Below are 54,282 nucleotides of genomic sequence, written 5' to 3'. Positions count from 1 at the left end.
GCCTGGCAGCGGTGGTGGGGACGGTCGTTCGTCGCCGGGAGCGTCCTGGCACCATTCTTCCTCGGCGCGTTCGCGGGCAACTGGCTCGTCGGGAGTTCCCGCTCGGTCACGCTCGTCGGCGCCGTCGTCGGGGCGACCGTCACGGCGCTGACCGTCGTCTCCGGGGCGGCGTTCCTGCGGCTGAAGGCCGAGTCGGCGCTTCCGGGATCCGTGCGCCGGATCGGACTCGGCGCGGTCGTCGCGTACCTTCTCCTTGTCGTCGCGACCCTGGGGCTGCTCGCGATCCGCCTCCCAGCCGGTGTCGATGCTCTGCTGTCGGCACCCGCGCTCTCGCTGATCGTCGCCTCGATCGCGCTCGCGGCGGGCTACGCCGCTGCGCTCCGACGAGAGGCGAACCTCGCCGCGCTCGCGTCGGCTGCCGGGTTGACCTACGGGCTGGTGGCGCTCGTGGCGTTCATACTGTACCCCTCGATCGATCCGGCGGCGGGCCTGACTGTCGAGGAGGCGATCGTATCGACGCTCCCGCTGAACCTAATGTCGATCGGTGCCGCGCTGTTGCTCCCCCTGATTGCGACGTACTTCTTCGTCCTGTACTCCGCCTTTAGCGGTCCGATCACGGCCGAAGAGGGGTACTGAGATGCCCGACAGTGACGGCCGCGATGGCCCCGACTTCGCGTCGCGCTCCGACGCCCGTCTGCTCTCACGCGTGCTGATTACGTGGGCGGAGCTGCTCGTCGTCGGCTTCGCCGGCGCCGCGCTCGGGGGCGCCGCGTCGGGTCCGCCGCAGCTCATCGTCTATCTCGGAACGATACTGGCGTCGGTCGCGGTACTCCTCTACAATGTTGACCGGATCGTCGCTACACGGGTCCGGGAGTCCGGGTGATGAGGGCCCGCGTGGCGGCGACCGGCCGGGCGCCAGCCAGCCGTGGGGGCGGTCAGTTCGCTCGCCGCCGCGACGAGGCGAACGGGCCGACGTTGTGCCGCCTGGCGACGATCCCAATAAGCAACAGTCCACTCGGGACGAACAGCAACGCTCCCAGCACCGTGACGATGTCGTCGTGGGAGAGCCCGAAGGCGACTCCAGCGATCCCGGCAGCGAACGCGACCACCGCGGGAACCAGCAGCCGACTCCGTAGCACCGCCGAAACCTTGGCGATCGAGCGTGGGAGTTCCATACGGGAGAGGCTAAGTGCGACGGAGACATACGGCCCCCGTTGTCGAGAGCCAACCAGAGTGAGCGGCGCGGGACGGCTCGCGACACCCGCCCGGTGGACGGCAGAGCCCCTCCCCGACCAACCACCCGAGACTTCCCGATGCAGGACTTCAGACCCAAATGTACGACTTCAGCTTCGAGATAACGTACGACCCAGGCTCCGACGAGTACGTCGACCTGTTCATCGACCGCGAGTCCCTCCGGTCGGAAGCGATCTACTCGTGTCTCGATCCCGGCGAACTGTGGACGCTCGAGTCGGTGACGGGCGATCCGGAAGACCTCACGGCCGTCGACGAACTGCTGTTAGACGAGTCCGTCGACAGAGAGTCGATCAGCGGTCGGGAGTGCAGTTTCTCCCGGACGACGAGCCTCCTGACCGACGAGCATCGGCGCCGGGTCGCCTACACCTACGTGTCCGATGTGGACTTCTGCGAATCGGTCCCGTTCATCGTGGCGAAGTACGTCGACGGCGGCGTACTCTTCGAACAGACTCGGACGGGAGATACGGTCCGGTGGCGGGTGCTCCTGCAGGACGACTCGAAGGTTGGGTACCTGTACGACACGCTGTCTGCGAAACTTGGCGACGGTCTGTCGTTCTCGTTCAAACATCTGACGGAGGTCAACAGCTGGGACAGCGGCCTCCTCCCCCAGACCGACATCCGTCCCGAACAGCGCGAGATCCTGGCGGTGGCCGTCGACCGAGGCTACTTCGAGACACCCCGGGAAGTGACGCTCGACGAGCTCGCCGACGAACTCGACATCCCGCGCTCGACCGTGTCGTATCGCCTTCGGCGCGCGACAGCGGAGCTGGCAAAACGGTTCACGAACCACCAACTATGACCGACGATGATGCCCCGGATGCCGGGACACGGCCGGAAGCTGGCGCACCGCTCGACTCACCGTACCCCACGGACGTCCTCGTCGGCGCCGAGTGGGTGGAATCCCGACTCGATCGCTTCGACACTGAGGGGACAGACGCGAGGATACTCGAGGTCGACGTCAACACCGCGTTCTACGAGACCGGCCACGTTCCCGGTGCTGTCTGCGTCGACTGGAAGGAAGACCTCCGCTCGGCGGACTCGCACGACATCCTCGGCCCCGAAGAGATGGAGTCATTCCTGGGGTCCTGTGGAATCACCGAAGAGACAACAGTTGTCGTCTACGGCGACAACTCGAACTGGTTTGCGACCCACCTCTACTGGCAGCTCACCTACTACGGACACCCGGATGTCCGGGTTATGGACGGCGGCCGCGAGTACTGGGTCGAACACGACTACCCGGTTGCGACAGATCCGGTGGACCCGCCGACTGTCACGTACGGGAAGACGCTCGATCACCCGGCCAGTCCGGAAGTGCGAGCTTACCGTGACGACGTGCGTGACGCGCTCGAAACCGACACGATCCTCGTCGACGTGCGCCTCCCCGAGGAGTTCCGCGGTGAGATCGTGAAGCCACCGGGGATCGACGAGGGCGCCGTCCGCGGCGGGCACATCCCCGGATCGATAAACATTTTCTGGGCCGAGAATGTCCGTCCCGACGGCCGGTTCAAGCCGCCGGACGAACTCCGTGCCGTCTACGAGTCGCGTGGGATTACGCCCGACGACGAGATCACCGTCTACTGTCGGATCGGCGAACGGTCATCCGTGACGTGGTTCGTCCTCTCGGAGCTGCTCGGGTACGACCACGTGCGGAACTACGACGGCTCGTGGACGGAGTGGGGCAATATGATCGGTGTTCCGATCGAACGTGGCGAGTGACCATTGGACTGGCTAGAACACGGTCCACCTGTTCGTCCTTGGGTTTGATCCGGGACGGCGCCCCGCGATTCGACTCGATCCGGGAGGTCGAGCAGGGTCCGCCGATCCGTCTCACAGGCCGTCGACTGAACAATATTTTTTACTCCACTATCTTTAATTTGATATAGCGAAAGATTGTCTCACGACAAACCAAGGCTGATTGCTACTCTCGGGGTACGGAGAAATGCGATGTCCGATGAGAAAGAACACGGAAGCGGTTCAGTGGAACCAGGTGACACGAGCAAACGAGTCGGGGCAGAAGTCATTCGCGAGCGTGGTGTCGATCCCGAGGAACTCCGCGAGAAGCTGATCGACGCCATCGGGGCGGAGTTCACCACGTACTACTATTACACGAACCTCCGGATGCACCTCGCTGGTGAGGAGGACTATAAGGAAATCACCGAGGATGCCCGCCTCGAGGATCGGGCGCACTTCGAGTTGGTCGTGCCCCGGGTCTATGAACTGGAGGGGTCACTTCCGAACGACATCCGTGACTTCGCTGATCGCGCGTCCTGTCCCGACGCCGAAGTGCCGACGCCGATGGACGATAGTGGCGGGTTCGACACGTCCGATCTGGAAGTCGAGGACATTCTGGAGGTGCTGCTGGAGGCAGAGCGGTGTGCCATCCGGACCTGGAGCGAGATCTGTGATATGACTCGCGGTGCTGACCCGCGCACCTACGATATGGCCCAGCGGATCCTCAACGAGGAGATGGACCACGAGGCCTGGTTCATCGAGCTATTGAGCAAGGAACGGGACGACGAGATCAACCCGGCTGGCCACTTCGCCCGCGGCGAACCAGGCGACGCGCCCTACTCGACGAACAACCGGTTCAACGACTCGGCCTGATCCCAGTCGTCGGCGCTCCCAACCCCACCCTCCCCCTACTCCCCCGTTATGACACAATCGTCGAACGAAACGTGGACCGTCACGATCGTCGTTCCCGAGGACTCGTCGCTGGACGAGGCCGGTGAGACGTACGATCTCGACGTTGGCGCAGACGAGACGATCCTCGCGGCCGCGCGTTCGGCGGGTGTGTGGCTGCCGGCCGACTGCCAGCAGGGCTGGTGTACCACCTGTGCCGCCCGCCTCGTTGACGGCGACGTTGCCCACCCGAACGCGCGTCGGTACTACGATGAGGATGACGAAGCCGGTTACGTTCTGCCCTGTACCGCAAAGCCACGGACTGACACGACCGTCGTCGTTGACCGGTACGACGATTTCCTAGAATTCAGAGCCGCCAACGACAAACCCCCAGGTGTCTCGAAACTGCACGATTAGACAAAGCAATGAATGCAAACGACTTCTATTTGGACCAAACAGCCGACTAAGACCACGCTGAGCTAGCGATCGAAGCAATCTCATTTCCGATGAGGCGTATCAGCTCTGTCCGGCAGCGGCGACGGTACTCGGATGAAACCCCAAAGTCCGTGTCATCGCGTGGAAAGATGATTCCGCACTGCCCGGACGCTGTCAGTCCGCTATGGGTGGACTTCCCATCAAGTAGCCGTCTGCTGTAGGGGGTCCTGGGGAGTATTCACTGTCTAGGGGTGTAGTTTGGTTTCTACGCTCTCTGAATTAGAGTGCTCCTGCGAAGGTAGCTAAATCAACGACGATGATGAATACGACGACAAGGGCTGCGATAGCCATAACTGCCTTTATGAACCACGGTAGTGAGTCATCGTTGCTTGCTGCTTCGTTCATATTGAGTACTCTGGGTTCTACAACGCTAAACTCTCACTTGTCGTAGAACAATGTTAATTATTCTTTGCTGTTGAGTAGACTACTGTTGATGGCAAACTCTCGGGCAATTTTGCTGTGAGTTTATTTGGTAACGGACTCATCAGACCAAACGACACTTGACGAGTTAGCGACCGCACTTGACTATGCTGGATGGGATCGACAGTCTCCTATCGGCTCTATTGGACTCAGCCCGAGTTCGTTCGCGAATTTCTCTTCTCGGGTCGATACTGGGTACGAGGAAGTGAAATTGCCCGGCTTCCGAACCCGCGGCCCGCCGGCTTACGGGTCTCTTGCAGCCCTTTCGACGTGCTACGGCGAGTTCGTTAGCTGAGGTAGACGGGGTGATATCCATCAGGTCACTCAGGGAATGGTGGGACACCTGGTGTGAGCGGTCCATCTGTGAGCATTGAGCCGATCGGAATCCCGTATGCAATCACCACGAGAATTACGGCTATGGCAACCCAGAGTTTGAAATTATCCAGTACTTTGGGGCCATCACGTGCGCCGGAAATTGGTTCTGGCAGATGACTGTTTACTCGTAGTCGACCCCGTCCAGGCTCGGCAAGCCACGTGCCGATCATCACCGTCAAGAAGAGCATTGCACTGGTCGCAAGAATGATCCCGCCGAGTGCGATCTGGAGGCGGATCTCCCCGATAGACCCGAACGCGGCAACGAACTCGAACTGTTGGTACTGGGGTTCTGCGGTCCGGCGTGGGACCCCTGCAAGGCCGGCACGATGCATCGCGTTGGACATCAACGCCATACCAATGAACCACAGATACGGCTGTACTTGTGCAAAGCCGTAGAACTGGAGCCGCTTCCCTGTGATTTGGGGAAACAGCCAGTAACTGACCGCCATCATCGTGAGAGCGCTTGCGGTACCGACGGTGAGATGGAAGTGACCGGGCACCCAGAGTGTATTATGGATCAGTGAGTTGATATTCATCCCGGCGTTGACAATACCCGAGAAGCCACCGGCAGCAAACATCAGACCCGCGAGTGCCATCCCCGCGAATGACGGTCTTCCCCAGGGGAGTGCCTTGAGCCATCCGAGGTACCCCGAACCGCCGCGCTGTCTCGCCCCGTACTCTATGCTTGCGACGACAGTGAACGCCGTGAGGAAGCTCGGCAGCAACAGGAACATCGTGTTCGTCATCGCGATGAATTTGAAGCCCTCGGGAATACCGGGATCGGCATACTGGTGATGGAAGCCGACAGGGGTTGAGAGAATCAAGAAGAGAATAAAGACAATCCGTGCGAGCGGGTCGGAGAATAGTCGGCCGCCGGCGAGTTTCGGGAGCAACGTGTACCACGCGAAATACGCCGGTAACAACCAGAAGTAGACGACGGGATGACCAAAGTACCAGAACAGCGTCCGCGTCAGAAGCGGATCTACTTGCTGGATCAGCCCCAGCGAGAGCGGGAGTAGGAATACGAGAACCTCAACCGCCAGTCCCAGAGTACATATATACCACATAAGCATCGTGACGAGTACCATAAACGTCTGAAGTGGGATGCGCTCGTCAGCGTTGTCTTGGCGCCACCGGTAGAACATCCGGAACCAGTCGGCGCCCGCAAGCCAGGTGCCCACGAGGAACGAGGAGAGCCCGATGTAGAACAACGGGTGGGCCTGGAGGGGTGCATAGAAGGTGTAGAGGACGTCTGCCGAGAACGGGATCTCTCGGACGAGTCCGCCGAGAATGGCGACGGCGGTCGTCACCGCCCCGACGAACATAAGGAGGAACCAGAACAGCGAGAACCGCGGGCTGGGGAGGTCACGGCCCAGACTTCGGGTGGTGCCCCAGGTAAAGAGCCCCGCGAGGAAGAATATCGTGAAGAACAGGGCCAGCAGGACCCCGTGTCCGGTGAGAACGGTGTAGTACTGTACGGAGTTGATGACGCCGCGAAAGATACCGGTCCGGTGAAGTGCCTGCACGACGCCGAAGATAGCGCCGACGCCGAGGGCGGCGAACGAGAAGCCGAGACAGAGTCGTGCGATCTGCGCCGCCGAGGGATATTCGTTGACGAAGGCGTGTTGATTCCACGAAATCGGCCCCGTCTCCTGTACGTTTCCAGTCGCTTGGTCGTCGTTTGCGTGTGCCATTATTCGGTTCTGTTGATATCGAACTCGGATTGTGGAACGACGGTCAGATTGCCAGCCATCGAGTGATGAGCCGCTCCACAGTACTCGTTACAGACAATGCCGTAGGCCCCCGGTTCATCGAATTCGACCGTAACCGTCGCCATCTGGCCCGGGATGACCATCGTGTTGATGTTGGTCCCGACCACCTCGAATCCGTGAATCACGTCTTGGCTCACGACGTGGAAGGTGACCGTGCTGCCCGCTGGGACCTCGATCGGGTTCTCCGTGCCGGGAACGAACCGATAGCGTCGGGCTTCGACGTAGACATCGTACTCGTCTTCACCGACCTTGTACACGCCGGGATCCCGAACCTCCGAGCTGTTGAACGGATCCGTCGGGTTGACCTCGCCGCTCTCCGCACCGACCATACCGAAGCCGGCACCGACAGCACCGTACGTGACCGTCCCGATGAAGAGGACGATCAGGAAGAGCGCCGCGACGAGCCACAGCTTCTCGAAGCGATGAACGTGCATATTACCCGATCACCGTCGGTCCGTTCCCCAGGAATTCGACGAAGTACATAAACAGCCAGACGGCTCCGACAACGACGAAGTACGCCGTGAGCAGGAGTGCCGTGCCGACCGGGTCGTACTCGTCGTGGTCGACGCTCTCCAGTTCTGCTTCCGGGACGTCGGCCTCCAGCATCCGGCGGTTCGCCGACCCCGAGAGTGCGGGAACGCCTGCTGCGTCTTGGGCCTTCCCTGGCTGATACGTGTTCTGCGGTCGGTCGCGGCGGTTCGAGACGAACCGCAGCGAAGCGACGATGACCACCAGGAGCCCCAGACTGACCGCAGCGAGCAGAATCGGTCCCCAGCTAACAGCCATATTGACTGCCTCCCGATACTGGGTGATCTGGCCCTCGTACCCCGCGGTGGCCGGTAGTTCGCTCCGGTTCGGCAATTTCTACTAGCGAAGGGTCTCGTACCGTCCCACGATCCATACGCGTTAGAAACGACTTCGGACGAATCTATCTTCGCTTGTCGTAGGACAAATTCAATTGAGACGGGAGGACGTGCGGGTCGTTGTACTCTCGGACTCGATCGGCGTCTCGACCGAGCTCTTTGCGGCGAATCCGGCGTGAAACTGGGCTTGACCGGGCAATCCCGTTCTACAGACGGAGCAGGCCGAGCGCCTCGGGCCTTGACCCCGAGCAGTTTACAGAAACACTACTGCAGCCGGAAGCCAAAATCGGTGTGAGTAGTCCTATGGCGTTCGGATCCCGTCTGAGGCCGACTCTGTTGTCATAGGACAACCCCCAAGTTATTCAATTGTAGCCGAACCCTCTACTATGGAAGACCTCCCCCTCTCGTGGCTTCCACTCGTGGGACTGCTGGCCGTACCGTTTCTCGTCGCGTTCAGCGTCATACTGGAACCGATCGCCGTCCTCGCGATCCTCAACACAGCGCTCGTCGTCTTCGCCGTGCGTGTGATGCTCGGTTCGATGGATCTGAGCCGGTTCCACTCCCGTGAGGCGTGACGGTTTGGCCGGCTCAAGAAGCGCGAGCCGACGCGCCGATAATCCAATATATGGGTGAGTGTACACTGTGCGGGCTACCGACACCGACCCCGGCTCATAGCGACCCGAGAGTCGCCGGCGAATACTGCTGCCGGGGCTGTCTGGAGGTGGCGAAGACTCTCGATTCTGATCCGGAGAGCATTGATCTCGACGGGGATGTCGATACCGGCCCTGATCTCGACGAAGTAGCTGGCGAGCAAGCATACCTCGATGTCGACGGAATGCACTGTGCGACCTGTGAGACCTTTCTCGAAACAACGGCGACCGACACGGACGGCGTCCGGGCCGCCGAGGCCAGTTACACGTCCGGGATGTTACGGGTCGTGTACGACGACGACTGGCGGCCCGAGGAGATCGCGGAGGCGGTATCTGGCCACGGATACACTGCTGACACGACTGGCGCTGCCGGAGCGGAAGACGACCAGCAGACGCTCGCCCGCCTGCTCGTAGGGGGGTTCTTCGGGATGATGGTGATGGTGTGGTACGTCCTGTTCCTGTACCCGGTGTATCTCGGAATCACGGACGGCGCACTTCTCGTGGACCTCTCCGGACAGGTTGGCTGGTTCTTGTTCGCGAACGTCTGGGTGATGGCGACGGTAGTCCTCGGTTACACTGGGTACCCACTACTTAGAGGCGCGCTCGTCAGTCTCCGTGTCGGCCAACCAAATATGGACCTGCTAGTGGCCATCGCTGCTTCGACGGCGTATCTCTACAGCACGGCCTCGATGCTTCTCGGGCGCACTGAACTGTACTTCGATATCGCCGTCGTCGTCGTGTTGGCCGTGACGATCGGGGATTTCTACCAAGAGCGGATCCGCCAGCGTGCGACCGGCCGACTCGAAGATGTGACGAAAGAACGAGTCGAGGAGGTCCGGAAACGGACAGATGGAGGTATCGAGTCCGTTGAGCGGTCGGTCGTGGAGAGCGGTGACGAACTCGTCGTCAAAGAAGGCGAGTGGGTACCCGTAGACGGCACCGTCGTAGAAGGGCGGGCCGCCGTCGACGAAGCACTCGTCACCGGCGAGTCACTCCCCGTGTCGAAGGAGGCTGGCGAAACGGTGATCGGGGGCGGGACAGTGACCGATGGTGGAATCGTCGTCCGGGTAGACGAGAACCCCACGAGTACGGTAGACAGGCTTGTGGAGACGCTTTGGCGCGTGCAGACGGGCCGAACAGACGCCCAGCGGTTGGTAGATAAGATCGCCGCGGTGTTTGTCCCGTTGGTGTTTCTCCTCGCGCTCGGCACGACCGCCAGCCATCTGTTACTGGGTGCTGGAAGTACCGCTGCGCTGCTCACTGGCGTAACAGTACTGGTAGTTTCGTGCCCGTGTGCGCTTGGGCTGGCGACACCGATGGCAGTCGCAGCCGGTATCCGCGACGCGCTGCGGCAGGGGATCATCATCACGGAGAATTCAGTCTTGGAAATCACGCCCGATGTCGATATTGTCGCGTTCGATAAGACCGGTACACTCACGACCGGCGAGATGACGGTTCGGGAGACCTACGGCAATGACGAGTCGGTGGCGATGGCTGCAGCTGTCGAACAGTTTGCCTCGCATCCGGTCGCTGCGGCGATCCTCGATACCAATGCCGAACTGCCCGACGCTGTCACTGACGTTGAAACGCATCCGGGACAAGGAATCGGTGGAACGGTGGGTGACCGAGAGACACTGGTGGGGGACGAATCGCTATTTAGAGACGCTGGATGGACGATTCCATCCCACCTCGAGTCAGCGTATCGAGACTCCAGTCCAGATACGATTCCGACATTTGTAGGCTGGGATGGGGTAGTTCGCGGTGTTATCGTTGTTGGCGACGAGTTTAGACCGGAGTGGCGTTCAGTGGTGGAAAGACTGACCGAGAGTAAGCGAATCGCTGTAATTAGCGGTGATGACGAGGCAGCTGTGAGAACCATTGAGTCTCATCCTGGGGTAGATGACGTATTTGCTGAGATTCCACCAGAAGGAAAGGCGGCTGTCATAGACCGGTTGAGCGAGGACGGGAGCGTAGCGATGATCGGAGACGGGAGCAACGACGCGCCGGCGCTCGGTGCAGCCGACGTCGGTATTGCTTTGGAGCGGGGTACACAGCTCGCAGTCGACGCTGCAGATATCGTCGTCACCACTGACTCGATTTCGCCAATCCCCGCGATTTTCGAAACGACCCGAGGCACACGTCAACGCGTCCGTCAAAATCTCGGATGGGCGTTTCTCTACAACGGCATCGCGATTCCACTCGCCGTCTTTGGCCTGCTCAATCCCCTCTTTGCAGCAGTAGCTATGGCAATGAGTAGTCTATTGATTGTCTCAAATTCGACTCGAAGCGTAGTCGGATCCTCACCCAGTAAAGACGGTGGTTGGGAACTGTAGTTGGGTGGATTCGCGTGGTGATAGAGGAGCTGCCTCTTGTTTTTATCTGGTGATTCCATATACAGACAGGCATTTTTTATCGTGTTGAATAGCTATCTAATCGTCTGATATTATGGGTTAGAAGGGTGATATCGTGAGATTCGACTCTGCCCATAGAGATCGACCTCCTCGATTTTATTGAGCAGTGTTGGCACCTAGCCAACCAAGCGTTGGGGAAGTACCCGGGTGACCCCGCCAGGGGCGGGTTCGACCGCTGGAAGCACGTCGTTCTCCACTGTTTTTGACTCGAAGACAGCCACAGCTACTGTGAAACGCCGAATCGGCTGACGTATATATCCGAGATTTGTGACGCACTTGGTCTAGATCCGGACGATCTGCCAGACTTCACTACTCCCCACAAATCGTTTGATCGGCTGGAAATGTGGGTCTGGCGGGTGTTGCTGCGCTGATAATGTCTGAATACTTTTGGAAGCAGAGACTTCCGTGGAGGTAATGGGATTACGTCGAACTGAGATCAAGCGTCACCTACCAGAAAAGAAATCGACGAAATGCTGCGCTCCTTTGAGATGCACGGCGAGGTAGCCGACGATCGGCTCCCGGTGTGGGACGAGCTCCAGCAACTGTCGTCTGAGTACGAGGGGCGACTATCCTGATCCCGAACATCGTCACCAGCCGTGGCGTCTGCCGGCCTCAGTTTGGATCGTAGGGATTCGTTGCTGTGTCGAGTCGATAGATATCCTCGACAGCGTCAAAATCGTCGTCAAACGCATACAGGTAGCCGAGCCCCTCGGTTTGCATATACGCGACGATGCAAGCATCGACGAAGGAGAGCGGTTCGTGTTGGCGAAAGAGGCCCTTCCCTGTCGCGAGGGCGTCGGTAGTGAGTGAGTCGATGTGGAAGCGAGCGTTTTCTTCGATGCGATCGAGGAGATCGACGGCTGCGTCGTGGCTGGCGTGAGTCGTGAGGCCGTTGAGCGTTTCAGCGAGGACGTAGTCGAGGACGACTGCCTCCGGGAGCGTTCCATCGTCGATGCCCTGGAGCACGCGAAGCGCGGCATCGTGGGATCCATCCGGCCGGTATGCGGCGGCAAAGAGGACTGTCGTATCGATCAGTGCACGAGGCATTTACTCGACGTCGACGCCCCAGGCGTCGTGATCGCTCGTCACATCGGTTGACTCCTCACCAGCGTAGCCGTCAAAATCGGCGAACGTACCCGTTTGCTGTTGGATGACGTGGACCCGAATGCTCCCATCATCTTCGAGATGCCAACGGAGCTGATCACCATCGTCGATATCGAGTTCCCGCCGGATCCGGGCGGGGATATTTGCCTGGTTTCCAGACACCTTGCTTTCGGCGTCAATTCTGTCGCTGCTCATATCTCCCGGTATGTGGTCGACCGTGAAAAGCCTAGTGCGCCGCCACACTACTTTCAGTATATACGCTTATTCTGTATCCGGACGTGAGGCGTTCTCGTACTTGACCATCTTCTCGGGCTTGTCGGAGATGGTCTCGTAGATCTGCTGGAGCGTCTCTTCAGCGGCGAGCAGGTTGTGGTCGTTGAGGAACTCCCGCCCTTCCTCCGTGAGGCCGTAGAACTTCCAGGGGTAGCCCTGTCGGCGCTGGTCGTCGTCCAGGGCGACCTCTTTGACGATGCCGGCGTCGATGAGTTTCTGGATGTGCTTGTAGACGGTGGCATCACTCACGCTGGGGTTGAGCTCCTCGAGCTCGTACATCGAGGGCAGCTGCTCGGGGTGCTGGAGGATGTTGTTGATCAGCGCGAACCGCGTCTGTTGGGTGACAAAGTGGACGAGTTCGCGGGATTCCATCCCCTCAGCTGTCCCCAGGTCGGTGCTCATACGACACGATACACGGCCTGGCGGCAAGTAGTTTACCCTTGAGTAAACCGCCCTGGACTAAACCACACCTGACTAAGCTGGTGATTTACTCCGTAAATCATATCGCACGACGCTGAGAGGGGCCACATATATCCGACGAGGAGCCGCCCGTCCCCGAGGACGTCCTCACCAGTGCGAAGGACCAACTCGATGACGATGAGATCTCGCTGGCGGACAACGAGGAGATCCTCCACGCCCTGAGCGAACTGACCCCCGTCTACGAGAATGAACGCTCGTACTTCGTGCTGGGCAACTACGACCGGGAGCCGATTCGGCGGCTGAACCTCGTGGTCGACCGGCTCAACCGCCGGCAGGACGCCTACGCCTTCCGGATGGTCGACATCCGTGGCGAGTGGGACAACAGCATCCAGAAGTTCTGCCTCATCGCCGACATCGTCACCTACCTCGTTGGCGTCGCCGAGAAGGAACCGAGTGATTTCCTCGTCGAGCAGGGCCTCCTCGTCGGCACGACGGAGTTCTTCGCGAAGAGTCACGTCCTCAAGCGGGTGTATGAGGACGAAGAACACCCCTTCGGCTGGATGCAGGACGGCGTCTTCGAGCTGTTCGAGCAAGAGGGACGGCTGTATCGCTGGCAGACCGAGGAGGAGCTCGTCGATGTCACAGAAGAGCTCCCGTGACGGTAGTGGAACCGCAACTGTCTGCGTTAACCAACGTGGGTGATGAAGAGGGTGGTCTGTTGGTCAACCAGAATCAGCCGCATCGGCCGGGAGTCGGCCATCCGGGCGCGGGACTCGGCCACGCTTGATTTCGTGGTCAACGCGACGCAGGTGCTTACATCCGCCGGTGGGGGAGCGCTGCTGCCAGTCTGGACAGGGACAGGATTCGCCGACGACGTCGACTTCGTAGCGGTTCCCGGATGCCGACTGTACCTCGTACCGACCGCCCTTCTCCAGCAACGAGACCGACATCTCCTCGGTGACCGCGCGACGGGTACGAGGTTCGAGATCGTCGACCTGCCCACCGTTCGCTGAAGTGACCATCCGATCGCGAACGTCTCCTGTACAGCCACCATCCGGCGCGACGGCGTCAGGCCCGTGGACTCGCTCCTGAAGGAGGTCCTTGACCGGGTGGCCCTGTGGCCACAGGAAGTGGACTTCACGTCGCTCGCGATGGTCGAAGGACCCGCAGTCGACAGCGTGCCCGGTCCAAACCTGCCACGCCCCAAGCGCACTCATTACGTCGACGATGAGGCGCGGAACTGATTCGTGCTCGGTGGGGTAGAAGATCCGAAAGCGCGTACACTCCTCCTGTGGGGGGACTGTCGTCCACCACTCGACGTCGGTGTGCCAGCTCTCGAACATCGCCGTATCCTGCCCGTAGCCGACGGTCACATCATCGATTCGCGGGAGTGTACTGTCCGGATTGAACGGCCCCTCTTCGAGCAGTTTCAGCACCGCGTACCGCAGATACTCGTGGGTTGCATTCTCGGTCGAGTGGGCAACCTGTTCGTGGTGGGTTGCACTCCAGTACGCGAAGATTTCGGGATGTCGAAGCGAACCTAGTTGTGATTCTTAATCTCCCCGTCACCTATCTAGTTCACGATTCCTTCTACTCGCTCCTACAGACCGTCTATGAAGCGTGTTTGCGGAGTTGGAACTCTCTGTAGTGTGAGGTGAAAATACGAGGATGACGATGAGGAGCCTACGACCACGAGGGTGTCGTCCCACTCAAGAAAGGCCGCGATCTTCTCCACCGACAATTGAGAATACCCTGGGGAACGCACGATGGCTGTCATCACTGCCACTCATCGATAAGGATCGGCCTCAACGGATCGATCGGTTTCGAGGTCGATTCTGGTGTCAGAGGTTGCAACAAACGGAATCTCTTCGTATCATCCCACCCGATTTTACGGGTTAAATGCCGTTGTCAAGGTAATGAGTCCGATCACAGTCGTAATTGAGATGATGAGAATCACTCTTACCAATAGTGTGGGTAGCGTGATTTCTCGTAGCCGGCGATTCGCATCGATTTTGAGTACCTCCAGCGGGAGAACTGTACGAATTCACCAGGGTGCTGTTGGTGAAAACGGGAAGGCCGAGTCCGATCAGCCATCGCAGGCGTCGTTCTGTACGGGCCGATTTCGTCGTCATCAACGTCGACACGCCGCGTCATCGGCCCTACAGTACTCTCCCGTGTGCTGCTGAACTCCGTGACGGCGGGCGATGTCGAGACGGTCGTGGTCGACAGTGAGGTCCTGATGAGAGACGAGTCGGGCGAGTCACTGGACATCGAGCGCGTATACGAAAGCAGCGACGCGAGAGCGGGAACGCCTCCAATCGAAGACCGATTGGGAAACGTCTCTTGCCAGCAGTACGCCCCCCGGAACAGTCGATCCTCCGACGGCTCTCGGCGCGGCCCCTACTCCGAGCTATGAATCAGTACGGCCACGGCCTCTTCCACCGGTGTCTCTGACGCAGAGAGCGTGTGCGTCCCTTCACCGCGTCCGACGAGTAGCCCGGTCCTTGATGAGTCGACTCGGCACCGCACCCGATTTCTCTCCCAGTGGCTCCGTTGAGACGCCTCGTTGATCGCTTCCAACCCTGCTGGCCCGTGTCGGAGCCGTTCGTCGGCGACGGTCGAAAAGCACCTGTGTGAGTCCGGGCCTTGATCGGATCGCTCACTCCGTACCGTCTTCGAGATCGCTGATCGTGCCGTCAGCGATCGTAATCGTCCTCGAATCGCCGGGTTCGATTTCGGTGCAGGAGAGTGTGTCTTCGGGGGTGATGAGGACGGAGGGGTCACACGTCGGGGAAATGAGCGTCACGAGGTCTTCCGTACACGTATCGACGGTCGCGCGATATGTGCCATCAGGGATCTCGTGATGACTCACATCCGGATTGGTTCACCCAGTGACAAAGTAAATCGTCCGTTAAACTGCTCGTGGTCCCTCCCTGCGGCTTAAGCTCACATTGACCGTGAATCCACCGCGACCGAGGACCCCGTTCGCGTCCGCAAACGATCTCTCTCGGCGACGCCGACTCGGACGCAACCCCGATGTAGGGCCGGCGCGTAGTACCGCTATGCCGTTCGAAACGCCGCCGCTTGTCGCCCCCGACGAAACGGTCCCGGAACGAACCGGTACCGTGGAGTTCACCGTCCGTATGCTGACCATCGACGATGCGGAGATGGACTACGAAGCCGTCACCCAAAGCCGGGAACGGCTTCGGGGAACGTTCGGACCGGACCACGAGTGGCCGCCGGACGATCTCTCCGTGAGACAGAACCGCATCGACGTCGCGTGGCATCACAAGGAGTTCCAGCGCCGGGACGCGTTCACGTACGCCGTCGTCACACCCGACGACAGCGTCGAGCTGGGGTGTGTCTACGTCCAGCCGACCCGTGCCGAAGGCTACGACGCCGCAGTCTACTTCTGGATCGGCGAGGCCGGTGTCGAGCGGGACCTCGAAACGGCCATCGGGGATCACGTCCGCGAGTGGATCGAGACCGACTGGCCCTTCGAGGCGGTCGCGTATCCGGGCCGAGAGATTCCCTGGTCGGCGTGGGAATCGCTCGGGGGTGCCTGATTCCGGCTGTTCAGTCCCAGATACCCCCGACAGCGTAGTCGAGGACGGACATCACGACGAACGTGAGCGCGATGAACAACACGCTGATGGCGGCGATGACGGGCGAGTAGGTGTATCGCAGGCTGGTGAAGATCTTGATCGGGATCGTGTTGAACGAGAACCCCGAGACGAGCCAGGCGATGATGTACTCGTTCAGCGAGAAGATGAATGCGAACAGCGCTCCCGTGACGATGTTTGCCCAGAGCAGCGGCACGGTTATCGAGCGGATCGTCCTGACGGGTCGGGCGCCGAGGTTCATCGCAGCTTCCTCGTAGGTCTGATCGATGTCCTCCAGGCCCTGTGAGATCAACACGAAGGGGAACGGCGTGAGGAATACCGTGTGGGCGAGCACGAGCGCCCAGGTCCCCCGGCCGAGCCCGATCGCGATGAAGAAGATCGTGAACGCGACCCCGAGGATGACCGGCGGGAGCATAATCGGGAGCGTGCTCATCGCGAACAGCGCCGACCCGAAGCGGTAATCGAACCGATCGAGAGCGAACGCGGCGGTCCCGCCCAGCGTGGTCGCGAACACCGCAGAAACGGTCGCGACGACGAGGCTGTTCTGGAGCGCGCTCCTCCACTGCGCGGAGGCGAACAGCGAGTCGTACCAGCGGAGAGAGAGGCCGCTCGGGGGGAACTGGAGGAACTCCGTCGGGGTGAACGACATCGCCGTGATGACGACTAACGGGGCGACGATGAACAGCATCACGAGCCAGACGTAGCCTCGGAGCGCGAGCCGCAGGAAGGAGTCGCGGCCTCGGAATCTGGATTCGCTCACGTGATCCCACCCCCGTACGATTCGGGGTCGATGCCGGCCACCCGTATACCGACGACGGCGAGAATCACGACCACGATCAGCAGGCCGATACTGAGAGCGGCTGCGAAGGGAATGTTCGACTCCAGCATCACCTGGTTCCCGATGAGGACCGCGAGCGTCCACTGGGGTGGACTCCCGAGGAGTCGTGGGAGCACGTACACGCCCAGCGAAAGCACGAACACGAGCATCGTCCCGCTCGCGATGCCGCTCGCCGAGAGCGGCAGCGTCACCCGCCGGAACGTCGTCAGCGGCCCCGCTCCGAGGTTTTTCGACGCTTCGAGGAGTTCGCGGTCGATGTTCCGGAGGCTCGTGTACAGAGTGAGTACCATAAACGGCAGGAAGACGTACACCATACTCACGACCAGCGCCCAGTAGCCCGGGACGAGCCCGGAGGGCTCGGCCATCAGCCCCAGCGCGGCCGCGATCCGGGGAACGGGACCGCCCTCCTGCAACAGCGTCGACCAGGCGTATCCGCGGATAATGAACGTCAGCCAGAGCGTGGAGACGGTGACGGTGAGGTACAGCCGACGTACCAGCCCGTTTTTGACTCTCACGATGTAGTACGCCAGCGGGTAGCCCATAACCAACGAGATGACTGCCGTCACCGCCGACAGCCGGAGCGTGTATATCGCCCGGTCGACGTACAGCGACTCCGTGAGGAAGCGAACGTAGTTCTCGAAGGTGAATGCCGGCTCGAAGTAGCCGCCGCTGATGTTGCGGTAGAAGCTGAAGACGAACAGCATCGTCATCGGGACCGCAAACAGGACGAGGAGTACCACGGTCGGGTACGAGGCGACGAGGTACTTGACTCGCGGGACGACGCCGCCGTAGAGCGTGTTTCTGAGGTTCTGCTGTGCCGCGTCCGCAGCCATCACTCGGTCACCACCAGGCAGTCGTCGGGGTCGATGGTCACCGCGAGCGACGACCCGATCTCGCGGAGGGAGTCCTCGGTCGACGCCGAAGCGATAACCTCGGTGTCGAACTCGGGGACATCGAGGTGGTACTCGACGCTGTCACCGACGTACCGACGGGTCTCGATCGTGCCCTCGACGGTGAGCTGCTCGGCCGTCTTCGAGGGACCGCCGTCGGCGACTGCAGCCCCGACCTGCGCTCGCTCCGGGCGCAGGACGATCGTCGCGTCCTCGCCCGGTTCGACCTGGTCCTGTGGGACGCCCGCCAGGAGCGATCCCTCGTGGTTCACCCAGGTGTACTCCTCGCCCACCTCGGCCACCACGCCGTCGAAGAGATTCGCCGTGCCGACGAAGTCCGCCACAAAGCGCGTCTCGGGCCGTTCGTAGACCGCTTCCGGTTCGCCGACCTGTTCGAGGCGACCGTCGTTCATCACGGCGACCCTGTCGCTCATCGTGAGCGCCTCCTCCTGGTTGTGGGTCACGAGTACCGTCGTGATCCCGATCTCCCGCTGGATGCGCTGGAGCTCGATCTGCATCGACTCACGGAGCTTCTTGTCGAGGCTCGCGAGCGGCTCGTCCAGCAGGAGCACGTCGGGCTCGGGAGCCAGCGCCCGCGCGAGCGCGACCCGCTGCTGTTGGCCGCCCGAGAGCTGGTCGGGCATCCGGTCGCCGAACCCCGGGAGTTCGACGAGTTCGAGCATCTCTTCGACCCGCTCGCGGCGCTCCTGTTCGGGAACGCCGTCGACGAGCAGGCCGTACTCGACGTTCTCGTAGACGGACATATGCGGGAACAGGGCGAAATCCTGAAACACCATCCCGGTGTTGCGCTGGTCCGGTGGGAGGTCGTTGACGCTCACGCCATCGATACCGACGACGCCAGCGGTCGGCTCCTCGAACCCGGCGATGGTCCGCAGCGTCGTCGTCTTGCCGCAACCCGAGGGGCCGACCAGCGTGACGAACTCGCCGTCCTCGACGCCGAGTGTCACACCCTTGACGGCGAGCACACCGCCCGGGTACTCCTTCTCGACGCCGTTGAGCGTCACGTCGCTCATGACTGGACGATGAGCTCGTTCCACATCTGATTAATCGTCTCCTGACGCTCGACGTACATCTTGAAGTTCGGCTGGATGGCTTCCTCGATGCCCGGGCCGGCGATCCGTTCGTACGTTTCGTCCGAAAGCGTCGTGTACTGGCTCTCGATCGCCGGCACGGTGTACAGGTTCTCCGCGATGCGGTCCTGAACTTCCGGCTGGGAGGCGTAATCGATGAACTCTCTGATGGCTTCGGTCTTCTGGCTGGTCTTCGGCGACACCCAGCGTCCGCTGCCGAGCACCGACCCCTCCTCGACGAAGGTACTCTCGACCGGCGCCCCGTTCTCCTGCAGAACGATGGTGATGTCGTTGTAGAGCATCCCCATCGGCACCGAGCCGTCTTTGAGCTTCGACTGGAAGTTCGCCTCGTTAGTGTACCACATCTGCGCCTGCGGCTTCACCTCGGCGAGCTTCTGGAACACCTTGTTGAGGCCCTCCTCCGTCGAGAGCGTCTCCTGACCGTCGAAGTGGACCGCTGCGGTGATGTCAGGCATATACCCCGTGACGGCGGGCGTCATCATCGCCATCTGGTCCTCGTAGGCGGAGTCCCACAGCGACGTCCAGGAGGAAGGCCCCTCCGAGACCGCCTCGGTGTTATGCACGAGGTTGATGAACCACCCCATCGACCCGACGCCGTCGATCATCCCCTGATCGTTCGTGTTTATCAGGTCGTCGGAGATGTACTGGAGGTTCTCGAAGTCGCTCTCCTCCCACGTCATCCAGATGTCCGAGTTCCGCCCGCGGTAGAGGCCCGGAACGGTCACGATGGCGACGTCGACGGGAGCAGAGCCGCCCTGGACGGCACTTTGGAGTTTCGGGAGCATCTCGGCGGTGCCGCCCTGCGGTTGCGACTCGATTGGGTAGCCCGTCTCTTCGCTGAACGGCTGGAACAGTTGCTCGTCGAGGACGGTCTTGAACGCGCCCCCGAACGAGGAGAACGTGAGCGGGTCCGACTCGCTCGGCGTCACCACCTCCGTGGTACTGGTCCCGGAGCCGCCCGAACCGCCGAGACAGCCGGACAGCAAGGCAGCACCGGCCGTCACCGCGCCGGTCGTCTTGAGAAAGTCGCGGCGGCCCGCGCCCGTCTCTTTCGAGTCATCAATTTGTGACATTTGTGCTTCTTTATCCGAATCCTCGCCACGTTTGTAACTGAATTTGCTCACGAACTGACTGAACCAACTCTGAAATAAATATCTTCGCTATTATTGGTCAGCACGAGAGTTAAGGTACACGTACATCACCCAACAGTGAGGATGAGGTACATACAGTATAAGCAGGTACCAACATCCGCCGAGGCGCGTGAGCGAGCGACCCGAGCGACTGACGAATACAGGCGACGCTTTCACTACTCGCCTCTCTCCCTCGGAGTTCCGAGGGGTGTCTTCCGGCTCCGTTCGCAGAATTCAACTGAATATAAAGATTTTACAAGTATAGCGGATAGAATCAGCTGTGTCTGATGAAATAGAAGATACGACTGAACAAACGAGCCCTCTTTACGTGGGCTCAAAGACGTTTATGGAATCGGAGGAAGCCGACCCGCACGACCTTCCCGAGGGGACTGACATCGGCGTCGTGGGGGTCCCCTTCGACGGCGGGGTGACCCGCCAACCGGGGACGCGCTACGGACCCGAGAAGATCCGCCGCGAATCCGGATGGTACGCCAGAAACGACGGCGGTTTCAACGCCGCGACCGGCCGGCGTGTTGACTTCGGCGACGTCTCGATCCGCGACTGTGGCGACGTGCCGCTGAAGACGACGGACATCAAGGAGACGGGCGAAGGTATCCGCCGGACGGTCCGGACGGTCGCGGAGTCGAGCTTCCCGGTCGTCCTCGGAGGCGATCACTACCTCACCTATCCGTCTTTTTGCGGTGTCGCGGAGGCGAACGGCGAGCGGCTCGGAATGATCCACCTCGACTCTCACTCCGACGTGTACGGGTCGTGGGATCTGCACGGCGACCACTGGCACGGCTCGCCGATGAACCTCATCAACGACACCGAGTACGGGGGCTATGAGACGCACTCGATGGTCGGACTCCGCGCCCGGGAAGCGCCGGACTTCCCCGAGTTCGTCGAGGAGGAGGGCCTCAACGTGAGCTACGCTCGGGATGTCGACGACCGTGGGATCGAGGCCTGTATCGAGGACGCGATCGAACACGCCACCGCCCGCGTCGATTCGGTGTATCTCACGGTCGACATCGACGTCGTCGAGCCGACCATCGCGCCGGGGACCGGAACCCCGGAGTTCGGGGGGATCGACGCCACACAGCTCCTGACGGCTATGGACCGACTCGGCGAATGTGCGGACATCTGTGCGGTGGATCTCGTCGAGGTCGCTCCCCGTCTCGATTCGTCGCGGATGACACAACGGCTGGCCGCGGCGGCGCTCTCGCGGTTCCTGGAAGCCAAGTTCGGATGATCCGATTGCCTCGGCCTAGACCGCCGCTGGATCGAGGTCCTCGACGAGCCGCCCGACCCGATAGAGCGTCCGCTCGGCGAACGGTGAAGCGACGAACTGGATCCCGACAGGCAAGTCGCCCTGTGAGACGGCCGGAACGCTGAGGGCGGGGTGTCCGGTCTGATTGAACAGCCCCGTGTTCGCCGGGAGCCAGCCGAGGCGCTCGACGCGCTCGGCGACGGAGTCGGCGGGTTCGAGCGCCCTCGTCGGAGCGGTCGGCAGCGCGAGCACGTCGCAGTCGGAGAGGGCCCGGTCGTAGGCCCTGCCCGCGGCGAGGACGCTGTTTTTGGCGCGTGCGTAGGCGGCGCGGTGCTCGGATGCCTCGACGGCTGTCGACCCTCGCATCGATGCACGCACTGCCGGTGAGAGTTCCGCCGGGGTCGCCCGTCGCCGCTCGCCGAGCGTCTCGGCCAACTCCGCCCAGTGCCACCCTCCTGTCCCTCTGGATACGCCGTCGCTCCGGACTGTCTCGGTCGCGCCGATACCGGCGAGCGTCCCGACGAGTTCGAGCGACCGCTCGTGGAGCGGGACCGACACGTCCACGAGCGACGCGCCGGTAGCCTCGAGCGCGTCGAGCGTCCTCCGGACGCTGTCGGCGACGGCGTCTTCGAGGAAGGGCCAGTCGAACCCTTCCGTCAAGACGCCGATCGTAATCGACGACGGGTCGGCACGCGCTGTCGAAGGGGACGAGAAGCCGTCGTAGTCGGTCGGCTGTCGGGGGTCCATACGACACCCGTCCTGGATATCCGTCCCCGCGATGGCCGTGAGTACGCGGGCGTTGGTGTCGACGTCTCGAGTGAGGATCCCGACGTGATCGAAACTCGGGTCCATCCCCGCGACGGCCGTGTAGGGGACAGCCCCGTGGGTGGGCTTCAAGCCGACCAGTCCGCACCACGCCGCTGGGTTCCGGACCGACCCCGCCTGGTCGGTGCCGAGCGCGGCGTCGCACTCCCCGGCCGCGACGGCCGCAGCGGAACCGCTGCTGGATCCTCCGGCGAGGCGGGTCTCGTCGTGCGGGTTCGTCGTCGTACCGAACTCCCCGAACTCGCCGGCGTCGCCCATCGCGAACGCGTCCATACTGTTCTTGCCGACGACGGTGCCGCCGGCGTCCAACAGCCGCCCCACGACCGTCGCGTCCACGCTCGGAACGAAGTCCGCTAGCAACTCCGAGCCGAGGGTGCACGGATAGCCCGCGACGGCGATACTGTCCTTGAGACCGAACGTCAGGTCGTCGAGGATCCCCGGCCCCTCGCCGGCGAGCTCGAAGCGGGTGACCCAGGCGTCGTGCGGGTCCGTCTCGGGGGCGGTGCCGTCAGTTCGGGGCCCGTACGTCTCTGTCGACCCGTGGAGGACCTCGAAGCGGGGCGACGGCGGAAGCGACGCCGCCGCCTCGGTCATTGCCTCACCGAGTCTGGCGGCGGCTTCCTCGTTTACGTCTCCGGCTTCGAAGCGCGGCGTCAGGGGTGGGACGTTCGGATGGTCGGCCATATGAAGCGTACACCTGCTGGCCCCGCGTATCTTGATAGCTCTTCGGCTTGAACTCCTAAAGCCGATTAATACACTCCGTACACAAGCCTTTAGTGGCTCTTGGGTACTTCCCGTGGTGGATGAACCCGATCACCGAAGTCGCACCCGACGTGTACGATCTCACGCTGGAGACGTCGCCCGCGCGCTACCGGGCATTCCTGTTCGACCGTGGGACACCGACACTCGTGGACTGTGGGCTCGAACGCACGGCCGACACGCTCTTAGACCGGCTGGAGACCCTCGGAACGGTCCCCGAACGGCTCGTCGTGACACACGCCGACCACGACCACATCGGTGGCTACGACGCGCTGGTCGAGCGCTATGACCTCGAAACGTACGTTCCCGCTGAATCCGCTCTCGATGTGTCGGTCCCACCGACGGGTCGATACGGCCACGAGGATGCCGTCGGTCCGTTCACGGCGGTACACGTCCCCGGACACACCGACGACAACTACGCACTCGTAGACGAGACTCGCGGGCTCGCCGTGATGGGAGACGCGGTGATCGGCGCGGACTGGCGGGGACTGCCGGCGGGCTACTTCGTGTTGGTCGAGGGGATCTATTCGGACGATCTGCGGGCGGCAGAGCGCAATCTCGAACGGCTCGTGGAGTATGAGTTCGACGTCGGGCTCGTGTATCACGGCAGTTCCGTCACGGAAGACGCCGACGAGAAGCTGAGAGCGTTCGTGGACTTCCCCAACAAGCCGTCGTCCTGGCCGGCGGACGTCGAGTAGCGCCGACACCGTCCGTGACGTACACTGATGAGAGGTATGAGTCCGTATTAAGTGTTTAATCACTATGAACCGATGGCTTTTCCGGCTGCCCGCGTCGGTCCACCTATGGTACCGACAGACGCCGGAGCCGTCGGCGACACGCCGGCACTCCTCGTCATCGATCCGCAGCGGGATGCGCTATCAGCCGACGGGGCACTCGGTTCCCCCGCGACTTCCACGGACGGACTGGACGCCGTCATCGAGAACATCAACACGGTCGTCGACGCGGCCCGCGAGAGCGACGTGCCCGTGCTCTGGACTCGGGAGGTCCACCGCCCCGATCTCGCGGATTACGGCGCCGAACTGCTCTCCTCGGAACCCGAACACGGGCTCGCCGGCGAGTCGAGCAGCGAGTTCCACGACGACATCGACGCCGACGTCGACGAGCTGGGCCCGGCGGAGTACCTGATCACCAAGCGCCGGTACAACTGCTTCCACAACACGGAGCTCGATCACCTCTTGGACACCTTCGACGTCGACACGCTCGTGCTCACGGGCGTCCTCACGAACGTCTGCGTTCACTACACCGCCCACGGTGCCCACGAACGCGACTACGCTTTCAGAACCGTCGAGGAGTGCACCGCGGCACCGAGCGAGGAACTCCACGAGTCGGCGTTGCGGTTTATGCGCTATCTCCAACCGGACGGCGTCCCATCGATCGATACCGTCTTGGACGGGTTCGATGCCTACGCCGGAAACCCCATCGTCGAGCGCGTCAAACGCGAGGGGCGAGTCGCTCCCGGACCGGTCCATTCGATGTCGGAGCCGGCGGAACCTCCGCAAACCGACGACTGATCGCATCCGCGAAGGGGGCCCCAAGTTGGTCGGACAGTGGCTCTTCCCGCCGCTTCTTTCCAGATTTTCCTGTCAGTGCCACGCTAAGAGGACGTCACGGTCACCGTGAGGGAAACTCTAACTACATATACGTACATCCACTGTACAAGCAAGAAAGAGTATACCTAATTATTCAATGAAAGACCCAATATATTATGAAAAGTGTTATCTAAAACCGTAGAATGCTGGCTGATATGGAACTGAACGCGGGAGAAACGTGGAAAGAATCGGTCCCGGAGGCCTGCCCGGCGGGCCTCAAATCGGTCTCGGCGCTGCACGACCCGCACGAGTGGTACGCCCGAAAGCGGCGCGCGGGTCCGGTCCAATACGATCCTGACCGGGACGTGTTCGATGTGTTTTCCTACCGGCACGTCAAGGCGGCGCTCCAAGACAGCGACCGACTGGTGCGCAAGGAACTGACGCGAGGACACACCGACACCGGGGCGTTCGACTACATCGACAACGCGATGGTGTGGTCCGACGGGACCAAACACAAAGAGTCCAAGAGCCAGCTGTTCTCGTACTTTCGGCCGGACCTACTCCGAGGGCTCACAGAGTCGATCGAGGAGATAGCCCGCCGTCAGGTTGACGAAGTGCTGGCCGACGGGAGCGACTTCGACTTCGTCTCGGAGTTCGCCGTCCCCGTCCCGCTTCGGGTCGTTATGGAGCTCGTGGGGATTCCGAAGGGCGATCACGACCGAATGCTCACTTGGTTGGAGACCTTCCGAGAAGTGATGAACACCGAGTACAGCGCCGTCGGCAGTACGGACGGCGACCGGATGGCCGAGGCGGTCACGTACTTCGAGGAGTTGGTCGAGACCCGCCGCGCGGATCCGCAGTCCGACCTCATCTCCCGGCTCGTCACCGAAACGGAGCTGACGGGAGCGGAAATCGGCGCCAACTGCTTTGACTTCATTCTCGCGGGTCAGGGGACGATGTCGGAGTTCCTCGCGAACGCGCTGTACCTGTTCGAAACGGAGGATATGCTCGAACGTATCGACGACTACGACCTCGACGTGGTCCTCGAAGAGGTCCTCAGATATCGGACGCCGCTGCAGTCCCGGGCCCGTGAGACGACAGAACGCGTTGCGATGGGCGAGACGACCATCCCGCCGGGAGAGACGGTGATTCTCTGGCTTGGTGCGGCGAACCGTGATCCACAGCAGTTCGAGGCCAGCGACACCTTCCGGCCGCGGCGCGACCCCGATCACCTCGCCTTCGGCAGCGGCCCACACACCTGCATCGGTGCCCCGCTCGCCCGCCTCGAAGCGCCGCTCGTACTGGAGACGTTCCTGGACGCGTTCGAGCACGTCTCTGTCGAGACGGACGCGATGCGACCGAAACCGAAACCGTCGAAACTGGGGTTCGACCGCCTCCCGGTCTCGACCACGCCGGCCTGAGGCGATACGATGATAGTCAAACACTCGGAGGTCCCCGTCGAGCCGGAGACCCGCGAGGAGGCGATCGAACTCCTCGAAGCGCTCGCCGCGGACTCACGCGCCGAAGAAGGAGTCATCAAGTATCGCGTTACCGCTGATCTCGAAGATCCGAATACGATACGGATCTTCGAGCAGTACCGGGACCAGGCGGCCGCGGATGCCCACGAAGAGAGCGATCATCTTGCGGCGTTCGAACGGGCGTTCGAGCCACACCTCGCCGGTCGCTCGACCCTCCACTCCTTCGATGTGCGTTCGAAGACGACAACCGACGGCCCGTGAGTCGGCGCAGTTCGTCAGTGGAACTCGATCGCACGACTGCGTGCGTTCGGATGCGTAATCAGTCGCAAACGCTACGATAGGTGCGTCGACGTCGACGTGGGTGACGGATCATCAGCTACGCCGATGGCACGGCAGTACTCGCCCATTTTATCATATTTTTGTCACTAGTTCTCTCTTGGGGGGCTCTATTGAATCCACGGACTGCGTCGGGGTAAGTCGTCAGAACGATTGAGATGAAGCGGAAGAAGTGCCTTTGTGCAGAAGACTCTCTTCCGCTTCGTCAAACAAGTCGTCTCGATAGCACGAAAACTTACTGATGCTGCGCTGATGCAGATCAGCGATCCTGCCGGCAACGGCGTTGCCGGCTGGAAGCACGCCGTCTTGCATTTTCTCCGGCTCCATATGGAAGCGACACTCGAAGAAGTCCTTGACTGGGCCGAAGAGATGGAGCGGGTACGAGCCGCGCTCGTCTTAGAGCGCGGCGAGTTCCCCGGCCCGTCGGCGCTCTGTAAGTCGTTTGACCGAGCTCCGATGCGTATCTGGCGTGAGCTGCTCCGACTCTCGTCGGAGCTGCTCAATCAGTCGCGCCACGCTGCCATCGACGCCACCTACTTCGACCGCCGTCAGGCGTCGAGTCACTATCTCAGCCGCTGTAACCGTGAGGTACAGACCGTCCAAGCGACGTTCCTCGTCGGCCTCCGATCCCCAGTCGAATCCACTAGGGGCGCGGCGCAGAACGTAGAGGTGCTTGTCCAGCACGTCGCCATCGGGCGTGTACACCAGCTGTCCACCCATCTTCAGACAGCGAGGGAATCCCCGCCTTCAGGACAGGCGGGAATCGCGTCACTCTCTGACGCAACTGCCGTTAGTCGGCATTGCCAGATTCTCCTCGTTTTGTATCGATACACTCTCTGACGAGGCTCGATAGATTGATGTGATTCTCGTCTATCCACTCGGCTTGTTCTTCCGTGATGGTGATGTTCTTCCGTATCATCACCACGTTCTGTGTATTCGATGCGCATAAGTGTGTATAGTGTGTATTCGTTCGTGTGTCCGAGTCGGTGACGAAAACACTTCAGGCTACGCTCGTGCCACCCACAGCAGGCAAAGAGCAACGCCTGTCGCGTCTGCTGGACACATACGTGAGGCACTGCACGACGCCTTCGACGCCGGGGCTGAGACAATGTCTGCGGTCAACGACATTGTGACATCCTACGACCTGCCATATCAAGCCAAAGACGCGCTCAAGTCCTACGTCCCCAAACTTCGGGACACGTACAACGCTTCGGAGTTGGACGACGAGCATCCGCTTCGGCTTGTCAACCGTGCTGCGAAATTCGACTACTCCGACGAGCGCGAGTACGGCTACGTGTGGCAGGTTCCCCAACCCGGTCGCGGGACGAACTTCTGGATTCCACTGCGTATCAACCCCGAGCAGGAGTCGCTGTGGAACGATCTGTTGACCGACGATGGGGCAGAACCCGGTGAAATCCAGCTCCAGCGACACCGAACGTCGTGGGAGTTGCACGTTACCGTCGAGTACGAGGTCGAACGGACCAACTCGGACTATGCAGACCCGACGTACATCGGCTTCGACGTTGGTGAGAGCGCGTTGATTACGGGCTGTGCCCTGAAACGCGACGTACCACGGGAACCGATTATTGTCAGTGGCAATCGAGCGCGGCGTCTGCGGAAAGAGATGCACACGACGCTCAAGCGACTCCAAGAGCGTGAGGCTGCTGAGTGGCGGATCGACGAGCGCTTCGACTACTACCAGAACGCGCTCACTGATATTGTCGAGAAGGTGTCTCGGCAGGCTGTCGAGTATGCCCGCGGGTTCGAGAACCCTGTAATCGTCATGGAGGATCTGACCTACATCCGCGAATCGCTAGACTATGCAAAGTGGACGAACAGGCGACTCCACGCATGGGCGTTCGCTCGATTACAGGGCCGTATCGAGTATAAAGCCCGAGACGCCGGTACCCCGGTTGAGTACGTCAACGCCGCTCACACATCCCAAACGTGCCATACCTGCGGCCACATCGGAACCCGGGACGGCGACGACTTCCGGTGTCAGAACACCGATTGCCACATCACAGTGTTCCACGCCGATCTGAACGCGGCGGCGAATATCGCTGGCCGCGTTGACCCGTGGGGAGAGAGCCTGTCTTGGGAACCGACAGGCAATGACTCGCCTCGGGATGGGAGCGCCCGTGACAGCGCCACAGTCCACCGTGAGACGAGCGAGAAACCCTCGCAGATGAGACTCACGGCGTTTACGGACTGAAACCTCTCCGGGCTTGCCACGTCGGCGGCAGGGCCGGAATCCAACCGTGTTGGAAGCCCCGCCGTTTCCCGCGGGCGAGGATGTCACACAGCGTTCGCCGCGGTATGCTCGGCTGCCGGTCATCGAAACTCACCCTCCCGGTGGCCCAAGCCTCGTGGTCGTTCCGGTGGCTGGCTGGGCCGGGAATCCGACGGTCGACGGGCAGTATCGGGACTGCGTCCGCTTCGCCGAGTGCTCGCACTCGCGGCTCCGGTTGGTCGGGACCCGACGTACATCGGCTTTCGCGCTTGACTTCGCTCCGTGACGACCTCCTGATGGAGCATCGTACAGAGCTCCATGACGCTCTCGGCGAGGTCGAACGCCGCTGCTCGCGACCGGAGGTCGTGCTGGCTGAAGAGGATCGTCCCATCGGCTCGATCGACCCGGACCAGCCAGTCCGAGGATTGCTGGACGTGGCAAAGGACGGATTTCGAGAACTCGTAGGCGAACACGAAATGGTCGTCGTCCGTTCGTCGATACAACCACCAGCTGTCGGGAGCGATCTCGCTGTTGCTCTCAGAACTCATCGGTTACCCGGGACGGATGTGTCGTCCCGCACCCCTTGCGGGACGAACAACAACACCAGCGCTCACGTCGTCGGGACTTCGTCGCCACCGTCGGCAACGTATTTAGTTATAGCAAGATACTGTCCAATTACATTCGGATGGCTGTACTGGACGACCTCTCGGGATTCGAGTTCGAGAACTTGATGGAGGACGTCTTCCGGAACCTCGGCTACGAAAACGTCCGCCAGGCCGAGCGGACGGCCGACGAGGGGCGCGACGTCATCATGGAGGAGGTCGTCGACGGCACGCGACGGGCGATCATCGTCGAGTGCAAGCACACTGAAACGGTCGGCCGACCGGTCGTCCAGAAGCTACACTCGGCCATCGCGACGTTCGACTTCGACGGTCCAAAGCGCGGGATGGTCGCCACCACTGGTCGATTTACGAACCCTGCCGAGGAGTACGCAGATCGGCTCCAGCGGAACGACGATCCCTATCCCATCGAGCTGATCGACGGCGAGGACCTCCGGGAGATCGCCGACGAGATCGGTCTCGATCTCTACAACGGCCGCATCGAGATCCTCTGTGACGAGACGCTCCGGCCGTACGACCCGGCGGCAGATGTCGACGCACCTGTCCAGGAGGCGTTCCGCGACATCGAGAACATCGAGGCCGCGGATCTGCCGGTGCCGCACTCGCAAGTGACGTTCCGACCGGTGGTTGCGATCACCGCCGACACGAACGCTGTCTTCGAGACCTCCGTCGGTGTCATCCACCGGATCAACGACCGCACACAGTTCGTTGTCCACGCTGAGCGCGGCCATCCGAAGGTGGCCGACGACGATGTCGCGACGCTGGTCACCGAGAACTTCCACGCGACGGTTCCCCTCGATAGCGGGCAGTTTACCGAGGTATTCGACGACGTCGACGAACGACGGTTCGGCCAGACCCAAACGGAGTACAAGGAGTGGGCTGTTGACCGCCTCCAGAATTACCACACGACGACGGTAACCTACACCGGCGACAATAACGTCACGTACAACAAGACGTGTGAGCCGAACCTCTCGGACATCTCAGTGCAATCGATTGAGCCGGTGTATCTACCTGAGGTTCGGCAGACGACCGACCTCGGAGAGTACACCTATCCCTACGAGTACTACGCGGCAGGGCCGTCCAGAGTGACCGAAGAGGACGGCATCCATCGGTGCGTCCACTGCGAGACGAGCGGCGTCGACGAGACGTACACCTACTGTCCAAACTGCGGGGCGATCGCCTGCGACACCCACATCAAGACCGAACGGCTCGAAGGGGACCCGGTCTGTACCGGCTGTGCGGTGACCGAACGGTTCGCGCTGAAGAGGAAGTACTTCTACGACGAGGAGAACCTCAGCGCGTTCCGCAAGGAGTACGCCGAGATGCCGATCCACGAGAAGGCGATGGAGAACAAGCTGCTGGCTGGCGGGAGCGTGGTTGCGACGCTGCTGCTCGTTGTCGGACTACTCGTGATCGGCGGCATCATCTAACCAGTCGCAATTTTCCGCTAGCTGCGGGGTTACTGTTAGGAGACTCCGTACTGCTCTTTGAGTGCCATATATTCGTCCTTCTTTGGGAGGATGACTGGCAGATCATCTGTTCTGTCGAAGTCGCCCTGAAGTGGCCGATACAACGCTTTCACAGTGGGTTCCAGGTCGTACCACTGTGCGGTCTCGACGAGTGTCTCCTGATCCATATCCTCCGCCTCGATCAGCAGCATCGAATAGCTAACCCGCCGAGATCCGCTATCCAGAAGGAGCGTATGGCATACGACTTCAGCAGCCGTTAGCTCCTCACCTGGAGCATACCAGAACGGAGGCTCGCCGGCGAGGAAAAACTGTAGACCATACGCTGCAAACCGACCCAGTCCGGTCATCTCCCAGTCCGGAGCTGCTTGGAGTGCGTCCGTATCCTCGTCGGTCTGCAGGCGAACGAGTGCTCGCTTCGGATCGCACCACGCGATCGTGGCACTGGGAGCGATTTCCCGGACTCGTGCTCGATGTTCGTGCTCTACGGTAGCCCGGGCGAACGCCAACAGCGGCGAGACTTCGTCATGAAGGGCGTACTTCGAATCGGATCTGGAGAGTAGTGCTCGGTGCTTGAGCGGCGATAACGCGCTGTGGACACCTTGGCGAGTGATTCCGAGCCGGTCTGCGATATCAGCGATGTAACGTGGTCTATCGAGATACCAACACACGCGGAGTGTGGCTGGGGAGAGCAGTTCCGTCCAGTCTACGTGGCTGAACTCCGACTGCAGCGTTCGATACGCTTCGGTAACTGGATGTTCCGCGATGCGGACACGACGCTGATTGCTGGACCCACGGGTTTCTGTGAGCAATCCCGCTGCGAGCAATTCGTCGAGTACGTCGTACAGATGTTCCTGTGAATATCCGGTTTCGGCCGCGAGTTCCGCCGGTGTTGCTTTACGGCCGGTACTCAGCGCGTCAAGCACGGCGAGTCCGGCCTTCGAAATCATCTGTGTCTTTCTAAACCCTAACTATCTAAATATGATTTGGGATTTTACTTGACGACTGCTTCGTCCCGGACCAGTTCTGCGAGCGCGTCCTCGAGCGACCCGTGGAACTGCCAGCTCGCCTGCTCGAAGGCCTCGTCGGTCGGGCCGTCCCAGCGGGGGAACGCGGAGTGACCGCTCACTTTGACTGTCCACTCGGTCGGTTCGTCGAACGGGTTCTCCGTCGGGAGTTCCACGACGTAGAGGTACTCCTCGTCGCCGTGGATGCCGTCGGCCGGATTCTCGACGCCGTGGCCCAGCAGGAACAGCGGCTGGTCCAGGTGCTCCATATTGGACGGCTCAAGGAGATCCGCTGGCTGAGCCGCGTCGATCGTTCGCTCTGGGTCGCCATCCAGGTAGAGGTCGACCGTCGAGAGCTTGTCGAGGAACACGAATGTCGCCGCCGTGTAGCCCGGTCCCCGCTCTGCGCGGGTCGCATCGAGAAGCTCTTTCAGTTGTGCGAGATCCCGGAGGACGCTCCCGGGGTACCCGTCCGAATGCCGGTACACCTGCGCGACGCGGTCGGCGCTGCCAGCTGTCTCACCGGTCTGTTCGACTCGTTGGACGAATCGGAGTTGGCTCCGTGTCGACATCGGTACTCGCCGGCGCGTGTGCGCCGGCACCCATCGCCGGCGCTGAAACAACACCACACAGTCGTAGCGCGATTGCAATCCGCTACGCGAGATGTGACACCTCGTCTGGTTCCTCCACGTCGTCGAATTCACCACGCTCGACCGGCTCCCAATCCTCCCCAGGCGCTGGACTCCACCAGTCGATCTCATAGGCACCCGGTGCACCGAGGATTTTTGCCCGTGCCGAGCCGTCAGGCAGGTCGCGACGGAGCTTCTCGTCGACGTGAAGGTTCCACGTCGAGTCGGTGTCGAAGCACGCGAGCACAGCCTCCTCGTAGCCACGGTCTTCTCGGGACTCTCGGAGGATGACCTGCGTGTTACAGTTCTTGCAGAACACTCCCTCGAAGGGAATGTGGGTGAACACTTCCTGCCCGCAGACCGGGCACCAGAGGAACTCGAACAGTGCCTCGCTGTGTCGGTCGAGTACTTCGAGGGTCATTGGTTGACTCACCCGGTCGTCCCGGGCCACCACCTCGTGCCCGGCCGACAAACAGCGCCCACCGCTCACTCATCGTTCAGCGCCGTAGATGATGCGTGAGGGGGCTTCGTATCCACAGTCGGGGCAGTCGTACCACCGCTGGACTTTCGCCCCGTCTGCTGCCTTCTCGCCGACGCGAACGTCGTCGTTCGGACACTCCGGGCAGTTGAGGTCCGGTGCGGGCCGCTCCCGGAGCTCGTCACGGAACGACGTCGCGTCCTTCGTCTCGTATCCCCGCGACCACACCGGATAGCCGTCGACGAGAATCACCCCGCGCCACTTGTACCGGTAGGAGTCCGGCGCTCGATGCAGGACGGCTCGCGCACCGGTCTCGGTGTTCCGATACGCAAGCGTCGGCGAGCGACTCTCGCGTCGCCAGTTGGTGATGGGAGGCATTATTCAGAAGTGGACGTCAGCGGGTACGATCCAGAGCTCTTCACTCTCCTCGAGGAGTCGGTCCAGCTGTCCACGGTGGCGAATGCCGGTTCCGTGTTCGGTGTACAGGAAGATCGTCGGGCCGTCATACGCACCGACCTTGTGGAAGGCGTGCCGGGCGAGGTCCTCGTCGCGCATGATCTCCTCGTCGGAGAGCTCCTCGATGGCCTCTTTCACCCGGTCGAGATTACGCTCGAATTCCTCCTTCGTCGCCTCCCAGCCACGCTCGAGCAGGTCTTCGCCGTCATCGGAGTCGACGGGGGCTGCCGTCGGCAACTCCCCCCATCGTGCCTTCCCCGCAACGGACGTGTCCTCCTCGTCGAACGTGACGTAGTAGTCGAAGACGGCGCCGGCGTGTGGGTCCGCGCCGACCAGTCGGTCGAACACCGTCTTTCCGGTGGCCAGCGCGTCGTCGTGCGTCGATGCCTCTACCAGTGCGTAAATCACCATATGCATCTCGAACACCTCGAAACGCCGACGCACCGGGAATCGTTGCTCGCTCCAGCTGCGCCGGCACCCATCGCCGGCGCTCGAAAAACTCTCCTCGTGACGGCGGATTCTCAGGATTCGTCCGCTCGTTCGACAGTGATGGTCAGGTCGCCCGATTCGTAGTCGGCCTCGAAGTCGACCGCGAACGCGTCCGACTCGTAGGCGGCGTGATAAGCACGGTGGCGTTCGAGCGAGCCTGTCGCCTTGAAGTGGAAGAACGCGGCCGCCGTGTAGGGCTTGCTCTGTGTTTCGACCTGCGACTCGACGGATGCGGGGAGCGCGATTTGGGGCGTCTCCGTGTCGATACTCGCAGCGAACTCTTTCGCTTCCTCGACGGTTGCTTGCGAATGTGCCGGTGTCTCGCCGGTGAGCACGTTCACCGGTGTTTCCGTCTCGTCGGTGAACAGGACGTCTTCGAAGGTGTGTGTTCCGAGGATCGCTTCGGAATCCAACTCGCAGTCGTGAAACGAGTCGTCCTCTGAGGTCATCGAATCACGAGCCTACGGCGGGGCTCACTCATTCCGGTCCCTGAAAAACAGCAGCTGCCACGAAACAGATCGGACTAGGAGTGGTTCAGACTCGCCTTCTCGAAGGGTGATTCCCCGGTCGGAATCAGCAGCTCCTGTCGGTCTCCGACTCGCTCGGCCAGCTTCCGTTTCAGGTACTGTCTCGCCGTCGACGGCGTGAAGACGCCCTTGTCGAGCATATCGCCGACGACGTCTTTGAGGGCCGCGAACTGGCCCTGCAGGTGGCCGTCGCCGACCGGCTCGCCGTCGTACCAGCGCACCGTTGCGAGCGCGCCATTCCCGACTGTTTCTCCCTGTTCGACCGTCTCCGAGTCGTACTGGAGCCCGAACCACAGCGTCCGATAGGCGGTCACCTCGAACGTCGTCGACACCACGAAGAACGCCTCGTGGTGGAGGTAGTCGAGATGGTCCGCGACGATCTCGTCGAGGGTGAGCCCGGTGGCGCGGGGCTTCGGCTCGACGACCGCCGACGGTCGGTCTTCGTCGGCGAGGTAGCCATCGACGCCATCTGCCTCGAGGCCATCGGCCAGTTCCGCCAGCAGCTGTTTCGCCCACTTGGAGTCGGTGTCGTCGCCACCGAACGGCGACTCAGCCGAGATTCGGTGCTTGAGCTTCAGGTTCGCTGCACCCCAATGGCTGTAGTGGAGCGTGTACTGTCCGTCTGTGCGTTCGTACGCAACGAGTGCGCGGTGTCCCATTTGAACACTCACCTCGCAGGGCGACCCACGACTGGATCGCCCCGCACCCTTCCCGGGGGATGAACAACGCTACTCGTCGATCGACTCGGGGGAACCGAGGTCCGCGTGGAGGACTTCGCCGTCGCGAACGACGTACCGCTTCGCCAGCACTGGGAAGCGACACTTCGTCAACTGTCTCTGGGTCAAGCCCTGAGACTTGTCAGTGGACTCCCGCTCTATCCGCGCAAGGCGGAAGGCGTGTACTCGCCGTTCACGTTCAGCGTCCCTGACTTCAGGGCCAGTTGACTGGTGGCCCATCCACCGCGAGACTTCTGCCCGCGATGGATATACTCGCAGTATCGGTTTGCAATGTTCTTCGCCGCGTTGTAATCCGCGTTCACCTCATACCCACATAACTGGCACTGGAACTGCTTGTCGTCGCGATTATCCTCGTGGGTACACCCACAATATGAGCAACGCTGGCTCGTGTACGCTGGATTCACGAAGTCCACGAACAACTCAGTGGATTCGATCTTGTACTCAACGAGTTCCACGAACTTCGCGTAGGCCCACTGCTGGAACTTGCTGCCGTTCGCAATATTCTCGCGGATGTGGGTAAGATCCTCGAAAATAATCCCATCCACATCCGCATCACGGGCTTCTTCGATGAGGTCGTTGGCGCGGTTGTGGAGCCAGTCTACTGTCCACTCGCTGAACTGACTACCAATGGACTGAATCGTGAGATGCGCTGACCGTGTACCCGTCTGTTGCAGTTTGGCGCGGCGTTGCTCGTACTGATTGCGCTTGTGGGTGAGGAGGTCTGCACTACCGATGAACGCGCCTGTGGAGGTGACGGTGAACGCGCCAGTCACGTTCAAGTCCACGCCGAGAACCACTCCGTTCTCGGGGCTATCATCACGTGACTGGCTTTCCTGGCGTTCCGTTCCGTCACTCCTGTAGTCGGTCCTTTTCAGCGTGACGTGTAGGTAGAACGTGTCCTCATCCTCGTCGTACTGGAGCGTGGCACTCGATGCATTCCAGCTGTCACTCTCGTAGTACCGTCCGAACGGCGTGTTCTCTCGCTCATTTTCGGGTGGAAGCACGTATTCGGCGGTGACTCTGCCATTCGGCGTCGAGAGGGTAGCGTGGTCGTTGTTGAACGTCGCGGAGCGTTTGTCGTACACGATGCTCCACGAGTCGAATATGGGTTGGCTGGTCTTCTCACCTTGCGTCAATTTCTCGACGCCGGCCCTGACGGCTGCGATAGCACGACGAATACCTTTCTGAACGAGATTAGCGGTGAGTTCGGTTTCCTCCCGCAACTCGTCATACAGGGCCTGTTCGGCCCTGCTCTTGCTGGTGATACAGTCATCGTCGTACCGCCAGGCCCACTCGCTCGTTCGGTTAGCACAGTGGAGGAATTGGGTCTTGGTCTGATGGAGATCGTCACGACGTTCTCTGGGTACGTCGAGTTTGATTCGTACCGTGCGTCGTAGCGCGTCGTCCATCTGTGATTCACCTTTGTTGTTACTCCTTGGGGAATATGGAATTGTTCAGTGAGGTGGTTCATCTGTGTCCTCGGGGATCTCTCCCCGCATCCCTTCTGGGGGGCAATAAACAGCCTCCGGAGTGAGACATCCGGATTCTGGGCTGCGATGCCATTCAAGACTCGATCTGCGCATCGCCGTCTCCACTGTGTTGCGGTTGGGTGAGCAGACTCACGTTCTGGAGGAGTGTCTTCGCTGCCTCGATCCGCTCCTGATCTGCGTCGTCGAGTCCGGCCGTCTCGATGCGCCTGAGATTGGTGAGTGACCGATGCAGTCGATATCCGGGCGTGTTCCGTGGGTCCATTTGAAGCGCCTCACCACTCGCCGGCGCAGAAAGACTCCTTACGAGACTGTCGTCGGCGTATCAGCGTCGCCACCAGTGCTTGTCGCGACGTGTTGCCGCCAGGAGGTCACTCTCATACCTGTCGTCCAGCATCGTGTCCGGGATGGGGGATGTCTCGCCGGTCGGCCGTAGTTCCTCAAAGTCAGAATCACGGTTGTACATCGGTTGGCTCATACCTTCTGTCGGTATCGCATTTCAACGTCCGGACGGCTTCACTCGCAAAATACTCTTGATTATGCGAGACAGTACAAACATATATGAGAGTAGGGCGCGAACACTGCCCCAAGCGGTGCCAACCATGACCGAATCCCCGCGAGATGGGGTCCAATCGTGGACTGAGTCGATGAGCGCCCGCGACCGCATTCGGGCGGTCGCCGAGTCACTTCGCGAACCCCGCTCAGTTAATTGGATCAGCGAGCAGGCCGACGCCGCCTGGAGCACGACCAACGAGGAACTTCAGGATCTCGTCGACCAGGGCCAGCTGCGTCGCGTCGAGGCCGGCGAGACGACGCGCTACCAGCCGGACTACACGCGACTGCTCTTCGAGGAGATCCGCACGCTCATTGAGGAAAACACCCGCGAGGAGTTGCGGAGTGAATTGGCCGCGATCACCGAGGAGATCGAGGAGTGGCAGGCAACCTACGACGTTGAGACGTGGGAAGAGCTCGAACAGTCGCTCGCCGACGGCGATCTCGCAAGTGACGAACTTCATGAACGCCGTGACGTGATTACACGCTGGGAAGAGACTCTGGAGGACCGTCGCCTCATCAAGCACGCGTTGGTGCTCTACTCGGATGTCGAAGCTGCTCGCGAACAGCGAATCAACGTGGCTGACCGCGACACAAACTAACTCTCGTGATCGTCGAACTTACGGGCGTCATCGAGAGCGACACAGCTATTCGTCGGACTGCTCGCCCAGCTTCTCTCGAAGCTCGACTGCTGCCTTCTCGAAGTGTTCCGCGAGGAACGGCGTTCCCGATGTCGCCCGCTCGTTGAGGAATTCGCCGGCGTCAGTGACCGCATCAGCGTCGCGTTCCGCGGTCGCGACGCAGTCGACATACCCGTCGAGTGCCCGACTGAACGCACGCGAGAAGTGGTCGTACGCGCCGTCGACGCGCTCCATATTGTCGTCGAGCGATTCGACGAGGGCCCGATAGACGGTCGCCGCCGATGCGTATTGCCCCTGCTCGCGGTACTCGGTCGCGAGATCGAACCACTGCGCGAAGTCGATGGGTTCGAAGACGACGTGGTACTCGGGGTTCGTCGCTTCGAACCGCCGGTCGATCGAGACACGAAGCTCGTCGATCGACTGTCTCGTCGGCTCGCCGACGTGGGCGAAAAACCGGGCGCGGAGATCCGCATCGGCCGCGAGTGCGTCACGCAGGAACGCGCGGAGGTCGTCGGCGTCGGCGCCGTTAAGTGCGGCGTCGAGTTGATCGCCGTCGTCAGGCGGTGGGTCGTCGACACACCGAAGCAACACGGCGACGACGTGCTTGCACGCTCCCGGCCCATCGAACGGACAATCACACCACGGGGCAAACCCGTCGGCGGCGAGGTCAACACGGATATCGTACTGCCGGCTGCCGCTCACGACGGCGGTGACGGTGGTGTCGACGCGGTGGATCTCTCGGACATGGCCATCAGCAAGGTATCGTTCGCCGCGTTCGAAGACTGTGTCCGTGCAGATGTCCCGAACTGCGTCCTCGGTTACGTCCATCCTTACGGTGGGTTTGACGCACTATTCAGCCGATCTAGTGCATCATTCTCGTACGCTGCCCGCCACATCGCATGGACGGCACGCGTCACGAGCGAGACCTCGGTCACATCGATACAGGACGGCTCGGCGTCCGTCGTCGCGGCCGCAGGCGGGGGATGGAAATGACTCTCGGGCGAGTGTGTGTTCGGGTGGCGATCGAAGCGCCAGTTGACGTCGTCGCTATCGACGTAGTGGAATGAATACATCCCCAGTTCGCTCCACTGGATATCGAGCCGAGCGCTCTCGGCGTCGCCGAGCCCATCGCTGAGACTGATCTGCAGTTCCGTGGGGGCGACGACGTCATCGTACCCCGCTGCATCGACGAGCGGCTCGAGGTCGAGCCAGAGATCACGAATCCGCTGGAGGGCCGGCAGATAGATCGGTCCGAACTCGCCGGCCCGGTCGTCGTCGCTCATACGGCGAGTTGGTGGCTGGCCTCGTCGTAGGCGAGTGCGGCTTGCGCGACGGCAAGATTCTGCCGCGTCGTGCGCCACGCCGTGAGGTCGTCCCAGCCCTCCGTCTCGCCGGCGTCGAGTTGCTGGGCGAGTTCTTCCGGCGATACCACGTCGTAGCGGTCCTCGTAGCGGCGGATTTCGGCCTTCATTTCCTTGATGCTGTCGAGCAACTCCGGCCGATCGACTTCCTCACGCAGCTCACGGATCCGGGACATCAACACCCGGTCGCTGTTGCGCTTGTACAGCGTTGCTTGCCCGTCCTGTTCCGTCTCGGCGAACCCGGTGTTCACGAGCGTTTTGCAGTGGCGGCGCGCCGTCGGCTCGCTCACGAGGGCGCGATCGGCGATCTCGGCGGCCGACTGCCCGTCGTGGGTCTGTTCGACGATTTCGTACACTCGCTCGAACGGCGTCGTCTCCTCTTTCCAGTCCGCTTTGACCCGCTCGTTGACGTCGTCCCACGTCTCGGTCATACTGGGTGCTACGCAGTCGAGAGACAAATAATTTCCTGAGAAAATTATCTAATGGTAGTCGTTGTGCAGGTGCGTTGTCAGGCCACCTGCTCTGCTAACGGTATCTTGTAGGCGTTCGTAACTCGCGATTCCCCGACCGTCGCGACCGCCACGATGTCGTCGAGGAGCTGCGACCGGCCGGTACATCGACAGGTCCCGTGAACCGCCTCGGGATCAACCCTTGAGGCTTCCCGTGGATTAGTCGGACACGCCTCGGATACCATCGGGATGGTGCCCTCTCACGGTATCTGAGGCCACGGTCGGGGCGTCCACAGCCCCCGATGCCTGCCGTCGCACCTTCCTGACTTGGGGAAGGCTGTTGAGAGCAGGCACATTCCAGTCTTGATGCTTCGCGATACCTTTCACGGCAATGTTGACGCTCGCACCACGGTCGGCGTGGTCTTGATGCTGGCACGATCGGCACTTGAACCGCTTTCTGTGGCGGTTCGCTCGTTCCGTATGTCCACACATCGGGCACTGCTGGCTCGTGTATTCGGGGCCAATCCATACCGTTGGTACGCCCTCGAAGGCTGCCTTGTAGGACGTGTAGGATTGGAGGGCACGGAATGGCAGGTGGTGCAGGCGTCGGTTCATCTGCGTGCCGTAGTCGATACTCTCGCGCATCTCTTTGAGGTCTTCAAAGACGATGCACGGTTTCTCGAACTGGTGGCTCCACTCCACGATGTGACGGCTCACCTTGTGGAGTCGGTCACGGACGAACCGTTCTTCCTGACCTTCGAGCGTATCGTACATACTCGGTTTCTCGGCATTCTGCACCCGCTTCCGCATTGTGAAGTAGCGGTGGCGCTCGAACTTGATTTCGGGAAAGTCGATAACCAGCGTGTCCTCGACGCCCTCTGCTGATAGTGCCGATAGTGCAACGTTGTCTTCGTTCACGTCTACGCCGATGACCGTCCGAGAGTCCTGTTTGTCTCGGACGGTACGCTCGGTATTCGTGACGTTGATGTGTAACTCGGGTGTTCCGTCATAGAACAGGGCTTCCGCCGTCCCAATCGTCCACCCGTTATCAGAGAGCGCGGCTCGGAGAATATCGAGATGGGTGTCGTCGCCCTCCAGCACGCCTTTGACGTGCTTGTACGGTTTGGTACTGATACGGAACTCCACGGTTCCGTCGTCTCGGAGCGTAAGGTTGTAGCCTTCTTCGTAGTTGGCTCGAAGCGGGTACGCGCCGTCCTTGGTGTGACTCGGAAGGCCGAAGTCGTCGTACTCGTGGTAGTTCTCCATCGCGCCGAGTGCTTTCGCTACGACACGTTGTGTGGTATTTTTCACGAGGTCGGCGTCGTCGGCCACACGGTCAGGGATTTTATCCCAGGCCACGCCCTGCTTGGCGAGACGGATAGTTTCGTTGTAAGCCCGCCGCGATTCGAGCGTGGCGTCGTACAGCAGACTCTCGTTGTCACTCTGGATGTTGAGCTGGAAATCCAGCGTTTTCACGAGAGTCTGCTCCTGTGTCATTTCTCCATCTTGGTGTAGCAGTACGTTGTCTTTTAATATCAGCCATCCACGGTGAAAGTGGAACACTCACCCGATCTTACGGCCTTCACTCGGGGTCAAGCCCCGAGGCACTCGGCCTGCTCCGCCTGTAGATACTCGCTGCGCCGATGGCTTCGATGGATCTGCCACGAAGCAGATCCTCGCTCTGAGCGCTCCGGAAGAGCTGGCACGCCTGGTCACGAATCGACTCGGAGAGTTCGAGCGTACTCGCCAGCCGACGCACCTCGCCCAACCCGTGTGCGAGATTCCGTTCCGCTTTGGACCGCCAGCGACCACGGGTCTGCTCACGTCGCATCCGGGACAGCCGCCGGCGTTTCTGGCCGGAGAGTTCGTTTCCGTGTGCATCAGTTCCGCGGCCGATCTCCGTCGAGAGGCCTCGATCGTGGCGGGCCGCCGTTAATGGTGCACCTGTTCGCTCGCGCTCGTCTGCATCGTACGCCCGCCACTCCGGCCCGTGATCGATACGTTGTTCCTCGATAACGAGTCCACAGTCCTCGCAGACCGTTTCCTTCACGTTGGTCGTGACGTGTCCGTCACACTCGGGACATCGGTTTGTGCTTGACTCCGTTTGGACGTCTTCGTCGAAACCAGTTTCGTAGATGTCTCTCGTTGCCATTTTTCTCACCGTATTCAGGAACTCGCCAGTACGGCGAACCCCTCACCCATTGAGGGTGAAATAAAATCTATATGAGGATGAACTGTCTCACCGGAGTGAGGAATCGAATACGGCGCACTCTTACTCTACAACAGAACGGCCCACTCCTGAACTGCATTCTCTTGCTCATAGAATCATCGAGAATATTTCCAATCGCGTGGTTATGGCTTGCAGAATACAACTCTCGCGAGGCACCCAGCAGTCATAGCGCCGAACACAAACACGAATACGGACGGTCTGCGGATCTCGATTGACCTATCGAAGCCCCTCTGGTATCCAGTGCGTTGGGAATCTCTCAGCTGTTAGATCAGTAGCCGAGAGATGCGTGATGTGCCCGTCGAGCGGGGAAACTATGTTCGACTCTACCCCGTCGGTGATGAGTAGCCCCCGAATGTCGACGTCCTGGTCGGTAAGATAACCATCCTGCTGGGCGAACTCGATGTACTCCAGCAGTTCCTCAAGACCGCTCTTGAACGTCTGTGGACTGTCACTATATTTTATTTCGGCTAAGATGACCGATACCGGTATCTCTCGGCGAGGGGAATCATACACCTCGAAAACGATATCGGGGCGTCCACTGAACAGCGAATGCCGCGTATCGTCCCCAAGAAAAGCATCTACCAGTTCTTCATGACGGCGCTGGATGTGCCGGATACGTTCGACGTAGTCCTCCTCGACTCCATCCAGTTCAGAGAGTGGAACGTGGAAGGAGAGTTCCCCACTTCGGTCGTGGTACACATCGACCGTGTGCTGGTCGCCCTCTAGTGTCGCGAGCGGGTTTGACCCAGACTCAATCGGATGCAGTCGGAACCCCTCGTCGCTGAACCCTCTGAGAAGTCGGAAAATGCAGAACAGTTCGAACAGCCGCGGCAAGCGCTCCGGGACGACGAGAGTGTTCGACAGCAACTCGGAGATATCATCGTCATCATAGGCCCCGGCCAACAACCGGCGGTATCGATCGTAGTAGGTGTAGGCGTCGGTATATAGTGACTGGCGGGCTGTCCGAGCCGTATTGAGCATCCGCCGGGTGATCTCGATATTGTCCCCGTCACGGATGCGGTTGAGATGGACATTTCTGGCGTAGATTCGATCGAATTTGGTGATGCGCTCGGTCGGCCAAGCATTCGTCCGCCACTCATAGTCGATATTCGACAGGTCATCCTGGACTGTCGAGTGAATAACCCAGAGTAGTTTCTTCAGAACGAGATTTTCCGGGATATCGTACTCGGTATACGGTGTCTTGCAGGCAAATTGAGTCCGGTCGCCCGCAGCCTCGGAATACCGAAGCCTGGTCGTCGCCTGCCAGTCGATGCCGCCGCGCACCTCACCCTGCGTGACCTCTCGCTCGCGCTGATTGGCGGTCTTGACTCGGCGGAGCCGTCCCTGGAGGGCTTCAACGAACTCGACGATATCGTCGCTAAGGCAGAAGTGGATGCGTTTGAGCCGATTGAGGTTCTCGATCCCTAACCCCGAGATATCGAGCGCCCGGGTGACTGATCGCTCGTTGATGGTCCCGTTCCGGAGATAGGTGACCAATTCCTCTTGGACGGCATCTGTCAAGGCCGCTCGACTGAGCTTACTCATCGCTCCGTGGCGGCAGGTCGAAGAAGTCCTCTGCTTTCCGTTCGAGTCGCTCGCCCTCGAGGGTTAAGTCGACTGGGCCTTCTTCGGTCGGAACGTCTTCGTCCGTGAGCGCGTCGACAAGACCTCGTTGCTCCTGAGGTGCCATCCCTTCGAGCTGTGGGAAGACCAGCGCGATGACCGCGTCCGTCAGAGCTGGCCCCGGATCCTCAAGCGTTGCCGGACCGGCCGCTGCGAGATATCCGAGGATATCCCGGACGATTGACGGACCGATTGTCTGGTGGTTATTAACCTTGTACCAGACCACGGCTAGCTGTTTGTAACTCGCTTCCAGTGGTTCCCGGAGAGTCTCGTCCTCGGCAATCCATCCCGCTGCATAGTTTTCGTCGGACTCTGGGTCAAGAAGCGAGACGCGAACTTTCCCATCCTCGGCCAGTGGGGGAACGCTGACGTGTATGAAGTTGAAGCGACGCATAAACGCATAGGAGAGTTCATAGAGCGAGGTCTTGTCGTAGGTGTTCATCGTTGCAAGTAGCCGCCACGACGGAGTCACCGGGAACGTATCCGGATCAGTGATGATCGATTCCAGACGGGCGTCATTTTCTGCGTCACTACTATCAAGCGAGGCGATCTCGATAGGCGACTCTCGCTCGTAGGGGAGCTGGACCGAATCACCTGAGAGGACCGAAAACAGCTGACCGAAGGCTTTGTCGATATCTGAGCGGTTAATCTCGTCGATGACAAGCCACTCGTTGCGGATGGCGCCGTCCTTCCGGAAGCAGTCCAGAAAGATACGTGGCTGGAAAACGAGTTCGTCACCTTCAGCCGATCGGTTCGGGACATAACCACCAATCGTATCAAAGGTCGTCCATTCGGCGGTGGCAGTGGTGAAGCGGTGGCCATCGACGATATCGCCGTGTTTGTCGACAACCTGCTTGCAGATGTGTTTGGCCAGCTTGGTCTTCCCCGTCCCGGGCGGCCCGGTGAAGATGATGTGCTGCCCGGAATTCAATGAGGCTTCGATTTGGCGCTTGAGTTCTGCCTTAGATTCGAAGTAGAGCCCCTCCGGGAACTCAATCGCCATCGTTGGGGGCGAGAGGCGGTCTCGAAGCCCTTCGATTTGCGTGTCGATATCGCCAGTCGACTGAATCGCCTTGAATTGCGTTTCCGACAGCGGGAACAAGGCCCCTCGCGCGTTGTTCCGGAGTACCCGAGAGTCTTCTAACTCTTCGATGTCGGTTATGGTTTCCCAGGAGATAGGTGCCAGTGAGTTCTCGAATCGGAGCGTGAGCCCCTCGACTGGCTCGTCGCGGAATTCCGGTTCTTCTTCATGGAGCCCCTCGACCACGACACCCTCACCGACGATCTGCTGTACCGGCGAGGAGTGATAGAACAACACCCGGTCCCCCGACCGGGCGGTTTCATATGATTCGAAGAGGCGTCGCTTTCGTCCGGCCTCGTTGAAAGCTGTATAGAATATCTCTTCTCCAGGTTCCACGCCGTCGAGGTCCCAGAGATCTTGATTGGCAGTTGCCCAGTAGTATTTTCGTTCACGGCCTCGAGCCAGCTCCAGGATGGTGTTGTACTCCTGTTCGCTGAGTTCAGTGATGACGTAACTATTGTCTGACTCCAGTACCGGGCTATCCTCAAGCTCCGGCACGGTCTGCAGGCGACTCCAGTCGACCCCGTCTAATGTCTCATCCCAGGCGAGAGTGATGCCTTCGACGGGCTCGTCTCCATCGTCGGGCACCTCCTCGTGCAGTCCTTCAGTGACGTGACCTCGACCGACGATGGCCTGAGCGGGAGCATTCCGATAAATCAGAATCTCGTCGCCAGGTCGAGCCCGTTCGTAGACCGACTGGTTCCGGCGTTGCGTTCCGGCGTTCGTATTCCTCGTGTAGAACGCCTCACCGCCTTCATGATACCAGTCCTCGGACGCGGAATTGATCCAGAAATAATGGGTCTTGGTCCCTCGGGTAACGATGGTCTGAAAATCGGCGTCCGAGATCTCAATGATTGAGTGTTGTAAGGAAAACGACGTTTCGAGTTCGCCCCGGATGTCGTTCACAGCGACTGGATGAATCTCCTCATAATCCTCGATAGACGCAAAGCAGTGGATCTCATCGTCGCGTTCCTCGCGCTCGATGTCTGTGACTCGCGCCGTCGCATAAAGATCGCCGTCTTCGAGATAGACCACACGAGCCGTCTCGGCTTCCCAGAGGAGTCGGGTCCCGGGATTGCCCAGCTTGAAATGATACTGCGACGTCAGGTCGTCTTCCCACTTGTCATCCCCTGTTTGGAGAATAAAGCAACCACCTGGGGACTGGTCTGTAGCCTGGCAGTCGTCTGGTAGGGTTGCTACTGGTGGGTCGGTTACCGTCTCCTCGAGGGCGCCTAATACCGGAATCAGGTCCGGGTCACGCTCAGCTAACTGCCAGCGGATGCCCTCGAATGCCTCGGTCCCGATGAGCGTCTTTCGTGCAGAAAGTCCGGTCTCGAGTCCCCAATTACTGACGTCTCGATCGAACTCTGATTCGGGAACCACCCCCCATTCCACCGGCCAAGCGTGAACATGTCCGGTATCCGGCCCCTCGACCCGCTCGTCGATGACCTCCGGGCAGTAGTGATATCCACCCTGTTTGGTCACACCGATACCGAGAATGTCGCTCCCGTCTTTCGCGATGACTAGCTGTCCGGGCTGCATCTCCTTGCCGAACCGCCGGAGGTAGTCACCGACTTCGTTTCCATCCCACTGCTCGGCGGCAGTTTCGAGTTCTGCTCCCGAGAATTCGTCGAGTGGGCCTGTATCCCAGCCGATAGAGCAGATTCCCAGTTCCTGCCATACGGGCCAGAGCCGCTCCGGTTCGGGTTTCTCAACATTGGACCGCCCTGCATTGATCTGCCAGACTGTCCGGTCGTCGAAGTTCTCTGGGAGCGGTGAATTCTCTGGACTGACCTCCGCTCGTACCCAGTAACAGAAATAGTCCAGCTGTCGGAGATGGGAATCGAATCCGAACTCTTCGCGAATCGTGTGAAACTGCGCGGTACTGTCGAGATATTCTTCGGCACTGGCCGAGAGGCGGATGTCGAAACAGGCATCGAACACCTTCTCAGTCTGCTGGTTGACGATTGGGAATCGCGTCGGACGGAGCAGACAGAGGAGGGCCGTGAGCGTTGCCCCGCCGACGTTATCTAGATCGAGATCGAGGAGGCGCTTCGCTGCCGAATCGACTGTATCTGGGTCTGCCTCTTCATCGAGAAGTATCTCAAAAATATCGAGTAGCGTCTCTGCAGACGTCCCCTTGACTGAAGCATCGTAAGGGATGCCACCAACAATTCCAGTATTGTCCGATACCAGGTTTGCTGCGCGTTCCAGCTCCTCTTCGGAGCCATCAGTTTCGAAGTACTGAGCCTGAGTTGCCTCCCCACCGATAGCTGAGGAGGTCAGAGTCGTCGACTTGAGTGCTGTGAGCTCTGCATCCCCAAACACGCCTTCCGATTGGTACGCCTCCAGAAGGGCCCGGACAGCCTCTGCAGTCCGGTCGAAGGTTTCTTTGACACTCTCCCACCCCACTGCCTGGCGATACCGCTTGACACTGAATTTCGTGTAGTACCAGCGATCAGCATCGATATCCAGAGTAGTATCCGCATATCGAGTTGTCATCTACATTCGGTCGCGAAGGGCAGGCGGGAAAACTTTCCGGATAAACCTGTATCATTACCCTCAGCGCCATTTTAGATGGCGTTCGTTTCAGTACTGTTGGACAAAGCACGCTTGTATTGCCGATGATGGACACGGAGATTCAACTGTTGGCTTGTCTCTGAGAATGGGACTCGTCGTCCGGAATTGCAGAGATCTGTTTTGTTCAGTAACGGTATTTAGCGACCATTTGGCAGCATAGCAATGCTCGACCAGAGGTCATAGTGGCGTTGTGTTGTTGAGCGCCTGTTCCAATAGCTCCAAGAACTCCTCCTCATAGTTCTCCTCAACGTGATTCACGTTCCAAAGACCAGATTCCCGAATCTCCCGACTCTGACTGTACCGACCGAGCCACTCATCTCCTCGTTGGTCAATTGGACGCTTACCGAAATTGCTGAGGAGGGCGATAGCGTTCTGTTCAAGGGTTGCTCGGTTACTGTCGGCACTCGGTTTGTCGTCGAGGTTCACCCAGAGGAACGGCTGTTCTCGGATGTAGGTGCTCACACGTCGTTCGAGGATGTACTCCTCGTCACGGACCACTGACCGCTCGCGGTTAATGCTCGACCAGCGTTTGTCCCAGTCGGGGTAGTCGTCTTGGAGTTCGTGTTTCTCGATAATCGCCTCCCCGACGCGCTTGCGATACACAGAGCCGCGGTGAGCACCTCCGTGAGGATGATTGGAACTCCCGCTGCCTGTTCCGTAGTGTTGTTTCAGTCTGTCCCAGAGAGAGGTGCTGCTTCCTTCAGACACAGCATGCGTCCCGACGCGAGTAACACGTGCTCGGTCGGTTGATGCACGTGTTTCCCCCGGTTCAAGGAAAAAGTAGACACCCCGATCGGGCCAGTCCATGTACCCAGTGCAATTCTTGAGTTTTCGAGTTCCGCCGACTCGTTGCTCTAGATCGTCAAGCAAGCTATAGAAACGGTCGAGATCGTCTCGACGAGTCATTCTTACAGGATTGCTCTCATTCACGCACAAAGAGTTTCACCACTCGGTGAGACGACACCGAGTAGAATACCGGATGAACGTTCTCGTACTCTCACCCTGTTCCAAAGACAAACGATACGACCCTGTTCTTGACTGTGAGGGTGTGGACGAGCATTCGCGCGAGAAATTACTGCAAGCACATCCGGAATCCGCTACGACTGCGGCAGAGATGTATACCGGCAATGAACACCAGCATATCAAGACCGCGGTCGACCATCTCCGCAGTAGTGCCGACGTCGACTGGTATATCATTTCTGCAGGATTCGGGTTGCTACATAGCGAGACAGTGATCCCGTCCTATGAGTGCGGTTTCAGCGATATCGAATCCGTTCGAACACGGGCCGAGCGAGCAGGATACGATATTGACAACCTAACAAACGACGAGACGATTCAGATGGTCGGACGGGAGAAGGACATTCCTCAGGAGTTCCGGAAGGTACTGGGTCAAGAGTACGACTTGCTGTTTGTCGTCTTGAGTGAGCCGTATCTCCTGTCAGTGGCGGATGCTCTTACCCAGATTCCAGAGCAAATGGTAGCATTCGCGTTGGCCTCGAAGGGGAGTAAGCAGTTTATTGGTGATTGTACCTGGATTCCAGCTACGGAAACGGAACGTCGAGCCCTCGAAACGACGTGGATGGAAATTCGTGGGAAGCGGTTTCTTGAGATAGTGAAACAGCTGTCTGAGGATGACCTGGAACAGATGAGGTATGATGGAAGCAGCCAGGATTTTCCGAGACCCGACTAACAACCAAGCCACCATCAAGATTAGGTCAGTAGCCAGCTGACAATTACAAAAGAGTAGCGCCGACTATGCGAAAGTTCAGGGCACCGGTCAAGATCGTTCTCTTCCTCAGCTCTTACGTACCGCTATTCTTCATTATGGCGTTGAAGTTCGGGAAGATTCCCCCACTCTTGATCGCGGGTTACAAAATCCCCCTTATCGACCTCCCCTACATCGATTTCCGACTATACATCTCGTATCTGTCCATCGGAATTTTGGTGCTCTGTGTATTGTTCACCGCCCTTTTGTACCGAATGGTCACGGTTCATTCCAGCCGTGCTACTACTCAAGAGCCAGTCGACAAGTATCAGAAGCGGAGTGAACTGCTTTCGACGTACCTACTGGTCTATGTTTTTGTCTTCGCGGGTCTGAATTTCACGACTCTGCTTGACCTTGGTATCTTCCTAGTGTTTTTCGTCATCTTGGGAGTGCTCCAAATCAATTCGGAAATACTGCATATCAACCCGATGTTAGGGATACGCGGCTATCAGGTGTACGAGGTGACGAGTGACGAGCAGGTGATATTGGTAATCAGTAAGTCCTCACTTGAGGAAAAAATGATACTACCGGAGACAAAAACGGCAGATAATCCCCGAAAGAAAATCGAGGTCGTCTCCCTCGGTCGAACCACATACCTCGCACCATAATATGTCTGGGAAACTAAACGCGGCTGAAAAACTCAAGGAAGCCCGGGAGTTTGCGGAGGGGCGGACGGAAGCTGAGTTCTTGCTCGTTAGGAAGCAGGGGGACTCCCCAGAGGTAGGGAAGCTTCAGCTTGGACATCTTGTTCAACAGGAAATCGCAAAAACCGTCTCAGACGCTCTCACCGAACAGATTAACAACCTTCGTGACGGGCGAACCCGAGCACGGCCCCTGGATGTTGCAAACACGATTAGCGAGGAATCGGTCATACAGTGTGTTAGAATAGAGAACCTGCCCGACTCCGAGCTATTTGAGATTCTGAACTCCAGAGATAATGACGGGACGACGACGTACTCGGAAGATCCTGAGCCGAATTTTCAACTCATCCGTATCAGTGAACCGGACGGGAAGGTTCTGATCGGGGTTCAAAACTACAGTAACGCGAAATTGGTCGACACGACAAACGAACTCACACTCTGGTATCAAAACGAGGAGTACGAGCGCTTTCAGGGGGATCTATTGGTCATTCGCCCGAACCTCAACGCCATCTGCTACGATGGGTGGGTGTTCATTATTACCCCAAAGTCGTTCGAGAGTATGTTCGACATGCGTGAGGAGTACAGAAAGCGAGCGGAGGAAGCCATCGAGGCGTTCGAGGATGCCGGGATTACCTTTGCTGACCGTGAGACCACGACCGGATGGATGCTGAGCCATATCAATATGCTTCGAGGGATGTACGAAATCTATGATAACGATATTCACGAAGAGGCCACCCCAGACAAAATCGAAGCGATGATTCAAAAATACAATTTGGATACCCGTTTCTCGCTCGATTACGCTCGTCGGGACGGCCAAATCGAATTGGGCGTAGACGAGTACCAGCATACTTGGAAATTGATCAAGTTACTGGCGGCGAAGTATGCTGAGGACGACATCATGGGTGAACAGTGGGAAATTGATAGCGGACAGCGCCTCTAATCGAGAGTGGGCGGACGATATAACGTCATTAGAGCGGAGGTGAACTATGTCCCATCGAAATCGCTCCGTGTGGCGGGAGTGTCCAGAGTGCGGTGAAAAGCAGAAGGTGAAGCAAGGAGGCTGGGCGACGTGCCGAAACTGCGGCGAGAACTTCCGTGCATAGGCGACAGCGAACACGGTGGAATCTGCTGGTCAACCCAATTTATTGTCCATCCTCCAGTTCCCGGTAGTATGAGCGTCTTCCTCATCCAAACGAATGGCCGCGAAATCAGCGAGGATGCGAAACCAGAGTATATCCGCGGTGCTATGGGCCCGACATTCGTTGATGAGCCGCTTCGACATCACCGATATTTCAACGCAAATCCCTACTGGAAACGTGAGGGATACGAACGTCGCGATGCATGGGAAACCGCGACCGGGGGAGATACCGCGCTTCTGTATTGTTCATCCTCCGTAGACGATCACCCGACCTGTCTCAGCCATATTCTTCCGATCGAGAACAAACAAATCGACTCAAAAGGCGCGCTCTTGGAGTTTGAGACGTCGATAGAGATTGAACCCAAAATCAACTACCAAGACATCCAGCGGCTCGTTGACCAAGGAGAGTTCTCCGAGAAGATGGGTTATTGTGGCCAGCAGGGGTTCAATTTCACCCAGGTCGCACCTTCAGACTTCGACAAAGTCAACGATCTTACGACCCAAGTATGAACGAAGACGAGGCACGGCAGGCGGTCTCTGTTGCGCTTGAGAAGGTCAACGACGAGGATGCTGATCTACTAAGGTTCGATGTTAACGAGAGGAGCATTACTCATCGGCTCGGAATGTACCTACAGGAAGCTGTTGAGGATCCTTGGGACGTAGATGTTGAGTACAATCGTGTCGGTGGCGATGAAACCAAAGAGGTTCCAGAGGAATTGCTCACAAGTGGAAGCCAGGGACGAGTAGTACCGGACGTTATTATACATCAACGAGGCTCCGGAGAGCATAATATCCTCGTAGTCGAAGCGAAGAAATCGGGGAATCCCAGCGGCGGTGACCGCCAGAAGATACGAGCATATATGCAACACTTAGATTATGACTATGGGCTGTTTGTGAGGTTTGAGACAGGGCAAGATTTCGATGACCCCGGGTATTCCTGTGAATGGCAATGTCGGTGAGTTTAGTGAGATGTGATTGGGATCGATTGATGACTATTGGCCCTACAAATGGGCCTCAATATCCAATTTCTCTCGAGCATTTACCCCGCAGATTTCATAGATGCAGTCGTCCTTGAACTCATATGACTGCGCTTGGTTGCCCGCACCTATTGCGGCTAGATGACTCCATTCGGGAAGCGTACCGATCTCTTTGAATCTCGAGATAACCGTTGGATCACTACTCGAGGTCGTGGCTGCGCGCGCAGCGACCGGAGGGAGCGAGCACGGAGCGGTGGGCGGGGCGGCGGGGCTTGGGCCGGTCCGGCACTCACCAAAAAAGAAGGGCATCGGCCTCTACTCTTCCCACCAGCGGTCGTCGCGCTCTGGGAAGACGATCATACTGTCGTAGGTGACTGCGAGGGAACACCGCCCCTGGTACCAGTTCTTCTTGAGCGCGCGCATCCGCACCCGTTCACCCTCTCGGACGAATTTTGGCTCTGAAGCCGTCCAGGACGTGAACTTGATTTTCCCGGTGTCGTCTGCGATGAGACCGACTTGGGCTATGGCTGAATCGCTCGGAGGCCAGAGTTTCACGATCTCGCCTTCGATGCTCACCTCGTCGGTCTGCACGTCCGGGACGTCCTCGATCGGGCAGATGGCGCCGGGGGCCGCCTTGAGCGCGTCCATCGTGTCGAACACTGCTTTGGTGATGTCCTGCCCCTTGGCGACCCGCTTTGCGAGTGCCCGCGAAACGGCTGCCCGACTGTGACCGGTGCGAAGCCGCTGTGCCATCCGGTCTGCTTCCTGGTTCACCTCCGCCAGCTCCATCCGGGAGAGGCGTTCACGCGGATCCGTCCGTTCGGGGGTGCGCTCCGCCCGCTTGCGCTGCCGCCGTTCGGTGACGACCTCGCGAGTCCGCTTCGCACGGCCGTCTTGGGTGCCGAGTTCCGCCTGGGCGCTGATGTGCTCCAGTTCGGCCTCTCGGGCGCGAATCTTCTCTTCCTGCGCGAGGGGCAGGTGCGAGAAGTCTTGGACGATGCCGTCTGGGTGGTTGGAATCCACCTTCGCCTGCTTTTCCTGCTGGACCGTCGCCTGGAATTCCGGCTGGTCGTCGACGACCTCGAAGCCGTCCTCGTCGACGCCGGCGTCTTCGGTTCGTTCGAATGCCTGTTCATCCACCGTAACGACCTTGCGACTCGAGTTGTTACTAGACATTGGAGTCTCAGTGCTCCGAAGGCGCTCGCGCGCCGCCACCGCGATGCCCCTAACATCGCGGTTTTCCGACGACGTCGACGACCGATAGCACCGACTGCGCGCTCTCGCTCGCGCCTTCGCGAGCGCCCTACCGGGCGCGAGCGAGAGCGCGCCCGAGTGCGGCGACCCCAACCAGCACCGCGCGCCGACCCGCCCGGAGCGAGCGGCCAGCGGAGAAAGCGTGGGGGGTGAGCAGCCACGCCGCGCAACCCCCCGCGCTTTCCCGCTGGCGTCGAGGGCACATTCACTTTAGCCCGGAACGGGCGCGGGCGGTGCGGAGAGCGCCCGCACGCCCGGAATGGTCGGTCGCGAGCGACGCGGAGGGCGGCAGCGGCGAGCGGGGCGGGCCGTGACGTACACACCTGTCCAGCCGGCCGCGCCGCTCGGCCAGCCATTCACCGTCCTGGCGGACTCAGAAAGGGCGAGGCCGCCTCGGTCGTCCCCCGACCCCGCAAGCACCGCAGGGACGAGGAGCGCAGCGGTGGTCGCGGGATGCCGAGCGGCCGAGGGCTTTCAGGAATCGTCTCTGTCGACAAATCCGAGCGCGTTACTGGTTCGGTGACCTGACTGGCTCGTCGAGAGGGATGTCGACGCCGTCGTGGGCGACAGCGAGCTGAATCCCTTCCACAGTGAACCGGACCTCGACATCGCCGGCTGAGGAGGCGAGAAGCTGCTCGAGTGCCTCGACGTCGACGGCGTCGTGGAGCTGATACGAGTCGGTGGGGAGCCCGTGGGCTTCTAGTGTCTCGACGATTTCAACGAGTAGATCGGGGGATGGATCTGAGTCTCTCGGGGTGGAGGGTGCCATTATGGCCTCGACGGGTAGGTAGGACGAACAGGAGTTAAAAAATGGGGGCTTGACGGTCTGTCGCTGCGGCCTTTCAACCGGTCCCTCAGTGGTCGACCTGTGCGTTTATCTCCTGAAGGAACCAACTGGCTGCGGTTCCGATCCGAACGCCGTCGACGTTGCGCATCTCAAGGCCGTTCGTGGCGGTCCGAAACGGCTCGTCGTCGACGAGGATGCGGTGGATGACTGTCCGGACCGACTCCGTTCCGTATCTGTCGACGAGATCCGCGACCGCCGTATCGAAATGCGCATCCTCGTGCTCGGTTCGCGGGTTCTGCGCCCGGTGGATCACGAGGTCAACCACATCGTCGACCGATGCGTGCTCGGGATCTCCGGTTTGCTCACGAACGTTATAGTTGGCCTCTGTATCAGGCATTGCGAGTCACTCCGCCGCGTCGTCCGTATCGGTCCTCGCCGAGTCGGTTGCTCGTTGCTCGCGGATCGCAGCCAGCGTCTCCTCAAGCGTGTCCACACTCCCGATCGCCGCGAGCTCGTGGGTAATCTCGTCGATGAGTGCGGCTCGCTCGACGGCAGTCTGGTCGCCGGCGGTCGTGTCGATCGATTCAATCCGGAGCTGCCGCATTTCGTGCCA

At 60.1% G+C, this 54,282-nt stretch carries 57 protein-coding genes and 5 pseudogenes (2 of these 62 running past the window's edge); 25 read left to right on the top strand and 37 right to left on the bottom strand.

Features of this window, described 5'->3' with window-relative positions; all coding sequences use genetic code 11:
* Together ACQUQ0_RS13620 and ACQUQ0_RS13615 are read left to right on the top strand one after the other, a co-directional pair.
* On the top strand, positions 1-636 hold the 3' portion of the coding sequence (locus ACQUQ0_RS13620) for a cytochrome d ubiquinol oxidase subunit II (protein WP_435185817.1). 366 nt of this gene lie to the left of the window's left edge; 636 of the gene's 1,002 nt are visible here — the last part of the coding sequence; its start codon lies off the left edge, out of view; its stop codon occupies positions 634-636.
* A 1-nt stretch (position 637) separates the two neighbouring features.
* Positions 638-883 (top strand): hypothetical protein, encoded by a 246-nt coding sequence (locus ACQUQ0_RS13615; protein WP_435185815.1) that lies wholly within the window; start codon positions 638-640, stop codon positions 881-883.
* Positions 884-935: 52 nt separating this feature from the next.
* Here ACQUQ0_RS13615 and ACQUQ0_RS13610 read toward each other — a convergent pair whose 3' ends face one another.
* Positions 936-1,175, bottom strand: a complete 240-nt coding sequence (locus ACQUQ0_RS13610; RefSeq protein ID WP_435185813.1) for a hypothetical protein — start codon at positions 1,173-1,175, stop codon at positions 936-938.
* 158 nt (positions 1,176-1,333) lie between these two features.
* Here ACQUQ0_RS13610 and ACQUQ0_RS13605 point away from each other — a divergent pair, with 158 nt between their 5' ends.
* The 4 genes from ACQUQ0_RS13605 to ACQUQ0_RS13590 all read left to right on the top strand — a co-directional run bounded on the left by ACQUQ0_RS13605 (position 1,334) and on the right by ACQUQ0_RS13590 (position 4,290).
* Positions 1,334-2,053 carry a helix-turn-helix domain-containing protein gene (locus ACQUQ0_RS13605; protein WP_435185811.1) on the top strand — a complete coding sequence of 240 codons (720 nt, stop codon included), beginning with the start codon at positions 1,334-1,336 and terminating at the stop codon, positions 2,051-2,053.
* Positions 2,050-2,970: a sulfurtransferase gene (locus ACQUQ0_RS13600; protein WP_435185810.1), complete on the top strand. Its 921-nt coding sequence runs from the start codon at positions 2,050-2,052 to the stop codon at positions 2,968-2,970. Before ACQUQ0_RS13605 ends, ACQUQ0_RS13600 begins: the two co-directional genes overlap by 4 nt.
* Positions 2,971-3,198: 228 nt before the next feature.
* Positions 3,199-3,858, top strand: coding sequence for a DNA protection during starvation protein (gene dps / locus ACQUQ0_RS13595; RefSeq protein WP_435185808.1), 660 nt, complete (start codon positions 3,199-3,201; stop codon positions 3,856-3,858).
* 48 nt (positions 3,859-3,906) lie between these two features.
* Positions 3,907-4,290, top strand: a complete 384-nt coding sequence (locus tag ACQUQ0_RS13590) for a 2Fe-2S iron-sulfur cluster-binding protein (RefSeq protein ID WP_435185806.1) — start codon at positions 3,907-3,909, stop codon at positions 4,288-4,290.
* 297 nt (positions 4,291-4,587) lie between these two features.
* Here the strand turns inward: ACQUQ0_RS13590 and ACQUQ0_RS13585 are convergent, their stop codons facing one another.
* The 4 genes from ACQUQ0_RS13585 to ACQUQ0_RS13570 all read right to left on the bottom strand — a co-directional run bounded on the left by ACQUQ0_RS13585 (position 4,588) and on the right by ACQUQ0_RS13570 (position 7,721).
* Positions 4,588-4,713, bottom strand: a complete 126-nt coding sequence (locus ACQUQ0_RS13585) for a hypothetical protein (RefSeq protein ID WP_435185804.1) — start codon at positions 4,711-4,713, stop codon at positions 4,588-4,590.
* A 395-nt stretch (positions 4,714-5,108) separates the two neighbouring features.
* Positions 5,109-6,857: a b(o/a)3-type cytochrome-c oxidase subunit 1 gene (locus ACQUQ0_RS13580; protein ID WP_435185802.1), complete on the bottom strand. Its 1,749-nt coding sequence runs from the start codon at positions 6,855-6,857 to the stop codon at positions 5,109-5,111.
* A complete protein-coding gene (locus ACQUQ0_RS13575; RefSeq protein WP_435185800.1) occupies positions 6,857-7,369 on the bottom strand; it encodes a cytochrome c oxidase subunit II in 513 nt (170 codons plus the stop codon). The genes ACQUQ0_RS13580 and ACQUQ0_RS13575 overlap by 1 nt, the downstream gene beginning before the upstream one ends.
* A gap of 1 nt (position 7,370) precedes the next feature.
* The gene (locus tag ACQUQ0_RS13570; RefSeq protein ID WP_435185884.1) at positions 7,371-7,721 is read right to left on the bottom strand and encodes a halocyanin; all 351 of its coding nucleotides are present in this window, start codon (positions 7,719-7,721) and stop codon (positions 7,371-7,373) included.
* A 463-nt stretch (positions 7,722-8,184) separates the two neighbouring features.
* Here ACQUQ0_RS13570 and ACQUQ0_RS13565 point away from each other — a divergent pair, with 463 nt between their 5' ends.
* The 3 genes and pseudogenes from ACQUQ0_RS13565 to ACQUQ0_RS13555 all read left to right on the top strand — a co-directional run.
* Positions 8,185-8,373, top strand: coding sequence for a hypothetical protein (locus tag ACQUQ0_RS13565; RefSeq protein ID WP_435185798.1), 189 nt, complete (start codon positions 8,185-8,187; stop codon positions 8,371-8,373).
* A gap of 146 nt (positions 8,374-8,519) precedes the next feature.
* Positions 8,520-10,781: a heavy metal translocating P-type ATPase gene (locus tag ACQUQ0_RS13560; RefSeq protein WP_435185796.1), complete on the top strand. Its 2,262-nt coding sequence runs from the start codon at positions 8,520-8,522 to the stop codon at positions 10,779-10,781.
* A 152-nt stretch (positions 10,782-10,933) separates the two neighbouring features.
* Positions 10,934-11,227, top strand: a pseudogene (locus tag ACQUQ0_RS13555) (IS5/IS1182 family transposase); the annotation flags it as partial.
* Positions 11,228-11,471: 244 nt separating this feature from the next.
* Here the strand turns inward: ACQUQ0_RS13555 and ACQUQ0_RS13550 are convergent.
* From ACQUQ0_RS13550 to ACQUQ0_RS13540, 3 genes are all read right to left on the bottom strand, one after another.
* Positions 11,472-11,906 (bottom strand): PIN domain-containing protein, encoded by a 435-nt coding sequence (locus tag ACQUQ0_RS13550; protein ID WP_435185795.1) that lies wholly within the window; start codon positions 11,904-11,906, stop codon positions 11,472-11,474.
* Positions 11,907-12,158, bottom strand: coding sequence for an AbrB/MazE/SpoVT family DNA-binding domain-containing protein (locus tag ACQUQ0_RS13545; protein WP_435185793.1), 252 nt, complete (start codon positions 12,156-12,158; stop codon positions 11,907-11,909).
* Between the two features lie 66 nt (positions 12,159-12,224).
* Positions 12,225-12,638: a PadR family transcriptional regulator gene (locus ACQUQ0_RS13540; RefSeq protein ID WP_435185791.1), complete on the bottom strand. Its 414-nt coding sequence runs from the start codon at positions 12,636-12,638 to the stop codon at positions 12,225-12,227.
* Positions 12,639-12,766: 128 nt separating this feature from the next.
* Between ACQUQ0_RS13540 and ACQUQ0_RS13535 the strand changes: the two genes are divergently transcribed.
* Positions 12,767-13,315 carry a hypothetical protein gene (locus ACQUQ0_RS13535; protein WP_435185882.1) on the top strand — a complete coding sequence of 183 codons (549 nt, stop codon included), beginning with the start codon at positions 12,767-12,769 and terminating at the stop codon, positions 13,313-13,315.
* 63 nt (positions 13,316-13,378) lie between these two features.
* On the opposite strand, the gene ACQUQ0_RS13530 is transcribed toward ACQUQ0_RS13535, so the two are convergent.
* A complete protein-coding gene (locus ACQUQ0_RS13530; protein ID WP_435185880.1) occupies positions 13,379-14,176 on the bottom strand; it encodes a hypothetical protein in 798 nt (265 codons plus the stop codon).
* Positions 14,177-15,315: 1,139 nt separating this feature from the next.
* Positions 15,316-15,528, bottom strand: a complete 213-nt coding sequence (locus ACQUQ0_RS13525; RefSeq protein ID WP_435185789.1) for a hypothetical protein — start codon at positions 15,526-15,528, stop codon at positions 15,316-15,318.
* Positions 15,529-15,799: 271 nt separating this feature from the next.
* On the opposite strand from ACQUQ0_RS13525, the gene ACQUQ0_RS13520 reads away from it, so the two are divergent.
* Positions 15,800-16,222: a hypothetical protein gene (locus ACQUQ0_RS13520; RefSeq protein ID WP_435185788.1), complete on the top strand. Its 423-nt coding sequence runs from the start codon at positions 15,800-15,802 to the stop codon at positions 16,220-16,222.
* 10 nt (positions 16,223-16,232) lie between these two features.
* Here ACQUQ0_RS13520 and ACQUQ0_RS13515 read toward each other — a convergent pair whose 3' ends face one another.
* From ACQUQ0_RS13515 to ACQUQ0_RS13500, 4 genes are read right to left on the bottom strand one after another with little or no spacing between them, the layout of a single operon-like run.
* Positions 16,233-17,039 (bottom strand): ABC transporter permease, encoded by an 807-nt coding sequence (locus ACQUQ0_RS13515; RefSeq protein WP_435185787.1) that lies wholly within the window; start codon positions 17,037-17,039, stop codon positions 16,233-16,235.
* Positions 17,036-17,950, bottom strand: a complete 915-nt coding sequence (locus tag ACQUQ0_RS13510; RefSeq protein WP_435185785.1) for an ABC transporter permease — start codon at positions 17,948-17,950, stop codon at positions 17,036-17,038. The genes ACQUQ0_RS13515 and ACQUQ0_RS13510 overlap by 4 nt, the downstream gene beginning before the upstream one ends.
* A complete protein-coding gene (locus tag ACQUQ0_RS13505; RefSeq protein ID WP_435185783.1) occupies positions 17,950-19,041 on the bottom strand; it encodes an ABC transporter ATP-binding protein in 1,092 nt (363 codons plus the stop codon). Before ACQUQ0_RS13505 ends, ACQUQ0_RS13510 begins: the two co-directional genes overlap by 1 nt.
* Positions 19,038-20,192: a substrate-binding domain-containing protein gene (locus ACQUQ0_RS13500; protein WP_435185781.1), complete on the bottom strand. Its 1,155-nt coding sequence runs from the start codon at positions 20,190-20,192 to the stop codon at positions 19,038-19,040. Before ACQUQ0_RS13500 ends, ACQUQ0_RS13505 begins: the two co-directional genes overlap by 4 nt.
* Positions 20,193-20,595: 403 nt before the next feature.
* Here ACQUQ0_RS13500 and ACQUQ0_RS13495 point away from each other — a divergent pair, with 403 nt between their 5' ends.
* The gene (locus ACQUQ0_RS13495; protein ID WP_435185780.1) at positions 20,596-21,498 is read left to right on the top strand and encodes an agmatinase family protein; all 903 of its coding nucleotides are present in this window, start codon (positions 20,596-20,598) and stop codon (positions 21,496-21,498) included.
* Positions 21,499-21,513: 15 nt separating this feature from the next.
* Here ACQUQ0_RS13495 and ACQUQ0_RS13490 read toward each other — a convergent pair whose 3' ends face one another.
* Positions 21,514-23,025: an amidase family protein gene (locus tag ACQUQ0_RS13490; RefSeq protein WP_435185778.1), complete on the bottom strand. Its 1,512-nt coding sequence runs from the start codon at positions 23,023-23,025 to the stop codon at positions 21,514-21,516.
* 119 nt (positions 23,026-23,144) lie between these two features.
* Here ACQUQ0_RS13490 and ACQUQ0_RS13485 point away from each other — a divergent pair, with 119 nt between their 5' ends.
* The 7 genes and pseudogenes from ACQUQ0_RS13485 (at position 23,145) to ACQUQ0_RS13455 (ending at position 30,744) form a co-directional block, all read left to right on the top strand.
* A complete protein-coding gene (locus ACQUQ0_RS13485; protein ID WP_435185776.1) occupies positions 23,145-23,798 on the top strand; it encodes an MBL fold metallo-hydrolase in 654 nt (217 codons plus the stop codon).
* Positions 23,799-23,903: 105 nt separating this feature from the next.
* Entirely contained in the window at positions 23,904-24,632 is a 729-nt protein-coding gene (locus tag ACQUQ0_RS13480; RefSeq protein WP_435185774.1) for a cysteine hydrolase family protein, read from the top strand.
* Between the two features lie 233 nt (positions 24,633-24,865).
* Positions 24,866-26,071 carry a cytochrome P450 gene (locus ACQUQ0_RS13475; RefSeq protein ID WP_435185773.1) on the top strand — a complete coding sequence of 402 codons (1,206 nt, stop codon included), beginning with the start codon at positions 24,866-24,868 and terminating at the stop codon, positions 26,069-26,071.
* Between the two features lie 9 nt (positions 26,072-26,080).
* Positions 26,081-26,389 carry a putative quinol monooxygenase gene (locus ACQUQ0_RS13470; RefSeq protein WP_435185771.1) on the top strand — a complete coding sequence of 103 codons (309 nt, stop codon included), beginning with the start codon at positions 26,081-26,083 and terminating at the stop codon, positions 26,387-26,389.
* A gap of 255 nt (positions 26,390-26,644) precedes the next feature.
* Positions 26,645-27,082 (top strand): annotated as a pseudogene (locus ACQUQ0_RS13465) (IS5/IS1182 family transposase); the annotation flags it as partial.
* A 356-nt stretch (positions 27,083-27,438) separates the two neighbouring features.
* Positions 27,439-28,676, top strand: a pseudogene (locus tag ACQUQ0_RS13460) (RNA-guided endonuclease TnpB family protein).
* Positions 28,677-29,379: 703 nt separating this feature from the next.
* Positions 29,380-30,744 carry a restriction endonuclease gene (locus ACQUQ0_RS13455; protein WP_435185769.1) on the top strand — a complete coding sequence of 455 codons (1,365 nt, stop codon included), beginning with the start codon at positions 29,380-29,382 and terminating at the stop codon, positions 30,742-30,744.
* A gap of 35 nt (positions 30,745-30,779) precedes the next feature.
* On the opposite strand, the gene ACQUQ0_RS13450 is transcribed toward ACQUQ0_RS13455, so the two are convergent.
* From ACQUQ0_RS13450 to ACQUQ0_RS13410, 9 genes are all read right to left on the bottom strand, one after another.
* Complete coding sequence (locus ACQUQ0_RS13450; protein WP_435185767.1) at positions 30,780-31,730, bottom strand: MarR family transcriptional regulator; 951 nt, start codon at positions 31,728-31,730, stop codon at positions 30,780-30,782.
* 44 nt (positions 31,731-31,774) lie between these two features.
* On the bottom strand, positions 31,775-32,359 hold the full coding sequence (locus ACQUQ0_RS13445) for a hypothetical protein (RefSeq protein ID WP_435185766.1): 585 nt from the start codon (positions 32,357-32,359) through the stop codon (positions 31,775-31,777).
* A gap of 82 nt (positions 32,360-32,441) precedes the next feature.
* Positions 32,442-32,837 carry a DUF7567 family protein gene (locus tag ACQUQ0_RS13440; protein WP_435185764.1) on the bottom strand — a complete coding sequence of 132 codons (396 nt, stop codon included), beginning with the start codon at positions 32,835-32,837 and terminating at the stop codon, positions 32,442-32,444.
* Positions 32,838-32,906: 69 nt separating this feature from the next.
* The gene (locus ACQUQ0_RS13435; RefSeq protein ID WP_435185762.1) at positions 32,907-33,272 is read right to left on the bottom strand and encodes a DUF7568 family protein; all 366 of its coding nucleotides are present in this window, start codon (positions 33,270-33,272) and stop codon (positions 32,907-32,909) included.
* A 3-nt stretch (positions 33,273-33,275) separates the two neighbouring features.
* On the bottom strand, positions 33,276-33,767 hold the full coding sequence (locus ACQUQ0_RS13430) for a hypothetical protein (protein ID WP_095637988.1): 492 nt from the start codon (positions 33,765-33,767) through the stop codon (positions 33,276-33,278).
* A gap of 104 nt (positions 33,768-33,871) precedes the next feature.
* Positions 33,872-34,288, bottom strand: a complete 417-nt coding sequence (locus ACQUQ0_RS13425; RefSeq protein WP_435185760.1) for a hypothetical protein — start codon at positions 34,286-34,288, stop codon at positions 33,872-33,874.
* 74 nt (positions 34,289-34,362) lie between these two features.
* Positions 34,363-35,025, bottom strand: coding sequence for a DUF6735 family protein (locus ACQUQ0_RS13420; RefSeq protein ID WP_435185758.1), 663 nt, complete (start codon positions 35,023-35,025; stop codon positions 34,363-34,365).
* A 215-nt stretch (positions 35,026-35,240) separates the two neighbouring features.
* Positions 35,241-36,512 (bottom strand): RNA-guided endonuclease InsQ/TnpB family protein, encoded by a 1,272-nt coding sequence (locus ACQUQ0_RS13415; RefSeq protein ID WP_435185756.1) that lies wholly within the window; start codon positions 36,510-36,512, stop codon positions 35,241-35,243.
* Positions 36,513-36,666: 154 nt separating this feature from the next.
* The gene (locus ACQUQ0_RS13410; RefSeq protein WP_435185754.1) at positions 36,667-36,855 is read right to left on the bottom strand and encodes a hypothetical protein; all 189 of its coding nucleotides are present in this window, start codon (positions 36,853-36,855) and stop codon (positions 36,667-36,669) included.
* A gap of 337 nt (positions 36,856-37,192) precedes the next feature.
* Here ACQUQ0_RS13410 and ACQUQ0_RS13405 point away from each other — a divergent pair, with 337 nt between their 5' ends.
* Positions 37,193-37,744: a DUF7342 family protein gene (locus ACQUQ0_RS13405; RefSeq protein ID WP_435185878.1), complete on the top strand. Its 552-nt coding sequence runs from the start codon at positions 37,193-37,195 to the stop codon at positions 37,742-37,744.
* Between the two features lie 45 nt (positions 37,745-37,789).
* Here the strand turns inward: ACQUQ0_RS13405 and ACQUQ0_RS13400 are convergent, their stop codons facing one another.
* From ACQUQ0_RS13400 to ACQUQ0_RS13360, 9 genes and pseudogenes are all read right to left on the bottom strand, one after another.
* Positions 37,790-38,611, bottom strand: coding sequence for an SWIM zinc finger family protein (locus ACQUQ0_RS13400; protein ID WP_435185752.1), 822 nt, complete (start codon positions 38,609-38,611; stop codon positions 37,790-37,792).
* Between the two features lie 2 nt (positions 38,612-38,613).
* Positions 38,614-39,066 carry a hypothetical protein gene (locus tag ACQUQ0_RS13395; protein WP_435185751.1) on the bottom strand — a complete coding sequence of 151 codons (453 nt, stop codon included), beginning with the start codon at positions 39,064-39,066 and terminating at the stop codon, positions 38,614-38,616.
* Positions 39,063-39,575: a winged helix-turn-helix domain-containing protein gene (locus tag ACQUQ0_RS13390; RefSeq protein ID WP_435185749.1), complete on the bottom strand. Its 513-nt coding sequence runs from the start codon at positions 39,573-39,575 to the stop codon at positions 39,063-39,065. The genes ACQUQ0_RS13395 and ACQUQ0_RS13390 overlap by 4 nt, the downstream gene beginning before the upstream one ends.
* 104 nt (positions 39,576-39,679) lie before the next feature.
* A pseudogene (locus ACQUQ0_RS13385) lies at positions 39,680-39,778 on the bottom strand (transcription initiation factor IIB family protein); the annotation flags it as partial.
* A gap of 34 nt (positions 39,779-39,812) precedes the next feature.
* The gene (locus ACQUQ0_RS13380) at positions 39,813-41,090 is read right to left on the bottom strand and encodes an RNA-guided endonuclease InsQ/TnpB family protein (RefSeq protein ID WP_435185748.1); all 1,278 of its coding nucleotides are present in this window, start codon (positions 41,088-41,090) and stop codon (positions 39,813-39,815) included.
* A 115-nt stretch (positions 41,091-41,205) separates the two neighbouring features.
* Positions 41,206-41,745, bottom strand: a pseudogene (locus tag ACQUQ0_RS13375) (transcription initiation factor IIB); the annotation flags it as partial.
* Positions 41,746-42,039: 294 nt separating this feature from the next.
* Positions 42,040-43,368: a hypothetical protein gene (locus tag ACQUQ0_RS13370; protein WP_435185746.1), complete on the bottom strand. Its 1,329-nt coding sequence runs from the start codon at positions 43,366-43,368 to the stop codon at positions 42,040-42,042.
* Complete coding sequence (locus tag ACQUQ0_RS13365) at positions 43,361-47,029, bottom strand: EVE domain-containing protein (RefSeq protein WP_435185744.1); 3,669 nt, start codon at positions 47,027-47,029, stop codon at positions 43,361-43,363. The genes ACQUQ0_RS13370 and ACQUQ0_RS13365 overlap by 8 nt, the downstream gene beginning before the upstream one ends.
* A 255-nt stretch (positions 47,030-47,284) precedes the next feature.
* A complete protein-coding gene (locus tag ACQUQ0_RS13360; RefSeq protein ID WP_092663549.1) occupies positions 47,285-48,013 on the bottom strand; it encodes a hypothetical protein in 729 nt (242 codons plus the stop codon).
* 73 nt (positions 48,014-48,086) lie between these two features.
* Between ACQUQ0_RS13360 and ACQUQ0_RS13355 the strand changes: the two genes are divergently transcribed.
* From ACQUQ0_RS13355 to ACQUQ0_RS13335, 5 genes are all read left to right on the top strand, one after another.
* Positions 48,087-48,797, top strand: a complete 711-nt coding sequence (locus ACQUQ0_RS13355; protein WP_435185742.1) for a DUF6884 domain-containing protein — start codon at positions 48,087-48,089, stop codon at positions 48,795-48,797.
* Positions 48,798-48,862: 65 nt separating this feature from the next.
* Positions 48,863-49,480, top strand: coding sequence for a hypothetical protein (locus ACQUQ0_RS13350; RefSeq protein WP_435185741.1), 618 nt, complete (start codon positions 48,863-48,865; stop codon positions 49,478-49,480).
* Between the two features lies 1 nt (position 49,481).
* Complete coding sequence (locus ACQUQ0_RS13345) at positions 49,482-50,453, top strand: Kiwa anti-phage protein KwaB-like domain-containing protein (RefSeq protein WP_137784236.1); 972 nt, start codon at positions 49,482-49,484, stop codon at positions 50,451-50,453.
* Positions 50,454-50,684: 231 nt separating this feature from the next.
* Entirely contained in the window at positions 50,685-51,161 is a 477-nt protein-coding gene (locus ACQUQ0_RS13340) for a hypothetical protein (protein ID WP_435185740.1), read from the top strand.
* The gene (locus tag ACQUQ0_RS13335; protein WP_435185738.1) at positions 51,158-51,610 is read left to right on the top strand and encodes a hypothetical protein; all 453 of its coding nucleotides are present in this window, start codon (positions 51,158-51,160) and stop codon (positions 51,608-51,610) included. Before ACQUQ0_RS13340 ends, ACQUQ0_RS13335 begins: the two co-directional genes overlap by 4 nt.
* A 333-nt stretch (positions 51,611-51,943) precedes the next feature.
* Here ACQUQ0_RS13335 and ACQUQ0_RS13330 read toward each other — a convergent pair whose 3' ends face one another.
* The 4 genes from ACQUQ0_RS13330 to ACQUQ0_RS13315 form a co-directional block, all read right to left on the bottom strand.
* Positions 51,944-52,804, bottom strand: coding sequence for a DNA-binding protein (locus tag ACQUQ0_RS13330; protein ID WP_435185736.1), 861 nt, complete (start codon positions 52,802-52,804; stop codon positions 51,944-51,946).
* A gap of 586 nt (positions 52,805-53,390) precedes the next feature.
* Positions 53,391-53,651 (bottom strand): HalOD1 output domain-containing protein, encoded by a 261-nt coding sequence (locus ACQUQ0_RS13325; RefSeq protein WP_435185734.1) that lies wholly within the window; start codon positions 53,649-53,651, stop codon positions 53,391-53,393.
* Positions 53,652-53,736: 85 nt separating this feature from the next.
* Positions 53,737-54,066 carry a hypothetical protein gene (locus ACQUQ0_RS13320; RefSeq protein WP_435185732.1) on the bottom strand — a complete coding sequence of 110 codons (330 nt, stop codon included), beginning with the start codon at positions 54,064-54,066 and terminating at the stop codon, positions 53,737-53,739.
* Between the two features lie 6 nt (positions 54,067-54,072).
* A protein-coding gene (locus ACQUQ0_RS13315; protein WP_435185730.1) for a hypothetical protein crosses the window boundary here: on the bottom strand, positions 54,073-54,282 show its 3' portion. 141 nt of this gene lie beyond the right edge of the window; only the last 210 of its 351 coding nucleotides appear in the window; the start codon falls outside the window, past its right edge; it ends in the stop codon at positions 54,073-54,075.

The sequence above is a fragment of the Halobellus sp. EA9 genome, assembly GCF_051195055.1.
In the GTDB taxonomy this organism is placed as follows: domain Archaea; phylum Halobacteriota; class Halobacteria; order Halobacteriales; family Haloferacaceae; genus Haloquadratum; species Haloquadratum rubicundus.
Note: the sequence above shows the minus strand (reverse complement) of the source record. Positions and strands in the feature narration are given on the sequence as shown.

What these genes read in the sequence shown, in the direction of transcription:
- ACQUQ0_RS13615 (WP_435185815.1), top strand. Translation starts at nt 638, where the DNA reads ATGCCCGACAGTGACGGCCGCGATGGCCCCGACTTCGCGTCGCGCTCC.
- ACQUQ0_RS13610 (WP_435185813.1), bottom strand. Translation starts at nt 1,175, where the DNA reads ATGGAACTCCCACGCTCGATCGCCAAGGTTTCGGCGGTGCTACGGAGT.
- ACQUQ0_RS13605 (WP_435185811.1), top strand. Translation starts at nt 1,334, where the DNA reads ATGTACGACTTCAGCTTCGAGATAACGTACGACCCAGGCTCCGACGAG.
- ACQUQ0_RS13600 (WP_435185810.1), top strand. Translation starts at nt 2,050, where the DNA reads ATGACCGACGATGATGCCCCGGATGCCGGGACACGGCCGGAAGCTGGC.
- dps (WP_435185808.1), top strand. Translation starts at nt 3,199, where the DNA reads ATGTCCGATGAGAAAGAACACGGAAGCGGTTCAGTGGAACCAGGTGAC.
- ACQUQ0_RS13590 (WP_435185806.1), top strand. Translation starts at nt 3,907, where the DNA reads ATGACACAATCGTCGAACGAAACGTGGACCGTCACGATCGTCGTTCCC.
- ACQUQ0_RS13585 (WP_435185804.1), bottom strand. Translation starts at nt 4,713, where the DNA reads ATGAACGAAGCAGCAAGCAACGATGACTCACTACCGTGGTTCATAAAG.
- ACQUQ0_RS13580 (WP_435185802.1), bottom strand. Translation starts at nt 6,857, where the DNA reads ATGGCACACGCAAACGACGACCAAGCGACTGGAAACGTACAGGAGACG.
- ACQUQ0_RS13575 (WP_435185800.1), bottom strand. Translation starts at nt 7,369, where the DNA reads ATGCACGTTCATCGCTTCGAGAAGCTGTGGCTCGTCGCGGCGCTCTTC.
- ACQUQ0_RS13570 (WP_435185884.1), bottom strand. Translation starts at nt 7,721, where the DNA reads ATGGCTGTTAGCTGGGGACCGATTCTGCTCGCTGCGGTCAGTCTGGGG.
- ACQUQ0_RS13565 (WP_435185798.1), top strand. Translation starts at nt 8,185, where the DNA reads ATGGAAGACCTCCCCCTCTCGTGGCTTCCACTCGTGGGACTGCTGGCC.
- ACQUQ0_RS13550 (WP_435185795.1), bottom strand. Translation starts at nt 11,906, where the DNA reads ATGCCTCGTGCACTGATCGATACGACAGTCCTCTTTGCCGCCGCATAC.
- ACQUQ0_RS13545 (WP_435185793.1), bottom strand. Translation starts at nt 12,158, where the DNA reads ATGAGCAGCGACAGAATTGACGCCGAAAGCAAGGTGTCTGGAAACCAG.
- ACQUQ0_RS13540 (WP_435185791.1), bottom strand. Translation starts at nt 12,638, where the DNA reads ATGAGCACCGACCTGGGGACAGCTGAGGGGATGGAATCCCGCGAACTC.
- ACQUQ0_RS13520 (WP_435185788.1), top strand. Translation starts at nt 15,800, where the DNA reads ATGCTGACCATCGACGATGCGGAGATGGACTACGAAGCCGTCACCCAA.
- ACQUQ0_RS13510 (WP_435185785.1), bottom strand. Translation starts at nt 17,950, where the DNA reads ATGGCTGCGGACGCGGCACAGCAGAACCTCAGAAACACGCTCTACGGC.
- ACQUQ0_RS13505 (WP_435185783.1), bottom strand. Translation starts at nt 19,041, where the DNA reads ATGAGCGACGTGACGCTCAACGGCGTCGAGAAGGAGTACCCGGGCGGT.
- ACQUQ0_RS13500 (WP_435185781.1), bottom strand. Translation starts at nt 20,192, where the DNA reads ATGTCACAAATTGATGACTCGAAAGAGACGGGCGCGGGCCGCCGCGAC.
- ACQUQ0_RS13495 (WP_435185780.1), top strand. Translation starts at nt 20,596, where the DNA reads ATGGAATCGGAGGAAGCCGACCCGCACGACCTTCCCGAGGGGACTGAC.
- ACQUQ0_RS13490 (WP_435185778.1), bottom strand. Translation starts at nt 23,025, where the DNA reads ATGGCCGACCATCCGAACGTCCCACCCCTGACGCCGCGCTTCGAAGCC.
- ACQUQ0_RS13485 (WP_435185776.1), top strand. Translation starts at nt 23,145, where the DNA reads ATGAACCCGATCACCGAAGTCGCACCCGACGTGTACGATCTCACGCTG.
- ACQUQ0_RS13480 (WP_435185774.1), top strand. Translation starts at nt 23,904, where the DNA reads ATGGTACCGACAGACGCCGGAGCCGTCGGCGACACGCCGGCACTCCTC.
- ACQUQ0_RS13475 (WP_435185773.1), top strand. Translation starts at nt 24,866, where the DNA reads ATGGAACTGAACGCGGGAGAAACGTGGAAAGAATCGGTCCCGGAGGCC.
- ACQUQ0_RS13470 (WP_435185771.1), top strand. Translation starts at nt 26,081, where the DNA reads ATGATAGTCAAACACTCGGAGGTCCCCGTCGAGCCGGAGACCCGCGAG.
- ACQUQ0_RS13455 (WP_435185769.1), top strand. Translation starts at nt 29,380, where the DNA reads ATGGCTGTACTGGACGACCTCTCGGGATTCGAGTTCGAGAACTTGATG.
- ACQUQ0_RS13450 (WP_435185767.1), bottom strand. Translation starts at nt 31,730, where the DNA reads ATGATTTCGAAGGCCGGACTCGCCGTGCTTGACGCGCTGAGTACCGGC.
- ACQUQ0_RS13445 (WP_435185766.1), bottom strand. Translation starts at nt 32,359, where the DNA reads ATGTCGACACGGAGCCAACTCCGATTCGTCCAACGAGTCGAACAGACC.
- ACQUQ0_RS13440 (WP_435185764.1), bottom strand. Translation starts at nt 32,837, where the DNA reads ATGACCCTCGAAGTACTCGACCGACACAGCGAGGCACTGTTCGAGTTC.
- ACQUQ0_RS13435 (WP_435185762.1), bottom strand. Translation starts at nt 33,272, where the DNA reads ATGCCTCCCATCACCAACTGGCGACGCGAGAGTCGCTCGCCGACGCTT.
- ACQUQ0_RS13430 (WP_095637988.1), bottom strand. Translation starts at nt 33,767, where the DNA reads ATGCATATGGTGATTTACGCACTGGTAGAGGCATCGACGCACGACGAC.
- ACQUQ0_RS13425 (WP_435185760.1), bottom strand. Translation starts at nt 34,288, where the DNA reads ATGACCTCAGAGGACGACTCGTTTCACGACTGCGAGTTGGATTCCGAA.
- ACQUQ0_RS13420 (WP_435185758.1), bottom strand. Translation starts at nt 35,025, where the DNA reads ATGGGACACCGCGCACTCGTTGCGTACGAACGCACAGACGGACAGTAC.
- ACQUQ0_RS13415 (WP_435185756.1), bottom strand. Translation starts at nt 36,512, where the DNA reads ATGGACGACGCGCTACGACGCACGGTACGAATCAAACTCGACGTACCC.
- ACQUQ0_RS13410 (WP_435185754.1), bottom strand. Translation starts at nt 36,855, where the DNA reads ATGGACCCACGGAACACGCCCGGATATCGACTGCATCGGTCACTCACC.
- ACQUQ0_RS13405 (WP_435185878.1), top strand. Translation starts at nt 37,193, where the DNA reads ATGACCGAATCCCCGCGAGATGGGGTCCAATCGTGGACTGAGTCGATG.
- ACQUQ0_RS13400 (WP_435185752.1), bottom strand. Translation starts at nt 38,611, where the DNA reads ATGGACGTAACCGAGGACGCAGTTCGGGACATCTGCACGGACACAGTC.
- ACQUQ0_RS13395 (WP_435185751.1), bottom strand. Translation starts at nt 39,066, where the DNA reads ATGAGCGACGACGACCGGGCCGGCGAGTTCGGACCGATCTATCTGCCG.
- ACQUQ0_RS13390 (WP_435185749.1), bottom strand. Translation starts at nt 39,575, where the DNA reads ATGACCGAGACGTGGGACGACGTCAACGAGCGGGTCAAAGCGGACTGG.
- ACQUQ0_RS13380 (WP_435185748.1), bottom strand. Translation starts at nt 41,090, where the DNA reads ATGACACAGGAGCAGACTCTCGTGAAAACGCTGGATTTCCAGCTCAAC.
- ACQUQ0_RS13370 (WP_435185746.1), bottom strand. Translation starts at nt 43,368, where the DNA reads ATGAGTAAGCTCAGTCGAGCGGCCTTGACAGATGCCGTCCAAGAGGAA.
- ACQUQ0_RS13365 (WP_435185744.1), bottom strand. Translation starts at nt 47,029, where the DNA reads ATGACAACTCGATATGCGGATACTACTCTGGATATCGATGCTGATCGC.
- ACQUQ0_RS13360 (WP_092663549.1), bottom strand. Translation starts at nt 48,013, where the DNA reads ATGACTCGTCGAGACGATCTCGACCGTTTCTATAGCTTGCTTGACGAT.
- ACQUQ0_RS13355 (WP_435185742.1), top strand. Translation starts at nt 48,087, where the DNA reads ATGAACGTTCTCGTACTCTCACCCTGTTCCAAAGACAAACGATACGAC.
- ACQUQ0_RS13350 (WP_435185741.1), top strand. Translation starts at nt 48,863, where the DNA reads ATGCGAAAGTTCAGGGCACCGGTCAAGATCGTTCTCTTCCTCAGCTCT.
- ACQUQ0_RS13345 (WP_137784236.1), top strand. Translation starts at nt 49,482, where the DNA reads ATGTCTGGGAAACTAAACGCGGCTGAAAAACTCAAGGAAGCCCGGGAG.
- ACQUQ0_RS13340 (WP_435185740.1), top strand. Translation starts at nt 50,685, where the DNA reads ATGAGCGTCTTCCTCATCCAAACGAATGGCCGCGAAATCAGCGAGGAT.
- ACQUQ0_RS13335 (WP_435185738.1), top strand. Translation starts at nt 51,158, where the DNA reads ATGAACGAAGACGAGGCACGGCAGGCGGTCTCTGTTGCGCTTGAGAAG.
- ACQUQ0_RS13330 (WP_435185736.1), bottom strand. Translation starts at nt 52,804, where the DNA reads ATGTCTAGTAACAACTCGAGTCGCAAGGTCGTTACGGTGGATGAACAG.
- ACQUQ0_RS13325 (WP_435185734.1), bottom strand. Translation starts at nt 53,651, where the DNA reads ATGGCACCCTCCACCCCGAGAGACTCAGATCCATCCCCCGATCTACTC.
- ACQUQ0_RS13320 (WP_435185732.1), bottom strand. Translation starts at nt 54,066, where the DNA reads ATGCCTGATACAGAGGCCAACTATAACGTTCGTGAGCAAACCGGAGAT.